52 protein-coding genes (1 of these 52 only partly in view) are annotated in these 57018 nt (G+C 68.6%); 26 read left to right on the forward strand and 26 right to left on the reverse strand.

Annotated features, from left to right (window positions below; translation table 11 throughout):
- Nucleotides 1-390 precede the first annotated feature (390 nt).
- Nucleotides 391-1398, reverse strand: a complete 1008-nt coding sequence (locus tag ACFYXB_RS32355) for a stage II sporulation protein M (RefSeq protein ID WP_389588377.1) — start codon at nt 1396-1398, stop codon at nt 391-393.
- Between the two features lie 131 nt (nt 1399-1529).
- Here ACFYXB_RS32355 and ACFYXB_RS32360 point away from each other — a divergent pair, with 131 nt between their 5' ends.
- On the forward strand, nt 1530-2567 hold the full coding sequence (locus ACFYXB_RS32360) for an RDD family protein (RefSeq protein WP_389588379.1): 1038 nt from the start codon (nt 1530-1532) through the stop codon (nt 2565-2567).
- A 64-nt stretch (nt 2568-2631) separates the two neighbouring features.
- Here ACFYXB_RS32360 and ACFYXB_RS32365 read toward each other — a convergent pair whose 3' ends face one another.
- The 9 genes from ACFYXB_RS32365 to ACFYXB_RS32405 all read right to left on the reverse strand — a co-directional run bounded on the left by ACFYXB_RS32365 (nt 2632) and on the right by ACFYXB_RS32405 (nt 12891).
- Nucleotides 2632-3246, reverse strand: a complete 615-nt coding sequence (locus ACFYXB_RS32365; RefSeq protein ID WP_389588381.1) for a hypothetical protein — start codon at nt 3244-3246, stop codon at nt 2632-2634.
- 151 nt (nt 3247-3397) lie between these two features.
- Complete coding sequence (gene ahcY / locus ACFYXB_RS32370) at nt 3398-4855, reverse strand: adenosylhomocysteinase (protein ID WP_351364523.1); 1458 nt, start codon at nt 4853-4855, stop codon at nt 3398-3400.
- 396 nt (nt 4856-5251) lie between these two features.
- Complete coding sequence (locus ACFYXB_RS32375; RefSeq protein ID WP_389588383.1) at nt 5252-6232, reverse strand: cation diffusion facilitator family transporter; 981 nt, start codon at nt 6230-6232, stop codon at nt 5252-5254.
- 147 nt (nt 6233-6379) lie between these two features.
- Complete coding sequence (gene manA, locus ACFYXB_RS32380) at nt 6380-7531, reverse strand: mannose-6-phosphate isomerase, class I (protein ID WP_351364529.1); 1152 nt, start codon at nt 7529-7531, stop codon at nt 6380-6382.
- A 116-nt stretch (nt 7532-7647) separates the two neighbouring features.
- On the reverse strand, nt 7648-8775 hold the full coding sequence (locus tag ACFYXB_RS32385) for an SIS domain-containing protein (RefSeq protein WP_389588385.1): 1128 nt from the start codon (nt 8773-8775) through the stop codon (nt 7648-7650).
- Between the two features lie 115 nt (nt 8776-8890).
- Complete coding sequence (locus ACFYXB_RS32390; RefSeq protein WP_109005418.1) at nt 8891-9061, reverse strand: Trm112 family protein; 171 nt, start codon at nt 9059-9061, stop codon at nt 8891-8893.
- A gap of 185 nt (nt 9062-9246) precedes the next feature.
- Nucleotides 9247-10611, reverse strand: coding sequence for a phosphomannomutase/phosphoglucomutase (locus ACFYXB_RS32395; protein ID WP_389588388.1), 1365 nt, complete (start codon nt 10609-10611; stop codon nt 9247-9249).
- A gap of 102 nt (nt 10612-10713) precedes the next feature.
- Nucleotides 10714-12330 carry an L-lactate permease gene (locus ACFYXB_RS32400; RefSeq protein WP_389588508.1) on the reverse strand — a complete coding sequence of 539 codons (1617 nt, stop codon included), beginning with the start codon at nt 12328-12330 and terminating at the stop codon, nt 10714-10716.
- 138 nt (nt 12331-12468) lie between these two features.
- Nucleotides 12469-12891 (reverse strand): DUF3499 domain-containing protein, encoded by a 423-nt coding sequence (locus ACFYXB_RS32405; protein ID WP_351350938.1) that lies wholly within the window; start codon nt 12889-12891, stop codon nt 12469-12471.
- A gap of 312 nt (nt 12892-13203) precedes the next feature.
- Between ACFYXB_RS32405 and ACFYXB_RS32410 the strand changes: the two genes are divergently transcribed.
- Nucleotides 13204-13656: a metallopeptidase family protein gene (locus ACFYXB_RS32410; protein WP_389588510.1), complete on the forward strand. Its 453-nt coding sequence runs from the start codon at nt 13204-13206 to the stop codon at nt 13654-13656.
- Between the two features lie 40 nt (nt 13657-13696).
- Here ACFYXB_RS32410 and ACFYXB_RS32415 read toward each other — a convergent pair whose 3' ends face one another.
- The 3 genes from ACFYXB_RS32415 to ACFYXB_RS32425 form a co-directional block, all read right to left on the reverse strand.
- The gene (locus ACFYXB_RS32415) at nt 13697-15217 is read right to left on the reverse strand and encodes a DUF5719 family protein (protein ID WP_389588390.1); all 1521 of its coding nucleotides are present in this window, start codon (nt 15215-15217) and stop codon (nt 13697-13699) included.
- On the reverse strand, nt 15214-18918 hold the full coding sequence (locus ACFYXB_RS32420) for a glycosyltransferase (protein ID WP_389588393.1): 3705 nt from the start codon (nt 18916-18918) through the stop codon (nt 15214-15216). The genes ACFYXB_RS32415 and ACFYXB_RS32420 overlap by 4 nt, the downstream gene beginning before the upstream one ends.
- 251 nt (nt 18919-19169) lie before the next feature.
- Nucleotides 19170-19433: a WhiB family transcriptional regulator gene (locus ACFYXB_RS32425; protein ID WP_351350932.1), complete on the reverse strand. Its 264-nt coding sequence runs from the start codon at nt 19431-19433 to the stop codon at nt 19170-19172.
- Nucleotides 19434-20118: 685 nt separating this feature from the next.
- On the opposite strand from ACFYXB_RS32425, the gene ACFYXB_RS32430 reads away from it, so the two are divergent.
- From ACFYXB_RS32430 to ACFYXB_RS32445, 4 genes are all read left to right on the forward strand, one after another.
- Nucleotides 20119-20649, forward strand: coding sequence for a cysteine dioxygenase (locus tag ACFYXB_RS32430; protein ID WP_389588395.1), 531 nt, complete (start codon nt 20119-20121; stop codon nt 20647-20649).
- Nucleotides 20650-20739: 90 nt separating this feature from the next.
- Complete coding sequence (gene cofD / locus ACFYXB_RS32435; protein WP_388504772.1) at nt 20740-21699, forward strand: 2-phospho-L-lactate transferase; 960 nt, start codon at nt 20740-20742, stop codon at nt 21697-21699.
- A 143-nt stretch (nt 21700-21842) separates the two neighbouring features.
- Nucleotides 21843-23168: a coenzyme F420-0:L-glutamate ligase gene (locus tag ACFYXB_RS32440; RefSeq protein WP_389588398.1), complete on the forward strand. Its 1326-nt coding sequence runs from the start codon at nt 21843-21845 to the stop codon at nt 23166-23168.
- 83 nt (nt 23169-23251) lie between these two features.
- A complete protein-coding gene (locus tag ACFYXB_RS32445; RefSeq protein WP_389588400.1) occupies nt 23252-24265 on the forward strand; it encodes a DNA-3-methyladenine glycosylase family protein in 1014 nt (337 codons plus the stop codon).
- 374 nt (nt 24266-24639) lie between these two features.
- Here ACFYXB_RS32445 and ACFYXB_RS32450 read toward each other — a convergent pair whose 3' ends face one another.
- Both ACFYXB_RS32450 and ACFYXB_RS32455 read right to left on the reverse strand, forming a co-directional pair.
- A complete protein-coding gene (locus ACFYXB_RS32450; protein ID WP_389588402.1) occupies nt 24640-25722 on the reverse strand; it encodes a sugar phosphate nucleotidyltransferase in 1083 nt (360 codons plus the stop codon).
- A gap of 172 nt (nt 25723-25894) precedes the next feature.
- Entirely contained in the window at nt 25895-27325 is a 1431-nt protein-coding gene (locus ACFYXB_RS32455; RefSeq protein WP_389588404.1) for a peptidoglycan recognition protein, read from the reverse strand.
- 128 nt (nt 27326-27453) lie between these two features.
- Here ACFYXB_RS32455 and ACFYXB_RS32460 point away from each other — a divergent pair, with 128 nt between their 5' ends.
- From ACFYXB_RS32460 to ACFYXB_RS32475, 4 genes are all read left to right on the forward strand, one after another.
- Nucleotides 27454-28209, forward strand: coding sequence for a TIGR03089 family protein (locus ACFYXB_RS32460; RefSeq protein WP_389588406.1), 756 nt, complete (start codon nt 27454-27456; stop codon nt 28207-28209).
- Nucleotides 28210-28309: 100 nt separating this feature from the next.
- On the forward strand, nt 28310-29467 hold the full coding sequence (locus ACFYXB_RS32465) for an LCP family protein (RefSeq protein WP_389588408.1): 1158 nt from the start codon (nt 28310-28312) through the stop codon (nt 29465-29467).
- Between the two features lie 233 nt (nt 29468-29700).
- Entirely contained in the window at nt 29701-31434 is a 1734-nt protein-coding gene (locus tag ACFYXB_RS32470; protein WP_389588410.1) for an LCP family protein, read from the forward strand.
- Nucleotides 31435-31565: 131 nt separating this feature from the next.
- Nucleotides 31566-33173: an LCP family protein gene (locus tag ACFYXB_RS32475; protein WP_389588412.1), complete on the forward strand. Its 1608-nt coding sequence runs from the start codon at nt 31566-31568 to the stop codon at nt 33171-33173.
- A gap of 68 nt (nt 33174-33241) precedes the next feature.
- On the opposite strand, the gene ACFYXB_RS32480 is transcribed toward ACFYXB_RS32475, so the two are convergent.
- Complete coding sequence (locus tag ACFYXB_RS32480; RefSeq protein ID WP_389588414.1) at nt 33242-34285, reverse strand: glycosyltransferase family 2 protein; 1044 nt, start codon at nt 34283-34285, stop codon at nt 33242-33244.
- Between the two features lie 156 nt (nt 34286-34441).
- Here ACFYXB_RS32480 and ACFYXB_RS32485 point away from each other — a divergent pair, with 156 nt between their 5' ends.
- The gene (locus ACFYXB_RS32485; protein WP_389588416.1) at nt 34442-35935 is read left to right on the forward strand and encodes an LCP family protein; all 1494 of its coding nucleotides are present in this window, start codon (nt 34442-34444) and stop codon (nt 35933-35935) included.
- A 22-nt stretch (nt 35936-35957) separates the two neighbouring features.
- On the opposite strand, the gene ACFYXB_RS32490 is transcribed toward ACFYXB_RS32485, so the two are convergent.
- Nucleotides 35958-36506, reverse strand: coding sequence for an acyl-CoA thioesterase (locus ACFYXB_RS32490; protein ID WP_388504752.1), 549 nt, complete (start codon nt 36504-36506; stop codon nt 35958-35960).
- A 119-nt stretch (nt 36507-36625) separates the two neighbouring features.
- On the opposite strand from ACFYXB_RS32490, the gene ACFYXB_RS32495 reads away from it, so the two are divergent.
- Nucleotides 36626-37957 (forward strand): LCP family protein, encoded by a 1332-nt coding sequence (locus ACFYXB_RS32495; RefSeq protein WP_389588418.1) that lies wholly within the window; start codon nt 36626-36628, stop codon nt 37955-37957.
- Nucleotides 37958-38225: 268 nt separating this feature from the next.
- Here the strand turns inward: ACFYXB_RS32495 and ACFYXB_RS32500 are convergent, their stop codons facing one another.
- Nucleotides 38226-38588, reverse strand: a complete 363-nt coding sequence (locus ACFYXB_RS32500; protein WP_389588420.1) for a four-helix bundle copper-binding protein — start codon at nt 38586-38588, stop codon at nt 38226-38228.
- Between the two features lie 897 nt (nt 38589-39485).
- Between ACFYXB_RS32500 and ACFYXB_RS32505 the strand changes: the two genes are divergently transcribed.
- Genes ACFYXB_RS32505 through ACFYXB_RS32515 form a run of 3 tightly spaced genes read left to right on the forward strand, consistent with a single transcriptional unit; the run spans nt 39486 to nt 41268 of the window.
- Nucleotides 39486-39908, forward strand: coding sequence for a DUF6221 family protein (locus ACFYXB_RS32505; RefSeq protein ID WP_389588423.1), 423 nt, complete (start codon nt 39486-39488; stop codon nt 39906-39908).
- Between the two features lie 20 nt (nt 39909-39928).
- Nucleotides 39929-40309 carry a hypothetical protein gene (locus ACFYXB_RS32510; protein ID WP_389588425.1) on the forward strand — a complete coding sequence of 127 codons (381 nt, stop codon included), beginning with the start codon at nt 39929-39931 and terminating at the stop codon, nt 40307-40309.
- Entirely contained in the window at nt 40306-41268 is a 963-nt protein-coding gene (locus ACFYXB_RS32515) for a hypothetical protein (protein ID WP_389588427.1), read from the forward strand. Before ACFYXB_RS32510 ends, ACFYXB_RS32515 begins: the two co-directional genes overlap by 4 nt.
- A 211-nt stretch (nt 41269-41479) precedes the next feature.
- Here ACFYXB_RS32515 and ACFYXB_RS32520 read toward each other — a convergent pair whose 3' ends face one another.
- Nucleotides 41480-43279 carry a HEAT repeat domain-containing protein gene (locus ACFYXB_RS32520; RefSeq protein ID WP_389588429.1) on the reverse strand — a complete coding sequence of 600 codons (1800 nt, stop codon included), beginning with the start codon at nt 43277-43279 and terminating at the stop codon, nt 41480-41482.
- Nucleotides 43280-43990: 711 nt separating this feature from the next.
- On the opposite strand from ACFYXB_RS32520, the gene ACFYXB_RS32525 reads away from it, so the two are divergent.
- The 7 genes from ACFYXB_RS32525 to ACFYXB_RS32555 all read left to right on the forward strand — a co-directional run bounded on the left by ACFYXB_RS32525 (nt 43991) and on the right by ACFYXB_RS32555 (nt 47498).
- Complete coding sequence (locus ACFYXB_RS32525; protein WP_389588431.1) at nt 43991-44200, forward strand: hypothetical protein; 210 nt, start codon at nt 43991-43993, stop codon at nt 44198-44200.
- A gap of 412 nt (nt 44201-44612) precedes the next feature.
- A complete protein-coding gene (locus ACFYXB_RS32530) occupies nt 44613-44960 on the forward strand; it encodes a hypothetical protein (RefSeq protein WP_389588433.1) in 348 nt (115 codons plus the stop codon).
- 99 nt (nt 44961-45059) lie between these two features.
- Nucleotides 45060-45374 (forward strand): hypothetical protein, encoded by a 315-nt coding sequence (locus ACFYXB_RS32535; RefSeq protein WP_389588435.1) that lies wholly within the window; start codon nt 45060-45062, stop codon nt 45372-45374.
- A gap of 331 nt (nt 45375-45705) precedes the next feature.
- Entirely contained in the window at nt 45706-45867 is a 162-nt protein-coding gene (locus ACFYXB_RS32540; RefSeq protein ID WP_389588437.1) for a hypothetical protein, read from the forward strand.
- Nucleotides 45868-46105: 238 nt separating this feature from the next.
- Nucleotides 46106-46528 (forward strand): hypothetical protein, encoded by a 423-nt coding sequence (locus ACFYXB_RS32545; RefSeq protein ID WP_389588439.1) that lies wholly within the window; start codon nt 46106-46108, stop codon nt 46526-46528.
- A gap of 262 nt (nt 46529-46790) precedes the next feature.
- Nucleotides 46791-47048, forward strand: a complete 258-nt coding sequence (locus tag ACFYXB_RS32550; protein WP_389588441.1) for a hypothetical protein — start codon at nt 46791-46793, stop codon at nt 47046-47048.
- Between the two features lie 288 nt (nt 47049-47336).
- Nucleotides 47337-47498 carry a hypothetical protein gene (locus ACFYXB_RS32555; protein ID WP_389588443.1) on the forward strand — a complete coding sequence of 54 codons (162 nt, stop codon included), beginning with the start codon at nt 47337-47339 and terminating at the stop codon, nt 47496-47498.
- Between the two features lie 441 nt (nt 47499-47939).
- Here ACFYXB_RS32555 and ACFYXB_RS32560 read toward each other — a convergent pair whose 3' ends face one another.
- The 4 genes from ACFYXB_RS32560 to ACFYXB_RS32575 form a co-directional block, all read right to left on the reverse strand.
- Complete coding sequence (locus ACFYXB_RS32560) at nt 47940-48164, reverse strand: GntR family transcriptional regulator (protein ID WP_389588445.1); 225 nt, start codon at nt 48162-48164, stop codon at nt 47940-47942.
- 1331 nt (nt 48165-49495) lie between these two features.
- Complete coding sequence (locus tag ACFYXB_RS32565; protein WP_389588447.1) at nt 49496-50017, reverse strand: hypothetical protein; 522 nt, start codon at nt 50015-50017, stop codon at nt 49496-49498.
- Nucleotides 50014-50172 carry a helix-turn-helix domain-containing protein gene (locus tag ACFYXB_RS32570; protein ID WP_389588450.1) on the reverse strand — a complete coding sequence of 53 codons (159 nt, stop codon included), beginning with the start codon at nt 50170-50172 and terminating at the stop codon, nt 50014-50016. Before ACFYXB_RS32570 ends, ACFYXB_RS32565 begins: the two co-directional genes overlap by 4 nt.
- Nucleotides 50173-50264: 92 nt before the next feature.
- Complete coding sequence (locus ACFYXB_RS32575) at nt 50265-50807, reverse strand: hypothetical protein (RefSeq protein WP_389588452.1); 543 nt, start codon at nt 50805-50807, stop codon at nt 50265-50267.
- Between the two features lie 130 nt (nt 50808-50937).
- Between ACFYXB_RS32575 and ACFYXB_RS32580 the strand changes: the two genes are divergently transcribed.
- Nucleotides 50938-52119 carry a tyrosine-type recombinase/integrase gene (locus ACFYXB_RS32580; protein ID WP_389588512.1) on the forward strand — a complete coding sequence of 394 codons (1182 nt, stop codon included), beginning with the start codon at nt 50938-50940 and terminating at the stop codon, nt 52117-52119.
- 199 nt (nt 52120-52318) lie between these two features.
- Here the strand turns inward: ACFYXB_RS32580 and ACFYXB_RS32585 are convergent, their stop codons facing one another.
- Entirely contained in the window at nt 52319-53476 is a 1158-nt protein-coding gene (locus ACFYXB_RS32585; RefSeq protein ID WP_389588454.1) for an acyl-CoA dehydrogenase, read from the reverse strand.
- Between the two features lie 200 nt (nt 53477-53676).
- On the opposite strand from ACFYXB_RS32585, the gene ACFYXB_RS32590 reads away from it, so the two are divergent.
- Nucleotides 53677-55020, forward strand: coding sequence for a UDP-glucose dehydrogenase family protein (locus ACFYXB_RS32590; RefSeq protein WP_389588456.1), 1344 nt, complete (start codon nt 53677-53679; stop codon nt 55018-55020).
- A gap of 255 nt (nt 55021-55275) precedes the next feature.
- Here ACFYXB_RS32590 and ACFYXB_RS32595 read toward each other — a convergent pair whose 3' ends face one another.
- Nucleotides 55276-55782 (reverse strand): CGNR zinc finger domain-containing protein, encoded by a 507-nt coding sequence (locus tag ACFYXB_RS32595; RefSeq protein WP_389588458.1) that lies wholly within the window; start codon nt 55780-55782, stop codon nt 55276-55278.
- A gap of 82 nt (nt 55783-55864) precedes the next feature.
- Here ACFYXB_RS32595 and ACFYXB_RS32600 point away from each other — a divergent pair, with 82 nt between their 5' ends.
- The gene (locus tag ACFYXB_RS32600; protein WP_389588460.1) at nt 55865-56224 is read left to right on the forward strand and encodes a VOC family protein; all 360 of its coding nucleotides are present in this window, start codon (nt 55865-55867) and stop codon (nt 56222-56224) included.
- 31 nt (nt 56225-56255) lie between these two features.
- On the forward strand, nt 56256-56648 hold the full coding sequence (locus ACFYXB_RS32605; RefSeq protein ID WP_351350897.1) for a VOC family protein: 393 nt from the start codon (nt 56256-56258) through the stop codon (nt 56646-56648).
- 186 nt (nt 56649-56834) lie between these two features.
- On the opposite strand, the gene ACFYXB_RS32610 is transcribed toward ACFYXB_RS32605, so the two are convergent.
- On the reverse strand, nt 56835-57018 hold the 3' end of the coding sequence (locus ACFYXB_RS32610; RefSeq protein WP_389588463.1) for a dipeptidase. It continues 1013 nt past the right edge of the window; 184 of the gene's 1197 nt are visible here — the last part of the coding sequence; the start codon falls outside the window, past its right edge; its stop codon occupies nt 56835-56837.

Below are 57018 nucleotides of genomic sequence, written 5' to 3' on the forward strand. Positions count from 1 at the left end.
TGTTGAGTTCTCAAGGAACGGACGCTTCCTTCGTACTCACCCTCTCGGGCTTTCCTCCGGGCGCTTCCCTTCGCTGTTTCCGACTCTATCAGATCTTTTCTCGATCCGATTTCCTCGGTGCTTTCCAGGTTCCCGCTCTCGCGTTTCCCTTTCCGGCGGTTCCGACTTTATCAGAAGTTCTTGGCCGGTCTGACCGGCCGCTCATTTCTGAGTAATCGGGAGTTACTCCTCGGAAATGCGACTTCACGAGGAGTAAATAGATTCTAGGTGGTCGCCCTTGGAACTGTCCAGTTCTAGGCAACTGTTTGAATCTACCTCCCCACGCGCTCCGTGTCAACAGGTCTTGTGGGGCGAAGAGGACACTAGCAGCTCACGAGGGGTGCCCGCACATCAGGCGGCCGTCGGTACGGCCGAACTCCGCTCGGATGCCTCAACGTCACCCGTGTCGCCCGAACGTGCCGCGCGGCCGCCGAGGATGAAGACGTACGCCAGAAAGGCCAGCTCAGCGGCGATTCCGATGCCTATGCGAGCCCACGTGGGCAGGCCCGACGGGGTCACGAAGCCTTCGATGGCACCGGAGACGAAAAGGACCAGGGCGAGGCCGATGGCCATGCCCACCGCGGCCCTGCCCTCCTCCGCGAGGGCGGTGCGGCGGTTGCGCAGGCCGGGGTCGATGACGGTCCAGCCGAGACGTAGTCCCGTACCGGCCGCCACGAAGACCGCAGTCAGTTCGAGCAGGCCGTGTGGGAGGACCAGGCCGAGGAACGTGTCGAGTCGGCCGGCCGACGACATCAGGCCGAAGCCGACGCCCAGGTTGAGCATGTTCTGGAAGAGGATCCAGAGGACAGGGAGGCACAGGAAGACGCCCAGGACCAGGCACATCGCGGCGGCCTGGGCGTTGTTGGTCCACACCTGGGCTGCGAAGGCGGCGGCGGGATGGCTCGAGTAATACGTCTCGTACTCTCCGCCCGGACGGGTGAGTTCCCGCAGTTGGCCGGGGGCCGCGATGGACGACTGCACCTCGGGGTGCGTACCGATCCACCACCCCAGGAGGATCGCGACGACCGTGGACAGCAGCGCGGTGGGCACCCACCAGTGACGCGCCCGATAGACGGCGGCGGGGAATCCCTGCCCCAGGAAGCGCGTCACGTCTCGCCAGGAGGCGCGGCGGGTGCCGGTCACGGCGCTACGCGCGCGTGCCACGAGCTGGCTGAGCCGGCCCGTCAGCTGCGGGTCGGGGGCGCTGGACTGGATGAGGGAGAGGTGAGTGGCCGTGCGCTGGTAGAGGGCGACGAGTTCGTCGGCTTCCGCTCCGGTGAGCCGGCGCTGGCGGCGGAGCAGGGCGTCGAGGCGGTCCCACTCGGCTCGGTGGGCGGAGACGAAGACGTCGAGGTCCATCGGGTGTGCCTGCTCCTCGGCCGGTCGTCGACTGCTCGTCGAGACGGTCAGCTTGTCGTACTGGGGCGCGATGCGCCCTCAGCTTGGCAGACTTGCGGTTCTCGGGGCAGACCAGGGGAAGGACGATGGGTGTGAGTGAGCTGGTGACGGGGGAGGCGGTGGCGCTGGAGTTGCGCCCCGCGAGGCTGCCCAGCAGGGCGCTGGCGGTGTTGCTCGACCTGATCGTGGCCGTCATCGCCTATGTCGTCGTGACCATTGCGCTGGTGGCGGCGACTGCTTCCCTGGATGTGGCGGCGCAGACCGCGCTCTCGATCGCGGCATTCGTGCTCGTGCTGGTGGGTGCGCCGATCGCGGTGGAGACGCTCAGTCATGGGCGCTCGCTGGGGAAGCTGGCGTTCGGGCTGCGTGTGGTGCGCGACGACGGCGGGCCGATCCGGTTCCGGCATGCGCTGGTGCGGGGTGCGATCGGTGTCGTCGAGATTCTGCTGACGTTCGGGGTGGTCGCTTGCATCGCTTCGTTCGTGTCCGCGCGCGGGCGGCGGGTCGGGGATGTCTTCGCGGGCACCCTGGTCGTACGGGAGCGGATTCCGGTAGGGCAGGCACGGTTCGTTCCCCCGCCGCCGCCCTGGTTGGAGGGGCGTTTCTCCGAGCTCGATCTGTCGGCGGTTCCCGACGGTCTGTGGCTGGCCGTCCGTCAGTACCTGACTCGGATGCAGCAGCTCGATCCGCAGGTCTCCTGGTCGATGGCGCAACGGCTCGCGGCGGATCTGTCGGCTCGCACGGGGGCGCCGGTGCCGCAGGAGACTCCGCCGGCGGCGTTTCTGGCAGCGGTGGTGCAGGAGCGGCAGGCACGCGATGCCCGGCGAGCCTTCGGGGAGGGCGGTGCTGCCGCGGGTGGGGCACCTGTGGTCGGCGGTGTGCCTGGGGCGGGTGAGGTGGTGCCTTCCGGCTACCCGGCCACGGCTGGTGGGGCCGGTGGCTACGCCGCCCCCGGGGCACAGCCTCCCGCGGCGGCCGCGTATCAGCCTCAGCGGCCAGTGACATATCCCGTCGACGGCGGGACCACAGGCCATTCGCCGGTCGTGCCGCCCGCACCAAGTACACAGCCCGCGCAGGACGACACGCCGACCGCCGACCGCCCGAGCACCGGTTTCGTACCGCCTGCGTAGCCGGCCTGGACCAGGTCCTTCGCGCCCGGCGAAGGTCTGGTCGCCCGGCGCTTCGAGATGCCCGTCAGGTGAAGACCGACGGCGGTGATTCGAGGTCCTCCAGCTCGATGCCGGGGGCCGCCAGGACCACGTCTCCGGCGATGTACACGGCGTGCTGTTCGCCTGTGTCCAGGGCTGTGACCTCGTATTCGTCCACGATGAGGGGGTCATTGTCAGTGGCGTGTGTTTCGCTGTTCACCAGGGCCCAGGACTGGTCGACGGTGCGGGGGGCGAGGACCGGGTCCGTGAAGGCCACGAGGCGTACGCGGGTCGCGGCGGCGGAAGGGGTGAGGCGCAGGAGACGGGCGGTGGCGACGATGAACGCGGGGGACGTGCCGGTGAAGGCGTGGGCGCGCACATTGCCTTCGGTGGCATGAGTTCCGGTGGGGTCGGTGCGGACCCAGGTGACACCGTCGAGGGCGGCGCCACGCACCTGCCAGCCCCCGGCGTGCAGTTCGAGGCGGATGGGGCGGCCCAGTTCGTCGAGGGCGAGGTCGACGGAGCCGCTGTGGTCGCCCGAGGGGGTGGTCAGTTGAGAGACATAGCGCCAGCCGGACGGGCCGGGGGCGCAGTGGAAGTGCTCGTTCGCGAGGGGGGTGTGATCGTGCGGATCGTGGAGCGAATAACGGCCGCGGGGCATAGGGGTCCTGGGTCTTGACGAGGTGGTCCGGCCTGAGGCCAAAGGGGCAGGCCCCCGGCACGGGGGTGCGGGGGCCTGCCTCGGAGGACCTGCCGCCGGGGCGGGCGCGTCGGTGTACGGACGCGCTCCCCCGGTGGGTGGGGCTGCGGACTCAGTAGCGGTAGTGGTCCGACTTGTACGGGCCGTCGACGTCCACGCCGATGTACGCGGCCTGCTCGGGGCGCAGCTTGGTCAGCTTCACGCCGAGCGCGTCCAGGTGGAGGCGTGCGACCTTCTCGTCGAGGTGCTTGGGCAGCGTGTAGACGCCGACCGGGTACTCGTCGGGCTTGGTGAACAGCTCGATCTGGGCCAGCGTCTGGTCCGCGAAGGAGTTGGACATCACGAACGACGGGTGGCCGGTGGCGTTGCCCAGGTTCAGCAGGCGGCCCTCGGAGAGGACGATGATCACCTTGCCGTCCGGGAAGGTCCAGGTGTGGACCTGCGGCTTGACCTCGTCCTTGACGATGCCGGGGATCTTGGCGAGGCCGGCCATGTCGATCTCGTTGTCGAAGTGGCCGATGTTGCCGACGATCGCCTGGTGCTTCATCTTGGCCATGTCGGCGGCCATGATGATGTCCTTGTTGCCGGTCGTGGTGACGAAGATATCGGCCTTGTCGATGACCTCGTCGAGGGTCGTGACCTGGTAGCCGTCCATCGCCGCCTGCAGGGCGCAGATCGGGTCGATCTCGGTGATGATCACGCGGGCACCCTGGCCGCGCAGGGACTCGGCGCAGCCCTTGCCCACGTCGCCGTAGCCGCAGATGACTGCGGTCTTGCCGCCGATCAGGACGTCGGTGGCGCGGTTGATGCCGTCGACCAGGGAGTGGCGGCAGCCGTACTTGTTGTCGAACTTGGACTTCGTGACGGCGTCGTTGACGTTGATCGCCGGGAAGAGGAGGACGCCGTCGCGCTGCATCTCGTACAGACGGTGGACGCCGGTCGTGGTCTCCTCGGTGACGCCGCGGATCTCGGAGGCCAGCTGGGTCCACTTCTGGGGGTTCTCGCCCAGGGTGCGGTGGAGCAGCTGGAGGATGACGCGGTGCTCGTCGGACTCGGCGGTCTCCAGGCCGGGGACCTTGCCGTCCTTCTCGTACTCGACGCCCTTGTGGACGAGGAGGGTGGCGTCACCGCCGTCGTCCAGGATCATGTTCGGGCCGCCGGTGGGGCTGTCCGGCCAGGTCAGCGCCTGCTCGGTGCACCACCAGTACTCCTCCAGGGTCTCGCCCTTCCAGGCGAAGACCGGGACGCCCTGCGGGTTGTCGGGCGTGCCGTTCGGGCCGACGGCGATGGCGGCGGCCGCGTGGTCCTGGGTGGAGAAGATGTTGCAGGAGGCCCAGCGGACCTGGGCGCCGAGGGCGACCAGGGTCTCGATGAGGACGGCGGTCTGCACCGTCATGTGCAGGGAGCCGGTGACACGGGCGCCGGCGAGGGGCTGTGCCTCGGCGTATTCCTTGCGGATCGCCATGAGGCCCGGCATCTCGTGCTCGGCGAGGGTGATCTCCTTGCGGCCGAAGTCGGCCAGGGAGAGGTCGGCGACCTTGAAGTCCTGTCGGTTGTCGACAGTCGTCATTGCGAGCTGCTCCTCGGGATTGGGTCGAGGTGGGTAGGGCTGTTCTGCGCGGCGGCGGACACAGGGGTGCCCGAAAGGGGGACACAGGCATGCCCGCGTGCGCGCAGCGCAGTCCGTCGGAGGCCCTCTCTCCCTCGGCCGGTCCTCTTTGGGACCGCCCGACCGCCATCAGCAGCGACGTCTGGCTCGGTCCCAAGCTACACCGCGGGACGTCATGGTCCCCAGTCCGCTTGCGAACACTTCGCGCCGATCACGGGGTGTGATCGGCGTCCCGTGTGCTGGGTGGGGGTGGCGTCCGCACGGGCGGTTCGCGGAACAGTGCCCGCAGCTCGGCGGGGTCGAGTTGCGTGAGCGGGGCCCGTCGAGTGTGCGGCGGGCGCGGGGGCGTAGCGCGGGTCAGTGGCCGGTGGCGTGAGGTGTGGGGCCGCCCGGGGTGGCCTCGGGGTCTGGGCCCTTGGCGGCCTCGGTCTCGCTGTAGATGTCCGGTTCGAGGTAGATCACTCGGGCGATCGGGACGGCGGCGCGGATGCGGGCCTCGGCGGCGTCGATGGCGTTCGCGACCTCGGTGGCCGTGTCGTCGTGCTGGACGGCGATCTTGGCCGCGACCAGCAGTTCCTCGGGGCCGAGGTGGAGGGTGCGCATGTGGATGATGCGGGTGACCGTCTCGCCGTCGACGATCGCGGCCTCGATCTGCTTGAGCTGTTCGGTGCCGGCGGCCTCACCGAGCAGCAGCGACTTGGTCTCGGCCGCCAGGACGAGGGCGATCGAGACGAGCAGGACACCGATGCAGACCGTGCCGATGCCGTCCCAGACGCCGTCGCCGGTGAGCACGGAGAGGCCGACACCGCCGAGGGCGAGGACGAGACCGATGAGCGCGCCGAAGTCCTCCAGGAGGACGACGGGCAGCTCGGGCGCCTTGGCGCGGCGGATGAACTGCGACCAGGAGTGCGTGCCGCGCAGTTCGTTGGACTCCTTGATGGCCGTACGGAAGGAGAAGCCCTCGGCGATGATCGCGAAAGCGAGGACGCCGACCGGCCAGTACCAGTTCTCGATCTCGTGCGGGTGGGTGATCTTCTCGTAGCCCTCGTAGATGGCGAACATGCCGCCGACCGAGAAGAGGACGATGGAGACGAGGAATGCGTAGATGTACCGCTCGCGGCCGTAGCCGAAGGGGTGTTGCGGGGTCGCCTCGCGCTGGGCCTTCTTGCCGCCGATCAGCAGCAGGAACTGGTTGCCGGAGTCGGCGAGCGAGTGCACGCCTTCGGCGAGCATCGAGGACGAGCCGCTGAACGCGAACGCCACGAACTTCGATGCCGCGATCGCGAGGTTGGCGCCGAGTGCCGCCACGATCGCCCTGGTGCCGCCTGCCGCGCTCATGTGTCCGCGTTGTCCCTTCGCCTACGTACGTCTGCGCCGACCGGGCCGGGCCCGTCGCCCGTACCCGTCGTCTTTGCCCGGCCTTTGCCAGTGGGCCATTCTTGCAGCCCGGCTCTCCCGGGGCGCGTCAGGTGTCCACAAGTCCGGTCAGACAATCACAGTGGCCCGGAAGACCGTGCCCGACCCGGACACTTCGGCCTTCTCCCCCGCCGGGACGAACACGGAACGGCCGGCGGTCAGTTCGTGCTCGCCCGCCCGTACGGAACCGGCCGTGCACAGCAGGATCTGCGGCGTGACCAGGGTGAGATCGTGGGCGGCGCCGCCCTCGGACAGGACGTACCGGGACAGCCGGAACTCGTCGATCGGCGTCTCGTAGACCTCCTCGCCGTCCGGCGAGGCCTCGGGGCGCAGCACGCCCGGGTCGCTCGGCTCGAAGCGGACGATGCGCAGGAGTTCGGGGACGTCGACGTGCTTGGGGGTCAGGCCGCAGCGCAGGACGTTGTCCGAGTTGGCCATGATCTCGACGCCGAGGCCGTTGAGGTACGCGTGCGGGATGCCGGCGCCGAGGAAGAGGGCCTCGCCCGGCTGCAGGCGGACGTAGTTGAGGAGCATGGCGGCGATGACGCCGGGGTCGCCGGGGTAGTGGTGGGCGATGTCGGCGTACGGCGCGTAATCGCCGCCGAGTCGGGTGCAGGCCGCGGTGGCCTGGGCGACCGTGTGGGCCATCTCCTCGCGGTCGGCCGTGAGGACCGCGGTCAGGACCTCGCGCAGGGCCGCGTCCTCCGGGTGGGCGCGCAGCAGGTCGACGTACGGCTTGAGGGAGTCGACGCCGAGCCCGTCGAGCAGGTCGGCGGTCTCGAGCGGGTCGCGGAAGCCGCACAGGCCGTCGAACTCGGTGAGCGCGCAGATCAGTTCGGGCTTGTGGTTGGCGTCCTTGTAGTTACGGTGCGGGGCGTCCACCGGGATGCCGCGCCGCTCCTCGTCCGCGTACCCCTCCTTGGCCTGTTCCAGGTTGGGGTGCACCTGGAGGGAGAGCGGGGCGCCGGCCGCGAGGATCTTCAGCAGGAAGGGCAGGTGGGGGCCGAACTTGGCGACGGCCTCCGGTCCCAGTTCCTGCTCCGGGTGCGCGTCGATGACCTCGACAAGGGTGCCGCGCGCGGTGCGCGAGGGTGCTCCCGGGTGCGCGCCCATCCACATCTCCGCCTGCGGCTCGCCGGTCGGCTCGACGCCGAGGAGCTTCGGGATGGCGGTGGGGGAACCCCAGGCGTAGGGGCGGATGGTGTTGTCGAGGCGGTCCATGGGCTCTCTCTGCCGGTTCTCGTCTTACGTACGTCGCGCCGGGTACGGCTGTGGTTCGCTTCGCGTACACCGGTCGGGGCGTGTCACGTACGCCGGTCGGGGCGTCGGCAACAAGATCAGGCCCTCGAAGCGAGCGCAAGGTAAACGGCAGCGAAATCCGTCATGGCGATCAGTTCCGCGAGGGTCTCCAGCTCGTCGCCGGGCTCTGGTTCCAGCTCGCTGATCGGCGTGTCGTGGCTGAGGGCCAGGTCGCGGGCGGCCGGAGCGGCGGTGAGGCCGCCGATCGGGCGGTCGCGGAGCAGCACCACGCGCGCGTGCAGTGCCGCGGGCTCGTCGACGCGGTCGCGGAAGAAGTCGTCGGGGTCGGCGCTGGCGGCGAGCGGACCGGCGAGCAGGGCACTGTGCGCGGCGAGCGCCTCGGGGAGTTCCTCGACGAGGGCGGGGCGGCCGGCGAGCTCGGCGAGGGCGGCGGAGAAACGGCGGCCCGCCGGTCCGGCCGAGGGGCCCTCCGTCCAGATCACGGGGAGCGCGTCGGCGAGTTCGGCGGCGAGGGTCTTGGCGGGGTTGCTGTACGTCACGATGGCCGGGCCGCAGCGCTCGGCGATGAGGTCGAGACGGTCGGCGACCTTCTCCAGGTCCTCGGCAGGGGCGGTGACCAGGCCGATGCGGTCGAGGAGCGCGAGCAGTGGGGTGAGCAGCGCCCACAGGACGCCGGGCGAGGACGCGGCAAGGGGCTCTTCGTGGTCGTACGGGGCCGTGGCCATCGGTACGAAAAGGCCGTGGGCGCCGTCGACGGCCTCGGCGAGCGGGGTGCCGGCCGGGGCGACGGCGGCGACCGTGCAGCCGTGGCGATAGGCCTGCTCGGCGAGCAGGGAGAGGCTCGGCTCGGTGCCGTCCGGGGTGGCGATCAGGAGCAGGTCGACGGAGCCGGCCCAGCCGGGGAGCTCCCAGCGCAGGGCACCCGCGGCCGGGGCCACGCCGGTGGGGGCCAGCCGGATGACAGGGCTGCCGGGGCCCGCGAGCGAGCCGAGCAGGTCGGCCGCGTGGGTGGCGGAGGCGCCGGGGCCCGCGATCAGGACGGCGCGGGGGCGGCCGTCCGGTTTGAGGTCGTCGACGCCGGCCTCGGTGGCGTGCCGGGCCGCGGTACGCACGCGTGCGCCCGCTTCCGCGGCGCCGCGCAGAAGGCCGCGGCTGTCGGCCTCGGCGAGGCCCTCTGGGGCGTCGAGCAGCGATTCGTCGAGCATGGGCGGCAGCCTCCGATCGCCCGGGTCCTTGCAGGGCGGCTCGTCTGTGCGGGTGGTGCCTGTGCCGGCCGACGCCGGTGCGCCGGCCTCGTACGTCCCGGGCGGGATGCCTGGGCTACGCGGGGCGGCGGGCCTCGTCGACCAGGAGGACGGGGATGCCGTCGCGGACCGGGTACGCCAGACCGCAGTCCTGACCGGTGCAGATCAGCTCGGAGTCCTGCTCCTTGAGGGGAGCGTGGCAGGCCGGGCAGGCGAGGATCTCCAGGAGGCCGGCTTCGAGCGGCATGGGGTTGTCCCTTCGGGCGGGTGCGTGCACGGATGTGCCTGGTCAGCGTACCGCCGTAGGGGGCGGCGTGTGGGAGTCGGGCGAGGCAGGGCGGAAGGGTTCGCCGCTTCCGGCGGGTCGCCGTCCCAAGCCTGCCCCGGGCCCCGGGGTCGCCCCGTCGCGACCGCGCCTGCCCTGCTCCCCCGTCAGCCCCGGATGATCCCCAGTACCTCGTCCCGCACCTTGGTCATCGTCGCCTCGTCGCGGGCCTCGGCGTTCAGGCGCAGGAAGGGCTCCGTGTTGGAGGGGCGGACGTTGAACCACCAGTCGGCGGTGGAGACGGTGAGGCCGTCCAGGTCGTCGAGGGTGGTGTCGTCGTGGCCCTCGTACGCGGCGCGGATCGCGGCGAGGCGGGACTTCTGGTCGGCGACCTCGGAGTTGATCTCGCCGGAGCCGACGTAGCGGTCGTACTCCGCGACCAGGGCCGAGAGCGGGCCGTCCTGGCCGCCCAGAGCCGCGAGGACGTGGAGGGCCGCGAGCATGCCCGTGTCGGCGTTCCAGAAGTCCTTGAAGTAGTAGTGCGCGGAGTGCTCGCCGCCGAAGATCGCGCCCTTGTCCGCCATCTCCGCCTTGATGAAGGAGTGGCCGACGCGGGTGCGGACCGGGGTGCCGCCGTGCTCGCGGACCACCTCGGGGACCGACCAGGACGTGATCAGGTTGTGGATGACCGTGCCCCGGCCGCCGTTCCTGGCCAGCTCGCGTGCGGCCACCAGGGCGGTGATCGCCGACGGGGACACGGGGTCGCCGTGCTCGTCGACGACGAAACAGCGGTCGGCGTCGCCGTCGAAGGCGATGCCGAGGTCGGCGCCCTCCTCGCGGACGCGCTGCTGCAGGTCGACGATGTTGGCGGGGTCAAGCGGGTTGGCCTCGTGGTTGGGGAACGTGCCGTCCAGCTCGAAGTACATCGGGACCAGGGTCAGGGGCAGGCCGGCGAAGACCGTGGGGACCGTGTGGCCGCCCATGCCGTTGCCCGCGTCGACGACGACCTTCAGGGGGCGGATGGAGGTCAGGTCGACGAGGGAGCGGAGGTATGCCGCGTAATCCTCCAACGTGTCGCGCCGCGTGAGGGTTCCGGGCCGGGACGCGGACTGCGGGGCGCCCGACTCCAGCCGGCCCTCGACCAGTTCACGGATCTCGGCGAGACCGGTGTCCTGGCCGACCGGTGCCGCCCCCGCGCGGCACATCTTGATGCCGTTGTACTGCGCGGGGTTGTGCGAGGCCGTGAACATCGCGCCCGGCAGACCGAGGGCGCCGGACGCGTAGTACAGCTGGTCCGTGGAGCACAGGCCGATCTCGGTGACGTCGACGCCGCGCGCGGCCGCGCCGCGCGCGAAGGCGCCGGACAGGCCGGGCGACGACGGCCGCATGTCGTGACCGACGACGATCGCGTCGGCCCCGGTGACCTGGGCGAAGGCCGCGCCGAAGAGTTCGGCCAGCGATTCGTCCCACTGGTCCGGAACCACTCCGCGTACGTCGTACGCCTTCACGATCTGTGACAGATCAGCAGCCACGGCCAACCCTCCTGAAGTCCTATCGGTCAGCACAAACTACCCGCCCGCGCGGGGCGGGTGGTTCGCGGACTCCAGGTGGACCCCCAGCCGTAACCTGTCAGGTCAGGGAAGCATCCAGTCCAGTACCGGCGAACTCTGGCCGACGACGATCAGGCACATCACCAGCAGCAGGCCGACGCTCCAGGGCAGCACCTTGCGCAGCAGGTCGCCCTCACGGCCCGCCAGGCCGACCGCGGCGCAGGCGATGGTGAGGTTCTGCGGCGAGATCATCTTGCCGAGCACACCGCCCGAACTGTTGGCGGCGGCGAGCAGTTCGGGCGACAGCCCCGACTCGCGGGCCGCGCTCACCTGGAGGGCTCCGAACAGTGCGTTGGCCGAGGTGTCGGACCCGGAGACGGCCACGCCGAACCAGCCGAGCACTGGCGACAGGAAGCCCAGCCCGGCTCCGGCGGCCGCCACGAAGTGGCCGATCGTCGCCGCCTGTCCGGAGAGGTTCATGACGTAGGCGAGGGCCAGTACGGACGTCACGGTCAGGATCGCGAACCGCAACTCGACGACCGTGCCCAGCCATTCGCGCACCGCCACGCGCGCGTGGACGCCGAGGACGACGGCCGTGAGCACTCCGGCGATCAGGACGAGGGTGCCGCCGGTGGAGACGATCGGCCAGGTGAAGATGTTTCCGCCGACCGGATCGCCGTCGGGGTTGACGACGTTCAGGAACGGCCAGTCGTAGGTCTTCGTGGTGCCCGCCAGCCAGTCCTTGACCGCGGGGATCTGGGCGACGGAGAAGATCACGACGATGAGGGCGTACGGGGCGTAGGCGCGCAGGACTTCGGGCCGCGGATCGCTCTCGTCGAGGTCGGCGCTGCGGGCGCCGGTGAGCACGGACGTCCGTACGGCATCGGTGGCGGGCACACGCGCGTGCGGTACAGCGACCAGGGCGCCCGCTCCGATCAAGGAGGCGGCGATGTCGGCGAGTTGGGCGGAGACGTAGTTGGAGACGGCGAACTGGGCGGCGGCGAAGGCGACTCCGCACACCAGGGCGGGCACCCAGGTCTCGCGCAGTCCGCGCTTCCCGTCGACGAGCCCGACCAGGACGAGCGGCACCACCAGCGCGAGCAGCGGTGTCTGCCGGCCGACGACGGAGGCGACGGAGTCCAGTGGCAGCCCGGTGACCTGGGCGAGCGTGACGACCGGGGTGCCCATGGCGCCGAAGGCGACGGGCGCGGTGTTGGCGACGAGGGAGACGACGGCCGCGCGCACGGGGTCGAAGCCGAGGGCGACCAGCATCACGGAGCAGATGGCGACCGGTGCGCCGAATCCGGCCAGGGCCTCGAGCAGGGCGCCGAAGCAGAAGGCGACGACGAGGGCCTGGATGCGCGGGTCGTCGGAGAGCCGTCCGAAGGAGCGGCGCAGGATGTCGAAGTGCCGGGTGCGGACGGTCATCCGGTACACCCACAGTGCGTTGACGACGATCCACAGGATGGGGAAGAGGCCGAAGGCGGCCCCCTGGACGGCGCTGGAGAGCGTCTGGTCGAGCGGCATGCCGTAGGCGAAACAGGCGACGAGAACGGCCGCGAGGAGGCCGATCAGGCCCGCGAGGTGCGCCTTGAGGCGGACGCCGCCGAGCAGGATCAGGACGATGACGAGGGGCAGGGCTGCGACGAATGCGGACAGGCCGAGCGAATCGGCGAGCGGCTCCAGCTTCTGGACGTACACGGGGACCTCCCCGGTTTCCGTCATGCGGAATGTGAATTCTCATTTCGACTGACGGAATGGTCGTGTCCGCGACAACGGCACGTCAATGGTCGTGCATCGTTCAACCGAAAAGGGGATCTGGAGACCGCGGCAGTCGGGTCAGTTGTCCGGCGAGCGCAGGACTCGGAGATGACCCCGGCGGGCGACCTCCATGGGGTCCGCCGTGCGCGCCCCGCCGCCCGCCTCGGCCGCCCGCTCCTGCGGCCGGGCCGCCTCGCGCACGGCGTTGGCAAGCGCTTCCAGATCGTCGCCGCTCGGGCGGGCCGGAGCGGAGCCGTCGATGAGTCGTACGACCTCCCAGCCGCGCGGGGCGGTCAGGCGCTCGGAGTGCTCGGCGCACAGGTCGTAGCAGTGGGGTTCGGCGTAGGTGGCGAGCGGGCCGAGGACCGCGGTCGAGTCGGCGTAGACGTACGTCAGCGTCGCGACGGCGGGTCGGCCGCAAGCGGTTCGCGAACAACGACGTACAGGGCTCACGATGTTGGACGGTACCGCACTCTTGAGCGGGCCGCGACGACTCTCCACCGGGTCACTCCACCGTGTCGTATGGCACTCCGGTTCACATATCCATCCGAACACGACGTTCTGACCTGCGTGGACGGTCATGCGCGGGACCCGGGGCGAGTTCGCATCCGGTCACGAGTCTGCACAAACACCGTCAATTGCCTTGAGTTCGGCGGTCCCGGAGAGATACGGAAACGAGCCCAACCTTGGCTGGAATGGTCATCCTGCGACATGCCGCAGGATGGCCCAATGCCGCCCGGCCAGGCGGGGGCATACCGGGCGCCGTGTGGAGGCGGGGCGGGCGGACCGCGCGAGGACTACGCTTCACCAGTGATGGACAACCGTGTACCGCCCCGTGCCGCAGGCCCCGGACCCCGCCGTCGTGACCGCCATGGGCGGGGCATGCGCGGGCCGATCGCGCCGCCGCAGGTTCCGCTCGCGGCGAGCCGTGCCGAGGCGTTCGCGGACCTGGTGCAGGACTCTGTGGAGCGTCTCGAACGGCGCTGGCCGCAGCTCGCCGACATCGACTTCCTGGTGCTCGAAGTGCCCCGCCTCGAGGCGCGCGCCGGGGACGTCTGGAGCGACGACGCCGTGCCGCTCGGCGGGATCGCCCCCGCGCGCGACGGACACCGGGCCCGGGTCGTCGTGTACCGGCGGCCCGTGGAGATCCGCACGAAGGGGCGCGACGAGCGTGCCGCGCTGGTGCACGAGGTCGTCGTCGAGCAGGTCGCGGAGCTGCTGGGGCTGACTCCGGAGACCGTGGATCCCCGGTACGGCGAGGACTGAGCCGTGCCGGCCGGGCACGCGCGTGCCCGGCCGGCACCGACTACTTCTGCAGCACCGACAGATCCTGGTCCGCCTGTGGCACCGACACCGTCCCCCGGTCGTCCGGGAGGGTCTGGATCGTGAAGCCGGGGACGCCCGACTGCGTTGCGGCCAGCGTGCGGGCCGCGTAGACCGGGCCGCCGGAAAGCGGTTCCACCGTCAGCGCGTACGTGCCCTTCAGACCGCTCGGAACGGGCGCGTCGACGTCCTGGGTGGTGCCCGACTTGATCGTGTACGTCTTCGTCACCGCCGTGCCGCCCTCGCTGCCCGCCGACGCCGTGACCTTGACCTTCGCGGTGCCGGTGGGGGCCGTGAGGGACAGCGTCGTGCCCTTGCCACTGTTGTCGGCGGCCGTCGCGCGCGTGCCGACCGGGGCGGTGGCGGGGATGAACGCCGTCTCCTGGCTGCCGCCCTTGCCCCGGGTCACGCGCAGGGCCGCCACCACCGGGACGGACCGGTCGGTGGGGGTCAGCACCAGCGAACCGGCCTCGCCGCGCGTGACCTCGCCGAGGTCGACCGCCGTCGTCATGCCCGACTTCACGTGCAGCGTCTCGTTGCCGGCGGGGGTGATCTCGCCGTCGGGGGAGGCCAGGCGCACCTTCAGGTCCGCGTCGGCGTCGCCGGGGGTGAAGGCGGTCAGCCGGACGGAGGTGGCGTCCTTCGGGATGCCGGGCAGGACCAGGGTGCCCGCCGGGTCGGTGGACGCGGCCAGCCAGTCGCCGCCCAGCTTGTCGTCCAGGGCCTGCACGGCCGCGCCGACCCGCCCGCTGCGGACACTGACGTGCACGGTCAGGTCGGTCTGCTTCTCGTCGGTGAGTGTGGACAGCAGGACCGGATCACTGGCGTGCGGCTGGACCGTGATGCCCTCCCCCACCGTGGACTTGATCGCGCCGTCCTTGCCGTACAGCTCGATGTCGACGACTGCGGCGCTGTCGTCGGGGTTGGTGAGGTGCACGTAGTCGGTGCGGTCGGCGGACGTGCTGGCGCCTGGGAACCAGAACTCCGTGTCCGGAGCGGTGCAGTTGACGCCCTGCAGCCCGCGGCCGGTGCCCGCGGCGACCTCGGTGGTCTCCTGGACGGTCCAGCCGGGCGCGAACTTCCCGTCTGCGGTGCCGACGAGCCCGGGCGCCTCGCCGCCTGTGGTGTCGCCGGTGGCCGGGGTACCCGGCTGCTTGGGCGTGAGGACGGGCTTGGCGGCCTTCTTCTTCGTGCCCTTGTCCGTGTGCTTGCCCGCGGTGGAGTCGCCCGTGCCGTCGGCCGACTCCTCGGTGGCGGACCGGAGTTCGGCCTTGCCGCTGCCCGTCGTGCCCTTCGTGACCGGTGTGAAGGACGTGTACGACGTCTCGGCGATGTCGGAGAGGCTCGGCGCCGGGCACAGCAGGCTGGTGCGCTCCACGGGCAGCCGGGCGGCCACCTGGGCGGTGTCGGCGCCATCCGCGTCCGGCGTGCTGAGCGCGGCGAAACCGGTGACGGCGGCGAGCGCGGCCGTCACGGCGATCAGGGACAGGGTGGTGCGGTTCACTGCTGGCTCCCGTCGGGGCGTTCACTGCCGGTGCCGTGGGGGTGGGGCTGCCCCGGGTCGTAGGCCGGGTCGTAACCCTGCTGGTACGTCGGGTCGTACGGCCCCTGCTGGGCCTGGCCGCCGTATCCGTACGGGTCGTACTGGCCGCTCTGGTACGGGTCGGCCTGGTACGCCTGCTGGTCATAGGCGCCCTGGTACTGCTCGCCGCCCTCGTACTGCTCGCCGCCCTCGTACTGCCCGGCGCCCTCGTACTGCTCGCCGCCCTCGTACTGCTGGCCGCCGTAGGTGCCGTACTCCGCGCTCGTGTAGGCCGCGGCGTCCCACTCGCCGTAGGACTGCTGGTGCGGTACGGCGGCCGGGACCTCCTCCGGAGGAGGCAGGGTGCCTGGGCCGGACTCGTCCGGTTCGCCGGTCTCCTCGGCCTCCGCCTGGGCGCGCAGCCGGCGGGCCCGGCGGCCCTCACCGGCGACGGCCTCGGCGAGGACGGCCTCCTCCTCGGGCAGGTCGTCGTCGATGTCGCGGCGGCGGCCCGGCAGGGCGAGCACGACCAAGACGACCGCGAGCAGGCCCTGGGCCGCGAGCCAGCCGGTGTGGCCGATCGGGTCGTCGTAGGTGACGTCCAATGTGCCGCCGCTGGAGGGGAGTTCGAAGCCCTGGGCCCAGCCGTCGACCGTGGTGCGGGTGAGCGGCCTGCCGTCCAGGGTGGCTGTCCAGCCCGCGGCGGCGGAGTCGGCCAGGCGCAGGACGCGGCCGTCGGTGCCGGAGGGGATCGAGGTGTGGATCTCGACGGGGCCCGCGGCGACGGACTGCGCGGCGCCCGCACCACCGGAGGCCGGGACGATGGACGCGCGCGAGACCTGCTGGTCGACGCGCCACAGCGCGCTGCCGTCCTGCTGGCTGAGCCGGGACAGACCGGGCGTGGCGTCCAGGACACGGCTCACCTCGCGCGGCGCGCCCTTGTGGACCAGGACGTAACGCACGGCGAAACCGCCGAGCTGGTTCGCCTGGTCGGCGCCGGAGCCGGCGACGAGATTGGCGACGACCTTGTCGAGCGTGCCGTTCTCGCCGTCGGACGCCGCGAGTTCGGCGTCGCCCATGCGGGCCCCGGAGCCGCGCACCAGGGTGTAGCGCACATAGGCCTGGGAATCGCTGTCGAGTACCAGGGTCCGGGCCTGGTCACGGGTGCTGCTCTCCTCGGCGACGAACGCGGGCACCTGCACGGGGTCGCGCCGCTCCACGGGCCCGTCGGCACCGCCGACGATCCAGCCCGCGGCGACGAGCAGCGGGCCCGCGGCCGAGGCGAAGGCGATCAGCGCGGCCACCGGCTGGCGCCAGCCGAAGCTCTGCTCGGCCACGCGCGCGCGTACCCCGTCGGCGCCGATCGTGGCGGCGGCCAGGAGCGCGATGCCGTAGACGAGGGTGGCGGGTCCGGCCCAGGTGGAGTTGTTGGACAGGACCGCGAAGACGAGGCCCACCAGGGCGGCGGCCCAGGCCGTCCGGACTCCCGACTGACGCTCGCCGCGCAGCAGTGCGGCCAGCGCGGCCAGGACGATGCCGATGAGCATCACCCCGTGCACCGTGCCGGGGCCGCCGGGGCTGGCGCCGAGCAGATCGAGGGCGGAGGCGGTCGAGGAGCCGTACTCCAGGCCCGCCTCCTTGAAGAAGCCGAACGGGAGCAGCGCCAGCGACCAGGGCGCGAGGATCAGCAGCGGGGTGCCCAGCTGGGCCAGGAAGCGCAGGACGTGGGCGAAGAGGTCGCCGCGGCGCACGGCCAGCACGCCGATCCCGAGGACGAGCGCGATGGGCCACACGATCGGCGTGAACGCGGTCGTGATGGTCAGCAGCAGCGCGTACGCCCAGGTGGCGCGCCAACTGCCGCGCGCGCCCGAGGAGTTCGTGAGTCCGCTCGCGGCGATGCCCGCGCGCGCGACGAGCGGCAGGAACACGGCGAGGACGGCGGTGCCGATGCGGCCGCCGGCGAGGGCGCCGGTGGCGGCGGGCAGGAAGGCGTAGGCGACGGCCGCCCACGCGCGCAGCAGGCGCGAGGTGACGAGCGGCCGGGAGGCGAAGTACGCGGTGAATCCGGCCAGCGGCACCGAGCCGACCAGCAGGACGGTGACCGCGAGACCGGTCGAGCCGAACAGCGTCGAGGCGAGCATCGCCACGATCGCGAGGTACGGCGGCGCGGACGGGGTGCCGCCGGCGCCCACCGCGTGCCAGGAGTCCAGATAGCGCGACCACAGCTCGCCGGAGTCGGCCGGGGCGGGCAGCAGGGCGCCGCCCGCGAGCGCGCCGCCGCCGAGGAGGTTGCGGCAGGCGGCGAGCGAGACGACAAGCAGCACCAGGAAGAGCACCGGGCCGGGCTTGCGGGCGATGCGCTTGAGGCGCGCGAACTGCTCGATCTCGAGGAAGTCGGCGTCGTCGCCGCCGGGCCCGGACTCGACCGCTCCGCCGTGCCGTCCGGCCGAGGAGACCTCGGGGTCGGTGCCGCCGAAGAGATTGCCCGCGACCTGTTCCACGGTGGCCCGCACGGTCGCGCCGCGCGGCGGGAACAGCGGCCGCAGCTCGTCCTTCTCGACGACCGGACGGCCGCGCCTGCGCCGTCCGGCGAAGATCCGCTCGGGCCGCAGCAGGACGCCCAGGAGGCCGCGGATCTCGTCGACGGCCTGTCCGGGGACCTTGCCGACGAGGTAGGCGAGGGTGCGCAGGAGCGTGCCGAGCACCAGGCGCAGCAGGACCCACGGCAGCGCCGCCGTACGGGTGTTGACGAGGAGGGTGTAGACGGCGCCGGCTTTGTCGACCTTGTGCGGGGAGGCGGTCGTGCGGCCCACGCAGTCGACGGTGCGGCGCTCGCGGGAGGCGGCCTCGGCGTGCCGTACGACCGCGTCGGGGGCGATGAGGACTCGGTGGCCGGCGGTGTGGGCGCGCCAGCACAGGTCGACGTCGTCGCGCATGAGGGGCAGCCGGCGGTCGAAGCCGCCGAGTTCCTCGAAGACGTCGCGCCGGATCAGCATGCCGGCGGTGGAGACGGACAGCACGGGTCCGACGTGGTCGTGCTGTCCCTGGTCCTGCTCGCGGCGGTCCAGGCCGGTCCAGCGGCGGCCGGAGTTGGCGATGGAGACGCCGACCTCCAGGAGCTGACGGCGGTCGTACCAGCCGCGGAGCTTGGGGCCGACCACGGCCACGTCGTCACGGCCGAGCTCGTGCTCGTTCTCGACGACGCGCAGCAGCTGGGCCAGGGCGTCGGGTTCGGGGGCGCAGTCGTCGTGCAGCAGCCACAGCCACTGGACCGGCTCGCCGTGCGGGAGCTCGGGCATGTCGTAGGCGTCGTCGCGCCACGTGCGCGTGACGGGGTCCCAGCCGCTGGGGCGCTTGAGGTACGGCAGCTCGGCCGGGGTGAGGACCGGCGCGATGCGGCTCGCCTCCTCGACAGCCTGGCCGAAGCCGGTGCGCCGGGCCAGATGGAGCACACGGTCGGCGCCGAGCACGTCGGTGACCAGCTGGGCGGAGTCGTCCGCGCTGCCGGTGTCGGCGGCGACGGCGTACTGCACGGGGCGCTCCTGGCCGAGCAGCCCGGCGAGCGCGTCAGGCAGCCAGCGGGCGCCGTCGTGCGCGACGAGGACCGCGGTCACCACATGACGCGGGAACTCAGGTGTGGCAGCGGTGTCTTGATGGGCTGCCGTATGACTGTGCACGGACATCGAGGTACGGGCCCCGGTTCGATGGACTGCGGTGGACACCTGCGCCCACTGGGGGCGGCGTGGCGTCTCGGACGAGCGACCACACTATCGGCTGGGCATGACGACGGCCCGCCGCCTGTGGATAACCCACCCGCGACGGGCCGTTCGTGATGTGTCTACGTGAGGGTTCCGTGCCCTTCGGAAACGAATGCCATGGAATGCGACGAACCGGATGGAGGGGGAAACTCAGCTGGTCAGCCACACGGCACGGCTCAGACCGCGGCCTTCTTCAGCCGGCGGCGCTCCCGCTCGGACAGGCCGCCCCAGATGCCGAAGCGCTCGTCGTTGGCCAGGGCGTACTCGAGGCACTCGGAACGGACCTCGCAGGCGAGGCAGACCTTCTTGGCCTCTCTGGTCGAGCCGCCCTTCTCGGGGAAGAAGGACTCGGGGTCGGTCTGGGCGCACAGCGCGCGCTCCTGCCAGCCGAATTCCTCGTCCGCGTCGTCGACCAGCAGTTGCTGCACCAGCTCGGTCATGTGCGCCCCTCGTCTGTTTCGCGTCCCCGTGATGTAGCCGTTACCGATTCCGGCTGAACGACACGAGTGAAATTACAAGTGTGCTGCTCCGGGCGAGTCAAGCCGAGATCTGCTATTGGCCCCGTTATTCACCCTCCGGAACCAAGGCCATGCAGAAAGTGTTCAAATCGCCATAAACCTTGACATGCAGAGGAGGTCCGCGGGGGGCGCCGACTCCGCACAGACACCCACACAGACACCTGTACGGAGAAGGACGCCCAGGAGTTCGATCGCGTTCCGGCGAGGCTCGTGCGCCCGGTTGTGCGCCATGTGTCCGGGGAGGTCGACGAACAAACCTTTCGCCCGGGAGATGAACCGGATGAGGTGAACCGTGTCCCACAATCCGGGCTTCGAGTTGACAGTGCGAGTGTGAACCGCTGTCCTTGGGGGCATGCTCGCGAACTCGGCGCTCACCTCGACCCGCACCGCCGGGTCCCACGGTGCTGCCCGCGCTCGCTGTAGCTGTTGTTGCTGTTCCAGCTGTTGAGCCGAACGCGCTCCGGCTGCTCCTGAGTCCATCCCGACTCGGCTGCTGTTGCCCTTCCCAGCCCCTCATCCGGGGCCACCCTCCCGCTCGCGACCCGGGCGGACGGCACACGACATCCAGCCAGCCCGCACTCTCCCGTCGAGGACCCACCGCACCCCCATGAACAGCGACAACGACCTCCAGATCGCCGGCGACATCCTCGAAGTCCCGCACCTGCTCCAGCCCCCGCGCGAGCACCCGGCCACCGTCGCCGAGTTCGTCGGCCTGGCCCGCTCCATCGCCGCCGACCGCTCCCAGTGGGAGCACCTCGTCCGGTACGACGCCACGACGCGCTGGTACCACCGGCTGCGCACCGGACCGGGCTACGAGGTGTGGCTGCTGTCCTGGGTGCCCGGGCAGGGCAGCGGACCGCACGACCACGGCCGTTCCTCCGGAGTGCTGACCGTGCTGGAGGGCACGTTGACGGAACGGACCGACCGCGGCACGCGCGCGTTGGCGGACGGTGCACAGCGGGTGTTCGCGCCGGGGTATGTACACGAGGTGGTCAACGACGCGCTGGAGGCGGCAGTGAGCCTGCACGTCTACTACCCGGGCCTCACCGAGATGCCGATGCTCCCCGAGTCTCAACTTCGTCCGGCCGGGGGGACCCCCATGACCCCGCACTGCGAGGCACGTCCGGTGACTGCCTGACGCGTTGTCGTACCCGCCTGCAAGACCTCCCACCCGTCGCCCGACCACCACCACTCAACGAGTCAGCCTGGCGGCTGACACACTGTTTCAATGCGCATTGTGGTTCTGGCAGGCGGCATCGGTGGTGCCCGGTTCCTGCGCGGTCTGAAGAAGGCGGCACCGGACGCGGACGTCACGGTCATCGGCAACACCGGGGACGACATCCACCTCTTCGGGCTGAAGGTCTGCCCGGACCTCGACACGGTGATGTACACGCTCGGCGGCGGCATCAACGAAGAGCAGGGCTGGGGACGGACGGACGAGACGTTCCACCTCAAGGAGGAACTCGGGGCGTACGGCGTCGGGCCCGAGTGGTTCGGGCTCGGCGACCGGGACTTCGCCACGCACATCGTGCGGACGCAGATGCTGGGCGCCGGTTATCCGCTGAGCGCGGTGACCGAGGCGCTGTGCGACCGCTGGAAGCCGGGCGTGCGGCTGATCCCGATGACCGACGACCGCGTCGAGACGCACGTGGCCGTCGAGGTCGACGGTGAGCGCAAGGCGATCCACTTCCAGGAGTACTGGGTGCGGCTGCGGGCCTCCGTGCCGGCCGAGGCGGTCGTGCCGGTCGGGGCCGAGCAGTCCAAGCCGGCGCCGGGTGTATTGGAGGCGATCGCCGAGGCGGACGTGATCCTCTTCCCGCCGTCCAATCCGGTCGTCTCCGTCGGCACGATCCTCGCCGTGCCCGGCATCCGGGAGGCGATCGCCGACGCCGGGGTGCCGGTGGTGGGCCTGTCCCCCATCGTCGGGGACGCGCCCGTGCGCGGGATGGCCGACAAGGTGCTCGCGGCGGTGGGCGTGGAGTCCACGGCGGCTGCGGTCGCCGAACACTACGGCTCGGGGCTCCTCGACGGCTGGCTCGTCGACACCGTCGACGCGGACACGGTCGAGCGGGTCGAGTCGGCCGGCATCCGCTGCCGGGCCGTACCGCTGATGATGACGGACCTGGACGCGGCCGCGCAGATGGCCCACGAGGCGCTGACGCTGGCGGAGGAGGTGCGGGGGGCTTGAGCGACGGGGCGAGCGAGGACGCGGGGAGGGCCGCGACTGCGGGCGTGGACGGGAACGGCGTTGGCGCGGGCGCAGACGGAAGCGGCACGCGCGCTGGTGGCGGCGGAAGCGGCGCGGGTGATGCGCGCGCGGGAGCGCGTGGCGTGGTGGGCGTCGGAGACGCCGTGGGTGGTGCGCCCGGGTATCGGGTGTGGGCCCTTGCGGGGATTCCCGAGGTTCGGCAGGGGGACGATCTGGCCAAGTTGATCGCCGCCGTCGAGCCGGGGCTGGTCGACGGGGATGTGCTGCTGGTCACCTCCAAGATCGTGTCCAAGGCGGAGGGGCGGATCATCGAGGCGGCCGACCGGGAGGCCGCGATCGACGGAGAGACCGTTCGGGTCGTGGCGCGGCGCGGGCCGCTGCGGATCGTGGAGAACCGGCAGGGTCTGGTGATGGCGGCCGCCGGAGTCGACGCCTCCAACACCCCTTCGGGGACGGTGCTGTTGCTGCCCGAGGACCCGGACGCGTCCGCGCGCGCGATCCGGGACGGGCTGCGGGACACCCTGGGCGTCGACGTCGGGGTCGTCGTCACCGACACCTTCGGCCGACCCTGGCGCGCGGGGCTCACGGACGTCGCGATCGGCGCGGCGGGTGTGCGCGTCCTGGACGATCTGCGCGGCGGCACGGACGCGTACGGCAATCCGCTCGGCGCCACCGTCGTCGCCACGGCCGACGAACTGGCCGCCGCCGGTGACCTCGTGAAGGGCAAGGCCGCCGGGCTGCCCGTCGCCGTGGTGCGCGGGCTGCCGCATGTCGTCGCCGGTGCGGACGAGCAGGGGGCGAGAGCCCTGGTACGCGACGCGCGCGACGACATGTTCCGGCTCGGCACCTCCGAGGCCGTACGGGAGGCCGTGACCCAGCGGCGTACGGTACGGGCCTTCACCGACGAGCCCGTCGACCCCGGGGCGGTACGGCGGGCGGTGGCCGCGGCGGTGACCGCGCCGGCGCCGCACCACACGACGCCGTGGCGGTTCGTGCTGCTGGAGTCGGCCGACTCGCGGACCCGGCTGCTCGATGCCATGCGGGGCGCCTGGATCGCCGACCTGCGGCGGGACGGCAAGACCGAGGAGTCGATCGCCAAGCGGGTCAAGCGTGGGGAGGTGCTGCGGGGCGCACCGTATCTGGTGGTGCCGTGTCTCGTCATGGACGGTTCCCACACCTATGGGGACGCGCGGCGGGACGGGGCCGAGCGGGAGATGTTCGTGGTGGCCACGGGGGCCGGGGTGCAGAACTTCCTGGTCGCGCTGGCCGGGGAACGGCTGGGTTCCGCGTGGGTGTCGTCGACGATGTTCTGCCGGGACGTGGTGCGCGAGGTGCTCGGCCTGCCCGGGGACTGGGATCCGATGGGAGCGGTGGCGGTCGGTCATCCGGCGGAGCCGCCGCGGCCACGGCCTGAGCGGGAGGCCGGGGCGTTCATCGAGGTGCGGTGACCGTGTCGGGTGAACGGTAGGTGGTCGTGTCGTACGACCCCCTAGTCTCGTAGGACCACTCCGGCAATCCAGGGAACTCATTCGTGGCAGGACGTTTCGCTTCGCGGCCCACGCGTACGACCGTGCGCGGTGGGCATGTTGCCGTGCCCGCAGGGGTCCCGCGACAAGCGACGGCCGGGCCCGGGCGGTTGCGGACGTGGGTGCCGGACGGGCCGCTCGACCTCGGGCTGGTGCTCGGGCCGCTGCGGCGGGGGCCGGCCGATCCGACGTTCCGCGCGTTGCCGGACGGGTCCGTGTGGCGGGCCAGCCGGACCCCGGCCGGGCCCGGGACGCTGCGGGTTTCGGCGTACGACGGTGAGGTGCGCGGGCAGGCGTGGGGGCCCGGGGCCGAGTGGCTGCTGGAGCAGTTGCCGGAGATGCTCGGCGCCGCGGACGATCCCGACGCGTTCGCGCCGCGGCACCGGGTCGTGGCGCTGGCCCGGCACCGGCGGCCGGGGCTGCGGCTGACGCGGACCGGGCTGGTGCTGGAGTCGTTGATCCCGTCGATCCTCGAGCAGAAGGTCACGACCGACGAGGCGTACCGGGCGTGGCGGTTGCTGGTGCGGAAGTACGGGGAACCGGCGCCGGGGCCCGAGTCCGTGGTGGGTGGGCGGATGTGGGTCATGCCGGCGCCGCGGACGTGGGCGCTGATTCCGTCCTGGGAGTGGCATCGGGCCGGGGTCGACAACAAGCGGGCGTCGACGATCCTGCGGGCCGTGCGGGTCGCTGCGCGGCTGGAGCAGGCGGTGGGGATGCCGGCGGGGGCGGCGCAGGCTCGGCTGGAGGTTGTGCCGGGGATCGGGCCGTGGACGTCTGCCGAGACTGTGCAGCGTAGTCATGGGGCGGCGGATGCGGTGACCGTGGGGGATCTGCATCTGCCGGGGATCGTGGGGTGGGCGCTGGCGGGGGATCGGGATGCGGACGACTCCGTGATGCTGTCGTTGCTGGAGCCGTATGCCGGGCAGCGGCATCGGGCGGCTCGGTTGATTTTGTTGAGCGGGAAGGTGCCGGGGCGGAGGGCTCCGCGGATGCCTCGCGGCGATATTGGCCGGTTGTAGGTTGCGCGGGGTTTCGGGTGGCGGTGGTTTTCGCGCGTTGCCCTGGCGCCCGGTGCTGCCCTGTGGGGGTGGGTCGCGCAGCCCGGCGCTAACGGGGTGCCTCCCCCACTCTCGGCCTCGCTCGAGCGGGGGGACCCCCATCGCCCCAGCGGCGCGACTGCCCGCAGCTACGGCAGTACAGTTGCTGCCGCTGCTGGGTGGGCGCCGTCCCGGCGCCACGACCGCCCGCAACTAGGGCAGGGACGGCGTGGGCTCCCTCAGTGCCGGTCCGCATCATTCAGCCCGTCCGGCGTTTGAGGACGAGGCCGTTCAGGCCGATGCGGGGGTGTGGGGGTGGCACCCCCCACTGACGGGGCCCCTGCCGACTCGCACAGCTACTGGTCGGAAGAGAAGCGCAGCGCTCCCCCCGGGATGCGCGCGTCGCACCACACGCGGGCTCCCTCTCGGAGTTCGTTGTCGGGGCCGATGATCGCGCCGTCGCCGATGACCGTGCCTGTGAGGACCGAGCGTTCGCCTACGCGGGCGCGGGTGCCGATGAGGGAGTCGGTGATGACCGCGCCGGGTTCGATGACGGCGCCGGGGAGGATCGTGCTGCCGAAGACCCGCGCGCCCTCCGCGACGAACGCGCCCTCGCCCACCACCGTGCCGCCCGTCAGTTTCGCGTCGGGGGCGACGCGGGCCGTAGGAAGGATGAGGCGGTCGCCGCAGCGGCCGGGGACCGCGGGGGAAGGGGCGCGGCCCAGGACCAGGTCCGCCGAACCCCGGACGAACGCCGCCGGAGTGCCCAGGTCGAGCCAGTACGTGGAGTCGACCATGCCCTGGAGGTGGGCGCCGGCCGAGAGCAGGTCCGGGAACGTCTCGCGCTCCACCGACACCGGGCGGCCCACGGGAATCGTGTCGATGACCGAGCGGCGGAAGACGTATGCCCCCGCGTTGATCTGGTCGGTGACGATCTCCTCGGGGGTTTGCGGCTTCTCGAGGAACGCCAGGACTCGGCCCGTGTCGTCCGTGGGGACCAGGCCGTAGGCCCTCGGGTCCGTCACCTGGGTGAGGTGCAGGGAGACGTCCGCGCCGGTCGACTCGTGGGTGTCCACCAGCGCCCCGATGTCGAGCCCGGTCAGGATGTCGCCGTTGAAGACCAGCACCGGGTCGTCGGGGGCGGAGTGGAGGTGCGCGGCCGCGTTGCGGATGGCGCCGCCCGTGCCGAGGGGCTCCTCCTCCGTGACGTACTCGAGGTGGAGGCCCAGCGCGGCGCCGTCGCCAAAGTACGGCTCGAAGACCTCGGCGAGATAGCTCGTCGCGAGGACGATGTGGTCGACGCCCGCCGCCCTCGCTCTGGCCAGCTGGTGTGTGAGGAACGGAACCCCGGCCGCCCGGACCATGGGCTTGGGCGTGTGCACCGTGAGCGGACGCAGCCGGGTGCCTTTGCCGCCGACCAGGAGGATCGCTTCTGTCACCTGTCGTCTCTGCTTCCTGCCGGGACCGGCCGAACTGTCTATCGGCCGGCCAGTGTATGCAGACCGTGCGACGGCGCCCTCGATGGCCGTGTGGTGTCCCGCGATGTCACACCTTTGTGCGTGCGGTTTCCCCCGACCGCCCCCTCGACGGCGATGAACGCGTGCCCCGGCGTCAGCGCCCCTGGTAGCGCGCCGCGGTGGAACGGGCCGAGCCGAGCTTGGAGTAGAGCTTCTTGCCCGGGCAGTCCGTGGCGTATCCGTCCCGATGACCGGAGATCACGTTCAGTCGTACGTTCTTCCCCTTTGGGTAGAGATTGCCACCGCCCGACTTCAGATATGTCTTCCCCTTCGGATTGGCCCCGAAGAGCCCGAGCTTCCAGGCGGTGAGCTTGGCGATGGCCGTCACGGAGGCGGCGGGCGGCTTGGACGAGTTGAACGTGCCGATCACCGCGATGCCCATGCTGTTCGAGTTGAACCCGAGGGTGTGGGCACCCATGACCGCCTTGGTCACGCCCCCGGCCCGGCCCTCGTAGATGTTTCCGCACTTGTCGACGAGGAAGTTGTAACCGATGTCCCGCCAGCCCATGCTCTTGACGTGGTAGCGGTAGATACCGCGGATGACGGACGGGGCCTGCGAGCAGGTGTACTTGTTGCCAGAGGCGGTGTGGTGCACGAAGGCCGCCTTGACCGTGTTGGTGTAGACGAAGCCCCGTTCGCGCAGCTTCTCGTCGGCGGCCCAGCCGTGCCGTGTCACGATGCGCGGACGCGGTCCGATGTACGGCTTCGACTGCCGGGCCCCGGCCGGTTGTTCGGCGGCGCGCAGGGTGAGCAGTTCCCGCTCCGTCTCCTTCTTGGTGAGCGTCTGGATCTCGGCGGCGCCGAGCGGCGCGAGGTCGGTGTTGACGGCGGAGGCGGCGATCGCCGCCTCGTCCAGGCCGGCGTTGTTGCGGGCGGCATCGGCCGGGGAGCCGGCGGGCGGGGGCTCGGCGCCGGGGTCGACGAGTTCCAGCCGCAGACCGGTGGGGAGGGCTGCCGGGGCGGTGACGGTACGGCCGTCGACGGTGATCTGCTCGGTGTCGGCGCGGACGCGGACGTCCACGCCGTCGGAGTCGCCCACCCACAGCGGTGCGGTCGCGCCGCGCACCCGGCCCGAGGTGCTCTCCTCGGTCCCGGGGTCGGCGCCGTGGTCGGCGTTGTGCGTCTCGACGTCCTGCCAGCCGGACCAGGTGCCGGTGGCGGCGGAGCGGGTGCGGACCTGGACCCGGCCGTGGAGTTCGATGCCGGGGTTGTCCCAGATGACGCCGACGAGCGAGAAGTGGTGGACGTCCTTGCGATACAGGCCCTGTTCGGCGGCGGTGCCGAGGACATGGGAACGGGTGAGGGGGACGAGGGGCAGCGACTGGGTGCTGCCGGCGAGGGCCCCCTGGGCAGTACCGCCGGCGGTGGTCGTGGCCCGGTCCGCGGTCGGCGCCGGTCTCGGGGGCGCGGCGGCCGCGGGCAGGGCCAGGGGGAGTGCCAGTGCGGCCGCGCAGGTGACACCGACCGAGGAAGCGGCGAACGAGGAAGCAGCGAACGAGGAGGTGAGGAATCCGAATCCACGCATGTCACTGATCTTGGACAGATGCATACATATCTGCCATCGGGGAGTTGACGGACCGTCGGGTACCGTTCCGCCGAACCGGTGGCCCGGCCGCCCGGTGCGCAGGCCGGGCCCGGCGTAACCTTGCGCGGGTGAACTCCACCGATCGCACCCCCGCCGACCTGCTGCGTTCCGCGCTCGCCGCGGATCCCGGACGCCCCCTGGTGACCTTCTACGACGACGCCACGGGCGAACGCGTCGAATTGTCCGTGGCCACCTTCGCCAATTGGGTGGCCAAGACAGCGAACCTGCTCCAGGACGAGATGTCCGCACAGCCCGGCGACCGGCTCGCGCTGCTGCTGCCCGCGCACTGGCAGACGGCGGTGTGGCTGCTGGCGGCTTCGTCGGTGGGCGTGGTCGCGGACATGGCGGGTGATCCCGCGCGCGCGGACTTCGTCGCGGCCGGACCCGGACAGTTCGACGCGGGGCTGGCGTGCGCCGGGGACCGGTACGCGCTGTCGCTGGCACCGCTCGGCCGCCGCTTCGCGACACCGCCGGCCGGGTACGCCGACTACGCCGTCGCGGTGCCGAGCCACGGCGACCGCTTCACGCCGTACGCGCCCGTCGACCCGGAGGCACCCGCGCTGATCGTCGCGGGGGCGGAGCTGACGGGGGCGGAGGTCGTGGAGCGGGCCAGAGCGGATGCCCCCGGGCTGGATCTGACGGGGCCTGGATCACGGCTGCTTGCCGGACTGCCGTACGACACTTGGGAGGGCCTCAGCGCGGGACTGTTCTCGCCGCTGGCCGTCGGGGGGTCCGTGGTGCTGTGCCGGCATCTGGACCAGCTGGGTGAGGATGCGCTGGCCAAGCGGATCGACAGCGAACGGGTGACGGCCTCGCGGCACTGACGTTCACCCGTATGGAGTAGCAGAGGCCGCCCCGGTCCCCCTTCCGGGTCATGGTCGTAGGAGCAGGACGAGCCGCTCGTACGCCAGGGGGGTGCCGCTCATGACCGACACCTCGCGTGCAGGCGCCTCCGCCACCGGTGACGGGCTGATACGACGGCGTCGGCGGCGATGGGTGCGAGGGATCGCGCTGGGGACCGGAGTGGTCGTCCTCGTGGCCGCGGGGGCCGGATGGGCCGTGTACGCGAAGCTCAGCGGCAACATCACCGCCGACGAGGCCGCCGAGGCGGAGCTCGCCCGGTACGAGCGGGAGCGGCCCACCGCACTGGTGCGCGGCGCGCAGAACATTCTGCTGATCGGGTCCGACACGCGCGCGGGCGACGGCAACCGGAAGTACGGGAAGGACTCGGGCACCGAGCGGTCCGACACCACGATCCTGCTGCACCTCGCCGCCGACCGGCGCAGCGCCACCGCCGTCTCCCTCCCCCGCGACCTGATGGTCGACGTGCCGAGCTGCCGGCGGCCGGACGGCAGCCGTAGCGAGCCGGCGTTCGCGATGCTCAACTACGCCTTCGAGACGGGCGGTTCGGCCTGCACCATCCGTACCGTCGAGAAGCTGACGAACATCCGGGTGGACCACCACATGGTCGTCGACTTCGGCGGCTTCAAGGAGATGGTCGACTCCGTCGACGGGGTCGAGGTGTGCCTGAAGAAGCCCATCAACGACAAGGCCGCCAAGCTGAAGCTGCCCGCGGGACGGGTCACGCTGAACGGCGAGCAGGCGCTGGGCTACGTCCGCGCCCGCAAGTCCCTCGGCAACGGCAGCGACACCGACCGCATGGACCGGCAGCAGCGGTTCCTCGGCGCCCTCGTCAACAAGGTGCGCAGCGATGATGTCCTGCTGAACCCCGTGCGGCTCTATCCCGTCCTCGATGCGGCCACCTCGTCGCTCACCACCGACCCGGGCCTGGCCAGCCTGCGCGGCTTGTACCAGTTGGTACGCGGGCTGCGGAGCATCCCCGTCGATCATGTGAAGTTCCTGACGGTTCCGCGGGAGTCGTACGTCTACAACGCCAACCGCGACCAGCTCGTGGAGCCCGAGGCCGAGAAACTCTTCGCACTGCTGCGCGCCGACGGGCCGGTCCGGGTCACGACCGAGCGGGAATCCAGCTCGAAAAGTGGCAATTCAGGCCGCAAGAACGATCCGTCCACGAGCCTCACGTTCCTCGGCAGCACCGCCGCCGAGGACACCTGCCGGTAAAACATGGCCCAAGCTCACGAACTTCCGTTCAGGAATATGAGCCGGATTGCCCGGTTGTAGGGACGTGGAATTTGGCATCGCCGTCGCTCGACGCTGAACTGGGCGGATAGTGTGACCCGATCCAGTGCATCACGCCACGAGGTCCTTCCTGGGGCCATGCACTGTTTGACCGAGACCCGAGCGCCTTTGAGGGGGAAGGCGCCGCGTGGCCCCGACGGAGGATTCGGACAACCGTGGACGCGCAAGGCCGTGGGCGGGCGGACAACATCGACCCCGCAGACCAGTGGGTGCTCAATCCGAACACCGGCGAATACGAACTGCGACTGAGTCCTTCCGCACCGCAATCATCGGTGCCGGGACCCCGCAGAGCGCGTCCCCGGAATTCCGGCGCCGTACCGCGCGACCGCGCGTCGGCACCCCGGCGGGAGCCGGGCCGGACACCGAACCAGGAGGTACCGCCGCAGCGCAGGCGCCGGGGAGAGCCGGAGCCACCGCCGGGGCGGCGTGGCCGGCGGCCGGTGAAGAAGAACTCGAAGGCGAAGAAGGTCCTGTTGTGGACCGGCGGGACCATGGCGTTCGTACTGATCGCCACCAGCGCCGCCGCCTACGCCTACCTCAAGCACCTCGAGGGCAACGTCAGCACGACGGACGTCGGCAGCGCGGGCAAGAAGGGCTTCAGCAAGGACGAGGCCTTCAACATCCTGATCATCGGCACCGACAAACGCACCGGCAAGGGCAACGAGGGGTACGGCGACCAGGGCAGCGTCGGACATGCCGACACCAACATCCTGCTGCATGTCGCCAAGGACCGGTCGAACGCGACCGCGCTCAGCATCCCGCGGGACCTGATAGTCGACGTCCCCGACTGCCAGACGAAGCAGAAGGACGGTTCCACCAAGGTCATCGCGGGCACGAGCGGCGTCCGCTTCAACACCAGCCTCGGCCAGGACGACCGGGACCCGGGTTGCACCATGCGCACCGTGAAGGAGGTCACCGGCATCGAGCCCGAACACTTCATGATGGTCGACTTCAACGCCGTGAAGACGCTCACGACGGCGGTGGGCGGCGTCGACGTGTGCCTCGCGCACGCCGTCAACGACAAGGAATCGCACCTGAAACTGCCCGCCGGAGAGTCCAAGGTCGAGGGCGAGCAGGCGTTGGCGTTCGTCCGCACCCGGCACAGCTGGGGCAACGCCGGCGACCTGGACCGCATCAAGGTGCAGCAGCAGTTCATGGCCTCCCTGATGCGCAAGATGTCCTCCAGCGACACCCTGACCAGCCCCACCAAGCTCGTGAGCCTGGCCGAGGCGGCCACCAAGGCGCTGACGGTCGACACCGGCATCGGCAGCGCGCTCAAGGACGTGGCCCTGGAGCTGAAGAAGGTGCCGCCGAAGAACATCACGTTCCTCACCGTGCCGGTGGTGGACAACCCGGCCGACGGCGTCGTCCACAAGACGGTGATCGTCAACCCGAACACGGCCCCTGCGGTCTTCGACGCGATCAAGAACGACGTCTCCTTCACCGAGGTGAAGAAGAAGCAGAAGGCCGCGAAGGACGCCGAGGCCGCCCGCCTCAAGGGCACCAAGTCCGACGCCTCCGAGGTGCGGGTGCGCATCCTCAACGGCGGCGCGCCGGGCGGCAGTGCGCAGGAGACGCTCCAGTGGCTGCAGAACGACGAGGGCGTCCTCAAGTCGGAGAACGCGGGCAACGCCGACGCGAAACTGGCCAAGACCACGCTCGAGTACGCGCCCGACCAGGCGGACCAGGCACGCAGGCTGGCCGCGATCATGGGGCTGTCGGGATCGGCGATGAAGCCGGGCAAGAGCGTGACCAACTCCCAGGGACTGCCGGCGATGACGCTGACCCTGGGCAAGGACTTCAAGGGCGCGGGGGTGTCCTTGACCGCTCCCACGAAGGCGCCGGATGTGGACAAGTCCACGGCAGACAAGGTGAAGTGCGCCTCTTAGACAGGTAACCCCACGGGCCCCTCGAGCGTCTAACCGGACGCGGGAGGGGCCCGTGCGAGGCGCAGGGTGGGGAGGCTGGGGATTTGGCGCAGAGCAGTGTGCGGGGGGAGGCACCCGCGGTCGAGGACGATATGTCGTTCGCACCGCAGGACCAGAACGCGACCGACGGCCACGGCAGTCGCGGCGGCGGGAAACGCGGAGGCGGCCACAACGGCGACCGGAGGCGGCGCAGACGACGCGCACTGCGCTGGTCGGCGACGATCCTGGCGGTGGTGATACTCGGTACGGCGGGGGCCGGCTACCTCTACTACCAACACCTCAACGGCAACATCCACAAGGGCCAGCGCAGCAGCGGCGACTCCAAGGCGAGGAAGGCCCGCCCCAACGCGGCGGGGCAGACGCCGATGAACATCCTGCTGATCGGCTCCGACAGCCGTAACTCCGACGAGAACGTGAAGCTCGGAGGCAGCAGGGACAACCGCGGCAACCCGCCCCTGGGCGACGTGCAGATGATCATCCACCTGTCCGCGGACCGCAAGAGCGCCTCCGTGGTCAGCATCCCGCGCGACACCCGGGTCGACATCCCCAAGTGCACGGATCCCGACACCCAGCAGCAGTACGGGGCGACCAACGCCATCATCAACGAGTCGCTGGCGCGCGGCGGGGCGGGCTGCACGCTGGCCACCTGGGAGAACCTCACCGGGGTCTACATCGACCACTGGATGACGATCGACTTCGCGGGCGTGGTGAACATGGCGGACGCCATCGGCGGCGTCGACGTGTGCGTGAACCAGAACGTGTGGGACCGGCCGACCGCCACGGTGTCCGGCGGCTCGGGCCTCAAGCTGAAGGCCGGCACGACGAACGTCAAGGGCGAGCAGGCCCTGCAGTGGCTGCGCACCCGACATGCCTGGGGCAGCGACCTGATGCGGGCCAGGGCCCAGCACATGTACCTGAACTCGATGATCCGCACGCTGAAGGCGCAGAACGTGTTCACGGACAGCGCGCGGCTGACGGGGCTGGCCGAGGCGGCCACGAAGTCGCTGACGGTCTCCGAGGAGATCGGCACGGTCAAGAAGCTGTACGACCTCGCCATGCAGCTCAAGTCGGTGCCGACGGACCGCATCACCATGACGACGATGCCCAACGTCACCGACCCGCAGGACGACAACCACGTCGTGCCCGACGGCGCCAACGCCGAGAAGGTGTGGCAGATGCTCCGCGACGACGTGCCGTTCGACAACAAGGGCGGCAAGAGCACGTCGAGCGCCAAGAAGAAGACGGACACGGACCCGGCCGAGGCGGCCAAGTCCCCCTCCACAACGGCCGACAGGCTCGGTGTGCTGGTGCAGAACGCCACCCGCAGCAGCACGCTGGCCCCCGTCTCCGGCCGGGCGAACGCGATCACCCAGATGCTGGCGCAGATGGGCTACGCCCGGGCCGCGGCCGACACCACGGCGGCGCTGGCCGAGGCCCGGACGGTCGTGCGGTATCCGAGCGCGGACCTGGAGGGTGACGCTCAGACGGTCGCCAAGTCGCTGGGGATTCCGCTGAGTTCGGTGAAGCAGTCGACCGACGTCTCGGGGGTCACGGTCGTCGTGGGCGCCGACTGGCGCACGGGTACGGCCTATCCGAAGCAGTCCGCGCCCAAGGCCGGGGACCTGCCCAGCAACGCCGACGCCATCAACGGCTCGGACGCGAGCCAGTGCATGGACGTGTACAAGCCGTACCAGTGGTAGGGCGGAACGGAAACTGAGACGGGCCCCTCCCGCGCGGGAAGGGCCCGTTCACGTTCGACGCTGTGCGTTCAGCGGGAGCCGAGCACCGCCGGCCGGCGGGACGCGATGACCCTCTTCGCCAGCGCCTTCGGGCTCGCCAGGAAGCCCCAGCCCCACGACATGTGCATGGTGGCGAGCGCGACGGGGATCTGCAGGCGGGCCTTGATGGGCAGGCCCTTGCCGGCCGGTAGCGAGCCCGCGGTGATGGCGGCGAGGTAACCGGCCGGGACGACGAAGGCCCACGGGGTCAGGGCGGCACCGATCACGATGCCCGCGGCCACGGCGCACAACGCCGTCGGCGGGGCGAGGTAACGCAGGTTGATGGAGCCCTCGTGGTAGCGGGCGACGACGTGCCGCCAGCGGCCGTAGTCCTTGTACTGCTTGGCGAGGGCGCGCACGCTCGGCCGCGGCCGGTACGACACCTTCAGCTCCGGCGAGAACCAGATCAGCCCGCCCGCCTCACGGATGCGGAAGTTCAGCTCCCAGTCCTGGGCGCGGATGAATTCCTCGTTGTAGCCGCCCTGTTGCTCAAGCGCCTCGCGCCGGAAGACGCCCAGGTACACGGTCTCGGCCGCGCCCGCCTGCCCGCCCGTGTGGAAGGCCGCGTTGCCGACGCCGATCCTGGAGGTCATCGCGGCGGCGACCGCGTACTCCCAGTCGTTCTCGCCCTCGGCGTGCATGATGCCGCCGACGTTCTGCGCGCCAGTCTCCTCCAGGAGCCGCACGGCGGTCTCGATGTAGTTCGGCGAGAGCATGCCGTGTCCGTCGACGCGGACGACGACCGGATGGCGGGAGGCCTTGATCGCGGCGTTCAGCGCGGCCGGCGTGCGGCCGGTCGGGTTGGGGACGGTGTGCACGCGCTTGTTCTTATGGGACGCAGTCTCGGCCACGAGCTCGGCGGCGATCTCGTCCGTGCGGTCCGTGGACGGACCGAGGGCGATCACGACCTCCATCTCGCCGGCGTACTCCTGCGCGAGGATCGCTTGGACGGCCCCGCGCAGATGCCGCTCCTCGTTGAGGACGGGCATGATCACAGAAACTGCGGGGAGCCGCACGTCGGGCTTGGCGTTCATAGGGAGCTCACGTTACCGCGAACGGGGGACACGCTCGCGCCCCGCCGGGGTCGCTGCCGCGGCCCGGAGATCGTATCGGCCTACGGTGCTCACGATCTCACGTACGGCCCAGGGGCCCAGGGCCGGCCTGTCCCAGCCCCCCGCGGAGGTTCCTCGATGCCCGCCACGCCGCCCCGCTCCCCCGCACGGCCGCCGCAGCGCCGCCCTCGGCCACCGGAGCCACGGCGTGCGCAGCGGCCGCCCGTACGGCGGAAACGGCCGCGCTGGGCCATGCGGGCGGCGACCACGCTGTCGGTGGTGGTGCTGGCCTCGGCCGGGATCGGGCACGCGGTGGTGACAAGCCTCGACGCCGGCATCGCCCGGGTCGACCCGTTCAAGGACATGAAGAACCGCCCGCAGCCGGGCCACGGCATGAACGTCCTGCTGGTCGGCACCGACGGCCGGGACAAGATCGATGAGCGGGAGCGGCGCAAGTACCGGCTGGGCGGCGCGCCCTGCCACTGCACCGACACGATCATGATTGTGCACATCTCGGCGGACCGGGAGCGGGCAAGCGTGGTGAGCCTGCCGCGCGACTCGTACGCCGATTTGCCCGAGCACGTCGACGAGACCACCGGCGCGCACCACGGAGCGCACCCCATCAAGATCAACGCGGCGTACGCGGAGGGCGGACCGCAACTGACCGTGCGCACGGTCGAGAACATGACCCATGTGAAGATCGACCACTATCTGGAGGTCGACTTCACCAGCTTCATGAAGACCGTGGACGTGCTCGGCGGCGTCCAGATCTGTACCACGGCCCCCATGAAGGACTCGTACAGCGGTCTCGACCTCCCGGCGGGCACGCACACGCTGATGGGCGGCGAGGCGCTGCAGTACGTCCGCGCGCGGCACGTCGACGGGGCGAGCGACCTGGGCCGGATGAAGCGCCAGCAGCGGTTCCTGGCGGCGCTGATCGACCGGGCGACGTCGTCCGGAGTGCTGATGAACCCGCTGCGGTTCCGGGACGTGACGCGGGCTGTGCTCGGGTCGGTGCGGGCGGACAAGGGCTTCGGCACGGACGAACTGCTGGACCTCGGGCGGGCGATGCGGAACTTCTCGCCCTCCTCCTCCGAGTTCACGACGGTTCCGATCGGCCGGATCGGATACGTCGTGAAGGGCATCGGCTCCACGCTGAAGTGGGACCCGGCCAAGTCGGGCAAGCTCTTCCAGGCCCTGCGCGACGACAAGCCGCTGGCGGTGAAGCGGCCGCCGCGCACCCCGCCCGTGCTCGTGGACGTGGCCCCGCAGACGATCCGTGTGCAGGTCGCGAACGGCACCGGCACGGACGGGCTCGCGAGGCGGGTCGACGCGGCACTGGCCGCGACCGGCTTCGCCACCACCCGGCAGCCCGTGACCGCCGACGACCACGGCGTGCGGCAGACGGTCATCCTCTACGACCCCCGCTGGGACCGCTCGGCCAAGACCCTCCAGGCGGCCCTGCCGGGCAGCGAACTGCGGGCGGTGCGCGGTCAGGGACCGGTCATGAAGGTGGTCGCCGGGTCGGATTCCCCGTCCGTACGGAAGGTGAAGGCGCAGGTTCCGGAACCGGCCCCGGGCGAGGACGCGGTGATGCGGGGCGACGAGGCGGTGTGCCGGGGGAACGTGTAGCGGCGGTGGGTCGAGGCCGGGATCAGTCCAGGTGCCCCTCGGCCGCGCGCTTCTCGCGCAGTTCGAGGATCGCGCGGCGGCGGGCCAAGCGGTGGGTGCGGCGGATCTGGGCCTCCTGGTAGCGACGCTCGTCCCGCTCGGTCTCGGGGACGACCGGGGGGACCCGGCGGGGCTTGCCGTCGGCGTCCACCGCCGCGAAGACCAGGTACGCGGAGCCGACCTGAGTGGCCGGGGCCGACTCGTTCCAGCGTTCGGCGAGGACCCGTACGCCTATCTCCATCGAGGTCCGGCCGGTCCAGTTGACCTGTGCCTTCACATGGACCAGGTCGCCCACGCGGACCGGCTCCAGGAACGCCATCTCGTCCATGGACGCGGTCACGGCGGGACCTCCGCTGTGCCGGCCGGCCACCGCGCCCGCCGCGTCGTCGACCAGCTTCATGATCACGCCGCCGTGCACCGTGCCCAAAAGGTTGGTGTCGTTGTGGGTCATGATGTGGCTGAGAGTGGTGCGCGAGGCGGCCGTGGGCTTGCCGGGAATGTCGGCCTCTGCTGCGAGGTCCTGGTCTGTCATGGCCCCCACCTTATGTCGAAGCTACATTCGGGGACTTTGTGTCGGGTTCGCAACAGCACCGCTCTGATTTTCCGACGACCCTTGTAAGACACATGGCCTCGCCCTGCACACTGGGCCCCATGAATGAATGGCCCGAGGGATTCTCCGACGACAACCGCGGCAACAGCTACGGCCGCGGAAGCGCCAGCGCGCAGCCCGAGGGCGCCCGCGTCATGCGCCAGGTGCGACGCGGTCCGGCGGCTCAGCCCGGACAAGGTGGCGGGTACGGGCAGGGCGGCGGGTACGGCAACGGCCGCCCGCCGGCGCCGCCTTACGGCGGGGTGCCGCAGCAGCCGGGGTACGACGACTACGGCGACGCGCAGGGTTACGACAGCGGGTACAACTCGGGCCAGGTCTACGGGGGCGGCCGGGGCGGCGGCTTCGTACCGAACGACAACGACCCCGATCCGGAGTACCAGCAGTACCGGCCGCGCCCGAACTGGCGCCGCCGGATCAAGGTGGCCGTTCTCACCCTGGCCACCGTGTTGATCGTCACATCCGTCGCGACCTACTTCTGGGCCGACTCCAAGCTCCACCGCGACGTCGACCTGTCCCAGGTCATCGACCGTCCCGAGACAGGCGCGGGCACGAACTACCTGATCGTCGGCTCCGACAGCCGCAAGGGCATGTCCGCCGAGGACAAGAAGAATCTGCACACCGGCTCCGCCGCGGGCCAGCGCACCGACTCGATGATGATCCTGCACGTCGGCGACAACGGAGACACGCTGATATCGCTGCCGCGTGACTCGAACGTCGAGATCCCGTCGTACAAGGGGTCGACGTCCGGGAAGGTCTACCCGGCCCAGGGCCGGCACACGAAGCTGAACGCGGCCTACGCCGAGGACGGCCCGACCCTCCTCGTCCGCACCGTCGAGTACAACACCGGCCTGCACATCGACCACTACGTGGAGATCGGCTTCGCCGGCTTCGCGAACATCGTGGACGCGGTCGGCGGCGTCGAGATCAACATCGACCAGGGCTTCAAGGACAAGTACTCGGGCGCCGACTTCAAGGCGGGCAAGCAGACGCTGAACGGCGAGCAGGCGCTGGCCTTCGTCCGTACCCGGCACGCCTTCGCCACGTCCGACCTGCAGCGTACGAAGAACCAGCAGAAGTTCCTGTCGGCCCTGGCCCACCAGGTGGCCACGCCGTCGACGGTCCTCAACCCCTTCAAGTTCTACCCGACGATGGGCGCGGGCCTGGACTCGCTGACCGTCGACAAGGACATGAGCCTGTGGGACCTGGCGTCCATGTTCTGGGCGATGAAGGGCGTCAGCGGCGGTAACGGCAAGTCCATGAACATGCCGGTCTCCGGCTCCTCCGGCGGCAACCTCGTCTGGGACAAGGCGAAAGTGAAGACGCTGGTGAACGAGCTGAAGAACGACGAAACGGTCACGGTTTCCGGAAACTAGCCCGTCGCGGCGGCCGGCAGCGCCACATGGGGAAGGGCGAGCCGCCCTTCCCCATCGGCGAACTCGTCGAGGGTGGTCCGCGAAGTTCCCCACCACCGCGTCGAACTCACCGCCCGGGAAGGGCAGTTCGGGCAGTACGGCGGTCCGCGCGTCGATCGCTGGTTCGCGCGCCACGGCCACCATCCCAGTGTCCATGCGGATGCCGTAACCACCCTGGACACGGTCAAGGGCACCCCTGGGGGTGCCCTTGAGTGCCGTCAGCCAGGCGTCACATCCTGGCGCCCGCCATCGCACGGCACATCTCCGCGCAGTGGCGACAGGCCTCGGCGCAGCGCATCAGCTGGGGATCGTCGGGTACGGACATACACGCCTCGGCGCACATGTCGCAGACCTTGGCGCACAACGTGCACATCTCGGCCGACATGGGCGAGCGCCGCATCATCATGTCGGAGCACATGCGCGTCGTGTCGGAGCAGTCCATGAGCGCGCGCATGATCTGCATCTGGGGCTGACCCCCCATCGACATGCAGGCGCTCATGGTCTCCTCGCACATCGTGTGGCAGGTCATGGACGCCTGGACGGCGTCCTGCATCTCCTTGCTCATGGCGCTCATGGTTCGCGGCTGGGTCATGGCTCCTCCTGAGGGGGAGAAGGGTCCTGGACGGGCCCCACGTGCTTCCGTCCTACGCCCGTCCGCCGAGGCCTGCCATCCGGGAAACACCGAAGGGCGCCCCACGGGGGGCACCCTTCGGGCGGTCCGGCGTCCGCCGCCTTACGGCAGGTTGCGCGCCATCACGATCCGCTGGACCTGGTTCGTGCCCTCGTAGATCTGGGTGCTTTACAGGTCATCTGGATCTGACCTGCATGAACACCCCTCGGAAGGGGGCTTCCCCAGCATTTGCCCATGATCATCAACAGTCTGCCAGGGTAGGCGCCGCACCGGCCGGCGGTTAGCGGCATCACTTCCCCGCACCTCTCTCCCCGTCCCGAAGGAAAGTCACATAACTACTCAGGGCAGGTTCCGTCCTGCTGCGCACATCGGGCAGTTCCGTGCTGGTCGCCGAACGTTGGCGGTTGTTCTGCTGGCCAGCATCTGTGACGCGTGCTCATCCCATCGCGGGCAGGTCCACAGACTGCCCGACGCGCCGGAAGCTTACGGGGCCATGATCACTCGCGCCAAAGCAGCTCCGTAAGCCGCTCCACCTCCCTGTGACCGAGAGTCATAGTTGGCGGATCTTGAGGCTGATAGTTGGCGGATCATGTCAGAGTTAGCGCCAAGCAAGAACGCATCGCCGCAGGCGAGAGCTTCGACTGTCGATCGGGCTTCAAAATTCGCCACTTTGGCGTGCTCGCCCGCCATCAATGCCCTCAATCACAACAGCTTTGACTGTCACGGTAGTTGGCGGATTGGCTGTGGAATGCCTGCAGGTCAGGGCGTGTCTGCCCGGCGCAGTTGGCGGCTCCTGTTCTGACTGTTGTCACTAAGCTTGGCTGAGCGTCAGATCCGTGCCCGGAAGGAGGGATAGCGGTGGTTCCGCTGCAAGATGTGCATGACTTCCTCGTCAGATGCATCGGCGAGGAGGTGAAGACCGCCCACGCAGTGCAAGAGAACATCAACGGCGAGTGCCCGGCGTCGTGGTACCTCGACTCTCCCCCGTTCTCGACTCTCATCCTCGCGAGTGCGGAAGGCGTCGACTTCGACGCGGGTACCCCGGAGAGAGCCGCCTTCGTCGTACTGAACGACCCGGTCCACGCCCTCCGCTTCCTCCACTACCTGCGATGGACTGTCAAGCAGCACGAGCCCGTTCTCCTGGCCGCGGAGAAGGACGGCGAGATGGTACCCATGGAGGCCTGTCCCATCGACGGAGCGGAGTGCGAGCCCCTGCTCCGCATGGCGGCTGAGCTCTTTGCTGATCGGCCCCGCTTCAAGAGGGAATGGCGAGTGCAGTGACAACAACCCAGGGGGTACCCATGACCGCCACCCAGTGGGACAACTTGCCGGAGCTGATCGATGGCGCCGGCGGGTTCACGCAATGGACCGTCGGCATGCTGATTAGGCACTCGGGCAACGTAAAGGCGGGTGCCCGCATCGTCGAGGACATCGAGCGCGAGCTCGCCACACGCAAGATCGGCCACTTCCCGCCGAGCCTTCCGCGTGACGGTGCCCGCAAGGTCCTGCTCTACAACCAGGACAAGCCCAACCTCGGCGCCGTCCTCCACATCGCAAGGCAACTCGCCACAGGCGAGATCCCCGATGGCCCTCTCACCGACAACACGATCGGCGCACTGGACATGCTGCTGAAGCAGTATCAGAGGGCGGTCGAGGAAGCTCGGAAGGCGGCCCGGTCGTGAGCGAGACGAGCACCAAGAACCATCGTCCCGACATGGACTTCACCCCGGTCCGCAACGGCATGGACTACCTCAGTAGCGCCGTGCTGTACCTGAGTGGCAGTGCCAGTGTGCTGTTCGACGCGTTCGGCCTGACGCCGCCACCGACGACGAAGGTGTCCGAACTGCTCGCACCTGACCGTGCCATCAGCGACCGCGATCTCAAGTACGCCGTACTCCACCTCCAGGCTGCCACCGAGGTACTTCTCAAGGCACGGCTCGTACGCGAACACTGGAGCCTCGTCTTCAAGGACCCCGGCAGCGCCACCCGCTCAGCATTCGAGCAAGGCAAGTTCGACAGCTGCAACATGAACGCGACCCTGGACCGCCTCGTCAGCATTGCCGGCGTGCCGATCACGGCAAAGCAGCGCCAGGCCATCAAGGACCTCGCGGAGACCAGGAACGCGCTGACCCACTTCGGCCACACGGCGAACGCGTATGCCGTCGAGGCCCGTGCTGCCCGAGTCCTGGGCTTTCTCCTCGACTTCGTACCTCTGCATCTGCATCCAGTTCTGTCGAGTGAAGCCCAATTGGTCGAGGAGACCATGGAGGACGTCCGGCAGAAACTCCGCGACATCGAAGCGCTCGTGAAGAACCGGATGCAGGAGCTGAAGGGGGACCTTAACGGCCTCAAAGACCGCACGGTGATCTGTCCCGAGTGCAGACAATGGGCGTTGGTCGTCGGTGGTGGGGATCCCGTGGTCTGCCGATTCTGCCTGGCTTCCCTGGCGCCGATCGACGCCGCCATCCTCTACTGGATGGACGTCCTCGGCCAGGAAGAATCCCTCACCCCTGTGGACTGCTCCACCTGCAACACCGGGCACGTGGTCACGTGGGTGAGCATCGCCGGAAACAAGGCTGATGACGTCGGTCTGTGCTTCCAGTGCGGCACCGCGTGCGAGCGGAAGGCATGGGCCCCATGAGCATCGAGGAGAAACCCGCCCGCGCAGTGAGCCCCCCTCTACACCGCGAATAGCGCCCTCACCTGGTACGACTTCATCGCCACGCGCCTCGCTGAAGACCTGCGGAGGAGTACGGAACGACAGCGGACCGGGCGTTACGGACTACCGAGAGGGGCTGCGGCAGGCCCAGGGTCGGCGTCCACTACGACTCGTAGAGGCAGGAACTACGGAACTACCAACTGAGGAAACTTCCACGCTCTCGGATGCGGCGCCTCCCGATGCGAATGAATTGGCCATCGGTGAACTTGATGCGTTTGATATCTGTCGTTGCGATGATGAACTGACAGCCCTGTTGAGCGAGTTCATTTATCCTGCCAGAGAGCTGGTGTACCATCCCCGTATCAAATGCCCCCATCGGCTCATCGAGGAGGAACAGGCGATAATTCTTCTCTTCACTCAACGCTTCCTCCAGACGAGCGAATCTCCACCGTTCGGGAGATTCCGGATTGAGATAGAAGCATTCCTCCGCCGATGGCTTTTGATGCCACAATAGATCCAAGTTTCTAGCGAGTTGCAGAACAATTTGAGGACTGTACCGAAACCTTTTGATATCGTCGGGGCTCACAGCCCCCACCTGCACGGCTAGAGCCTGCAAGAGGATAGTCTTTCCTGATCCGTTCCCGCCCAAGATAACGTTGATTCCAGAACCGAATCCAATACCTCGACGCAATGCCAGAGCAGCCTCAATGGGCTTTTCGGTGCTGAAATCATAGGGAACTCGTGATGCGATAAGCAATCGATCATCGATTGAGCTAACCCGTTCTTTTGATTGGATCAGGCTTCTTCGAGACCCACTCCCCGCGGATCTGGATAGAGATTTCCCCAGAGGAATCCCTTCTTGATTTAGCCTCCGCTCGGCTGCCCAACGAATCGTTAGAACGTCATCGTTCTGCAGTTGAAGAAAGGCGGCCGTCACGGACGCGTCGCCCGGCCAGCCGACGCGGAGCCCATCCGCAGCGACCTCTCGTATGGGAATATCGTCGGAGCGGACAAGGCCAAGGAGGGTATCTCGGACGACGACGTCTCCGGGCCAACCTTCTAGCAGCACCTCAAGGGTGGCCTCCCTCACGGGCCTGGCGTGGTCATGGACAAGGGACAAGAGTGCGTCCCGGGCTTTCTCATCGCCTGGCCAACCTTCCACTAGTCCCTCAGCGGCAGTTTCTCGGGTCCCCTCAGAGTCATCGAGCGTCAGGGCCACAACGGCGTCACGAGCGGCGGGATCGCCCCGCCAGGCTTGGGTCAAGACCCACACCGCGACCGCTTGGACCTTTGGATCTGGGTCGCGTGTCACTGCTATGACAGCCTGTCGCGCCGTGTCGTCATCGGCCCAATCCTGGGCCAAATGCCGTGTCGCAGTCTTGCGGATTTCTGATTCATTGTCGATAGACAGCCGAACGAGGGCATCGCGAGTTTCGGGGCTCTGAGTCCAATTCTTGGTCAGGGCATCTAGCGCTGCTTCACGACTGGCGGCATCAGTCAGCCGAGTGGCTGCAAGCAAAATGGCCTGCTCATCGGCCGGCTGCAGGTCTGCAGCCGGAACGAGATTCTGCTGCCACTCACGCGCCCTGCGGTCTTCTGCAACGTTGAATTCCTCGGCCTTTCCCAGCGCGGCAGCGATGTCTGTAAGCGCTGGCCCTGTCGGGAGTTCCGTCGTTAGAATCTCTCGCTGCGGTAGGGCCGGCCCGGCTGGAAGGGTTGCGATCTCCGATACATCGGGGTGTCGGGACAGTCGGTGGACGTTGTTGTGCGCCTGTTCCCACAGAGTTTCTAATAGAATTCGACGTTCATTGACTCGGGCCAGTTGTGATTCTGCAGTGACCCTGTGTGTCAGCGCTTGGATTCGCTCACTCTCTGCACGGTCTGTGATTGATGGATCGAGGCCCGAATGTAGTGCCCGAATTTGCTTGGCATCCAGATCTGCAATGATGTCTCGCAAAGTTCCGATGATCTGCAACAGCGTGGCCATCAGCATCTGGGAATCGCTCAGAGCCCATCGGAGCCTGTCCTCGGTGCGGAGAGCGCGCTCAAGTTCGATCTGGACTCGGAGGGTAGCCACAGCAGCTTCACCGGGAATATGTGCTGCCGACGCAGATGCTGTCTCCGTGCGTCGAATTCGACGATATCGGCGAGCGGCGGTAAGTAGATCGTCTGCCTTGCGGCATAGCTCTCGGTGGAGCGCAGGCTGTATGTCACTAACACTGCTGGTGATCTCTAGGAAAATCATGACGAATCGTTTAGAGGGCGGAGATGTAGCTCCCTTGAACAGTCGATCTAGGTGTGACTTGGAAAAATTCATGCCGCGCACCGGATCGGCTGGTGCCTCTAGCCCAGCCTCAATGCGTGCCTGCTCCTGATCAGCACGGTCCTGGAAGCGCTGCTCGATATCCCTTGCACTGAGGCCAGCCGCCTGGCTCTGATCCCGCAAGAACTGGCCCAGAGCCTTGTGGGCTTCCTCGTCTCGACCTACTGACCGTGTCATATTCTCCCCCGCCCCTGCTCTGCCCCTGGGACGCCCCAGGGACAGAGCAGGGTCTCAGTTGTCCGCCCAGCTCAGCACCCAGAGCACGCAGCGCGTCCCAGACTGTCCCCGTGGAAGTTGGGGGCACGTTCTCCTATCACGATTCTCGCCTCAGCGGTCCAAGCAGGTACACGACTTCCCGTAAACGCGCTGAGGAGAGCAACAGTGGCTACGCCCATCTACGACATCGCAAGCGTGGACTCCGTCATGCTGAGCAGTCACGTCACCGGCATTGAGCATGTGCTCTTGCCCGCTGTGCCCGAGTTCATCGGCGCTCTTGCCGCCACGCTCGTCACCGCGGTGGTGACGTGGGCCTTCGCGAAGTGGCGCAAGCACGACGCGCCCAAGGCCGTCGAGGACAACATCCCTCACTGAAATAGGCGCAGTGGCCCCGCCATTCGGGGCTCGGCCCGAGGCGGCGGGGCTTCTCACGTGATCTTAGAGCGCAGCTACTTCTGTACGGCCGTTTCACGAGTCCTAGCAACTGAAGGTGACCTTCGATCTGCGTTGCCCTCCCTGCCCCTCACGACACACCTCCGACACATCCTGGGTCGTTGCGCGCCCTCTGTTTGTCTCTGCCGCAGGTCAGAGGGGACACAAAGGAGCGATCGGACACTCACTCCGGAGCATGTGCACAAGAGTTCGATTTCTGTCGGGGAATCGATGAGCACAGCATTGCTCGGAGGGGCGTCGTCAGAGGGCCGTAACTTCGCTCACATGCAAGGCGACGCGCTACCCGCTGAAGTGCACGCCGGCCAACACCGAGGCGGAGATCACCGAAGAGGCTATGGTCATCGCCCGTAGGCAGGGATGGCAGGCCACGGAAGGCTCCCTGTACTGGTTCATCGACAACGACACCAAGAAGCTCACCCGCAGGATCGAGAGGCCCAAGCGGGTCGAGTACACCGTGATCGCGCTGGACGAGCGCGGCAGCTACATCACAGAGCGCGTCTGGGGCGACTTCATTGACATCCGGGCGGACGGCTTCAAGAGGCCTCAGGATGCCGAGGAGCACGGCCGGCAGTGGTTCGAGGACAAGAGGGTTCACCGGCTCCTGGTCCGCATGAGCGTGCAGGAGCGTCCCGGTGAGAGCTGGAAGGCCGGTCCGACCTACAAGTACGTGGAGCGCGGCTAACCAGCAACGAGGGGATCTCACTTCACGAGATCCCCTCTTCTCGTTCACAGTTCAACCACATATGATCACCAACACACGAACAACGTGGGGGGATACCACATGAGGGCGCGTATCACTGTTGCTGCACTGACGGTTGGCCTGGTGCTTACAGGCTGCTCGTCCGGTGTGGACACGTCTTCCGCCGAGTACCAGGCCGGTTACAGCGCCGCTGGCCACTGGTCCTTCATCTACGAGAGCCCGGACGCGGCCTTGAACGATTGCGAAGCCGGGGTGGCACACGACCCTGTGCTCAACCAGTTGAACGACAAAGCCGTGGGCTGGAACGACCAGCAGTTGGTTGCCTGGTCGCAAGGGTGTGTCGCTTCGCTTAGGGACTTCGGCATGAGCATCCCCAAGCAGAGCTGGGAGAACTAGCCCAGACCAGAGATAGACACGGCCCCGGACAGCCAAAGAGTCCGGGGCTGCTTCATGCCAATGTACTGAAGAGGAGAAGCTGTGAGCGGCAAGAAGAAGGCTCTGCTGATCGCTGGTGGCGTCCTGGCGGTAGGCGTGATCGCCAACCTGGGCGACGGTGACACCTCGGGTGACGCCCCGGCGAAGGCCAATTCCGCGGTGAAGGTGTCCACCTCCCCGAAGGCCAAGCAGGCCGGCCAAGTACGACCAGCCCAACGCGGCCGAAGAGAAGCAGCTCCTCAGCAAGCTGGACGCGATCAACCCCGGCATCACGGTGAACAAGGAGCGGGCCGTGCGTCGGTCGGTCAACACCTGCCAGGAGATCCAGGCCGGTAACTCGGAGAAGACCGTCATCAAGAACGCCAGCCTGCGGTTCACTGGTGGCAACGCCACGGTGGACGAGGGCCAGGCGGCCGAGGTGGTCAACGCCATCAAGGCGTCCTTCTGCGGGTGAGGTTGAAACAGGGCAGGCCCGTCCCTTCGGGGGCGGGCCTGTCTCACCCTGATGAGAGAGTGACAAGGTGGGGAACTTCAATCTGGAGTGGGACGGACCGCAGGGTCAGCGGGTGCGGTCCGTGGTGTCGTACAGCGAGCGGGCTGCCGAGACCTGCAAGGGGGAGCTACCGAACTTGAACGGGCGATGTCGGGTGATTGCCTGACAGGTGAGGGATGGGTCCGGTAGATGTGTGCGGGTGAATGACTCCACGCCCAGCGAGCCCACCCCCGAGGACGGCGAGCCCACCTCCTTCGCCGAGAACGCGAAGAACCTGTTCAACAAGCACAAGTGGAAGATCCTCGCCGTCGGTGGCGCCGTCGTGGCCTTGGCCGTTGTCGCCGCCAGGTTCGCCGAGAGGCAGAACACCGAGGACATCGAGGATTCCGAGCCGTCCCTTGGCCTTGAAGACGCGGACCGTCAGAAACGCACGCCCCCTGTCGGGCACGCAGTAGTCGCGACCCTGGTGAAGCTCGCCCCCGGTCAGCAAGCGAGCGAGGAGCGCAGGGCGGCGTACAAGGAAGCAGCGGGGGAAGACCTTCCCGCTGGTAGCACCTATCGCTCAGAGCATCGTCGGGGCGACTTCGGGGAGGATGAGACCCCCGGCGAAGCCGCAGCCTGAGCACCTGGGCGAAGGCCACCGCGGCCTCTCATTCCTGTGCAGTGCCAGCGGATGCCCTGCAGCCGAATCCGCTCCCTCGCGGCCCTGTCGGCGTCGGTCAGCCCGCCGCCCTGCGCGTACCTCACAACACCACGGCTACCGAAGCCGACCGACCCGTGTCAGGCGAACGTTCCCGACATCACTCAATGAAGTTCAGTAGCGACCGAGGGCCGTACAAACGTCGAGATCGTTGCAGCACCTATCTTCGAGGGGTGGAACTGACATGCGCCTCACGGCCGCAGTGATTCAACAGCTTCTGGATCAAAATGAAGGGTTCGTGAAGAAGACCACAAACGCCCAAAAGAACTTCACGGAATACAGAACGTACACCATTTCGGGCGGACAGCTTCACATCCGTGCGTCAGGTAAGACTTCGTGGGCGGACAGCCGCTATGACAGGACGGACCCCGCCACTCTGGAGCAGACAAGATACTTCCTGAACAAGTATCTGCACCTCTTGAACACTGACGGGCTATGGTGAGCGTGAAACAAAAAAGGGCCCGCCCTCAGAAGGGGGCGGGCTTCTTTTATTCTCTCTCAACCCGAGGTAGACCCCTCTACCTCAGACCTGGGGTGCCGACGTGGCAGTGCAACCAACCGGCCGGGATGCGGCACGCAAGGAATTAATTCATTCACGGCCTTACGACAGCGCAGGAAAGAAAGAGTCTTGCGGTGGCATGAACGCGGGGTATGCTGCTGGCTACTCAAGGGTGGAGCTGCCCCGACGCCTACCTGCTAATGGCCAAGCGATAAGGAGAATCCTACTGTAATGACCGAGGAAGAGTGGTTGAAGAAGTGGTCCGCACAGCTCCCTGAACGTGATGAGGAGTGGTACAAGGAGCTGCTGACCATCTACGGCTACAAGGTGATTCAGCCAAATGGGCCCGGGAATGGCCTCATGATTTTGGAAGGAGAAGAAGTCGAGGAATAGGAGACCGCTATGCGCGGTCTCGGGCGCTCCACTCACTTGCTGCTGCGTGAAGTAATTAATTCCGGACTTGATTAATTCATTCACAGAATAGGGCTTGAGTGGGGGTAATACTTTAAAATCAATCAGAAAGGACCCACCGGGGGTGCTGTCCTTCGTGCGTGTACGGGTTTAAAAGATTGCCCTACGCGGCGATTTATTTCCCCCAATCCTCGTTCCAGCCCATTAGTGAGTACCGGCTGACGCCGGCCTGGCATCTGGGGGGCTTCGGCGTGGGCCCCTACCGTCCTGCTCCCTGCCTAACAGGGGTCCGGAAGGAAATAAATAACCCCCCATCTGCGTGAGGTGCGTCTCGCTTTGGGGGTTCATGTCTCAGAATGTCGATTTTGACACTGACTGTTGCTGTTTTTGGCTTATGGATGCGCGACAGAGTCGATTTACCCTTTATTTGACGAAAGAACCCATTCCAGGGGTGGTTTTGATGAGTCCCTGGTTCCTGAGAGCCACCAAAGCCTTCTGAGCAGTGGCCTGAGCAACGCCATACTCCTGGGTGAGGGCCACCACAGAGGGCACACGAGCCCCGGAAGGCAGTGTGCCGGCCTCAATCTGGCCCCGGATGCGCTCTGCGATCTGCTCCCACCGCGGCCTGGTGTCGTCCCACTCGATCATGCTCCGACTACAGCACGCTATAGAGCCCACGGCGATTGGTAGCGCGCCTAGGCGTTCTGGGGCATGCTATGTCTGAGATGGAAAAACGGGCTTCAGAGGCCGTGTGGCGGCGTCTGAAGCCCTTGCCGGCCACATGACTAGGAAGTGACCGACCATGAACGACTCTACCTACTGCGACTTCCACCAGGGATGGGGAGGGAGGACCGTCCTCGTCCGCATCGTGGAGCGAGGGTCTGGTCCCAGCGTGGGCCTGTACGCCTGCCGGTCCTGCCAGGAGCTGAATCGCTTGAAACCTTTGGTGGGCACTGAGCAGTGACGGCGCGGAGATGGACGCCCAGGACAGCCCAGAAGGCCCTTCTCAACCACACAGGCCGCTGCCCTACGTGCCAGCACACCGGAGCCTATTGCCGGATTGCCAGGTCCATGGAGGAGCGCTGGAAGAAGGTGGTGGAAGCTCTGTTGGACAGTGAGGCTCCCGGCCCGCGGATGACTGTCCGGGTCTACACGGTGAACGCCCAGGGACAGCCGACCAGTGCTCCAGTCACCATGTTCGAGGCCAAGCAAGGGGACAAGCTAGAGCCAGTGATCTCGTCCCAATGGCCACCGTGCCAGTGCCCGCAGCATCGACGATGACCAGGACCCCCCGCCGAAGCCGGGGGTCCTTCGTCTTTCGGGCCTACATCGCCGGCAGAGGAGTATCCGCTACTCAGGCAGCATCTTCTTCGGGCGAGGCGACGAAGCCCTCAGGCGAGGTCGGCCCTGGTGTACTGGGCGGGTCTGGCTTCCTGCATCGCCCTTAGAATCTCGTCGCGGATCATTGCGCGCATCGGGTCATCGGTCATCATTCTTCTCCTTGGATATTCTCTGAATCTCAGCAAGCTGAATCGCTTGCATGAGGTTCCCGTCTCCCTGGCCTCCTGATGCGCAGCAGCGCGCCAGTCGCGGCCGCGCTCGGACGTTACGGGTTTTCATCCCTCACCCTGCCCCGGGGAGGAAAAACCGGAGTGGTTGAGCAAGGACGAGGAGGAATCGACGGCATCGAGACGAGACGAGATCCGATTCCCCGAGTGTCAGCGAGGCACGGGATCAACAAACCAATCCGGGCCGTTCAGAGGCCCGTTGAAGACCTTACTGCCGAGGCTCCCGCCTCGGTGGTTACTGATGTTGAGCAGCCTCACCAAGGCTGCTTGAACTTGAACTGAGATCAGACAACAAAAAGCCGCCCCCTGCGGAAGGGAGCGGCCTCTTGAGAGGATAGAATAGCCAGGACTTAGACCGCCCCGGCTGGGGTCAACTGTATTTAAGAAGGGGCGTAGGACTCGCCCTTGGTATCAAGCGTCTGAGCCTGCTGATTCGTTAACGCTTCGCTCCATCCTCATTCGGACACTCTGCGCCCATGCCGCAGAGGGGAACGGGCTGCCGCGCTTGGCGAGGTTGTCGCACTCCGCTTCCCAACGCTGAGCGTCCTCAGGCGTCCTGAACATCCAGTCGCCATGGTTGCCGTCCCACGGGATGTTGTGCTTGTGCGTCGCGCACTCTTCCCGCTTCCCCTGGGCATCCATTGAGGCCACTGTGGACGGGATGAGCAAGCACCGAGCCGAAGCTGGAGGCGCCAACAGTCCAGCCTTGGTCAGATTGAGTCGCGCTTGCCGGTAGCGGCTCGCGTCGTAGGGATCCCCCTTCTTGTTGGTCAGGATGAGTTCCAACTCTCCGGACCCCAACGGTGCATGTCCGCCGCGCTGCATCCGATCCAAAGCCAGCAACCACATGCGCGTTTCCAGGTGGAGAACGGCACTGCCGATTGCGGGGCTGGAGTGCTTCGGCCGGTGAACCTTCGCAAACCAGTAGCTCACAGGCCCTCCTGCTCATCCAGCCAGCGGTCAAGGTCGCCGGGGCGGCACCGAAGAGACTGCCCAACCTTACGGAACGGGATTCGTTCGGCCTTCCAGTTCCCGTACACCCACGACCTGGGCTTGTTCAGGTAGTCGGCCACTTCGTCGACTGTCATTAGCTTACTCAAATAGATCTCCAGAAAGAGAAAGCCCCCGAGTCGCCTCGGGGGCCGTTGCTATATGAACTTGGGTGGTAGAAGGCTGCAGATTATGTCGAGAGATTCGACATGGATTCCAAAATCTTTGTCGTCTTCTCGGTCAATTCTCCTCCGGCCTTTCCGGCGACCGTGCTGAGGTAGCCTTCACGACGCGCCTTCTTCAAGTGGTCCTTAATCGTCTCTGGTTGACGGCCGATGAGCCGAGCGAGATGCCGCACAGGGGCTACCGCCCCACTGTCAGCCATGGCCTTATACGTGGACGCGAGCATGGCCAAGTACCTCTCTGAGACTCCTTCGTTGGCCAGCAGAAGGCTGGCCGCTTCACCCATCTCATTGAGTTGCTTGGACCTGTTCTCCAGGGTGCTCTGGGCTTCTGGCGCCATCTTGGCCAGATTCAGGGCCGCCGCGAGGTCGAGCCTGCGCAACACGGTCGTGGAGATACCTCGGGCCACGTCACGGGCAGACGCGTCAGCGGCTGACTCAACGGTGATGCGCTGGGGGCCGCCTGTCACGGGCCCTGTCGGCCACCACATCCGGACTGTCCACCCCCCTTGCTGCTGTTCGATCTCGAAGCCGCTCTCATCTGCCCGCATGCCCTCAGCGTACACCACCCCGGGTGATCCACCCGGGGTTGACAACCCAGGGTGGTCAGGTCAATCTGAGGTTAGGCGCTCCCGGCGTACCGGTCGAGCGCTTCCCTTGGATAGAAAGGCCAGCACCTCAGTGGCTCGAGCTTGGGTTGCACGTTCGAAAGACGACCCGAAGAAGTGGACGACTTTTTGGTACGACCCCGATGGCAAGCAGCGGCAGAAGACGTTCGAGACCAAGAAGCGAGCGGACGACCACCGCAAGCGCAAGGAACAGGAACTCGACGCCGGCACCTACCTGGACGACAGGCTCGGCAAGCAACCCGTAACGGCTGTGTGGGAGCAGTGGGCCAATCAAAGGAAGCTGGAGAACAGCACCAAGAAGCAGTACCGGTCGATCCTCAACACGACCATTGAGCCGTTCTTCAAGGCCCGTTCCATCGTGTCGCTCAAGGTGGCGGACATCGAGCAGTGGCTTCTGTGGATAGAGACGGACCGGAAGCTGTCTGCTCGGACGCGTCGGCAACGCTTCTCGTTCTTCTCCGGGATGATGGACTGGGCTGTCGTGAACGAGATCGTCGGCCGGAACCCGTGCAAGAAGATTAAGCACGCTGGCAGCCGCGCCAAGGAGATCCGCGAGCACAAAAGCAGGGCGCGGCGGCTCACGACACGGGAGGTTCTGGCAGTCCTGGGGTCGGCGCCGGCGCGGTACCAGGCGATGCTGTGGCTCATGGCTGGCTGTGGGCTCCGACTCGGAGAGGCCATGGCCGTCTCACGGGACCAGGTCGACTTCAAGGCCGAAGTGCTCCGTGTCGACTTCCAGATAGCGGAGGACGGCGAGACCGAGTCCGGGAAGAACAGCGCCGTACAGCGGCGGCACATCAAGGCGCGGGACGCGGAGGAGTCGGGACGGATGGTGCCGCTGCCGCCGAACGTGGCCTTCGCGTTGCGACGGCACATCAAAAACCACGGTGTGTGGGGACCGGAACGACTCCTGTTCCCCAATGTCACCCGCTCCGGCTACCTGTACGCCTCGTACTTCTACCGGCAAATCTGGCTGGTGGCCCTGGATATGGGCGGGGTGGAGTACTGCAAGCCCCACAGCTTCCGCCACTACTACGGGTCCCGACTGCTATACGCAGGCGTCCCCGAGAACGACGTGGCCGACTGGATGGGACACAGCAGCACAGACGTGCTGAGGGAGCACTACCACTACGTCTTCGAGGGAGCGGAGCAGCGAGGCCGGGCAGCCATCGCCACGATGCTGACCCCCGGCGCCGATGACCCGACGGAGCGGGAACAGTCGGAGGTGGCCTGACGGCCCTATGCGAACGGCCCCCGGCGTTATGCCGGGGGCCGTAGTGTTTCCGCAGGTCAAGTGCTCTTTCTGTCTCAGTTCCAGCCCAGGATTCCCCCAGCGTGACGCCCAGGAACGGCCCGAAACGGGCCCCAACGGAGCGGAAGCCGTGACCGACTCGCCGGACCCTTGAGATGGCCCCTGACCTGCAAAAAACCTGCTAGGGAAGGTTCCTCGCCATCACGATGCGCTGGACCTGGTTCGTGCCTTCATAAATCTGCGTGATCTTGGCGTCGCGCATCATGCGCTCGACCGGGTAGTCACGGGTGTAGCCGTAGCCGCCGAGCAGCTGGACCGCGTCCGTGGTGACCTCCATCGCCACGTCCGAGGCGAAGCACTTCGCCGCCGCGCCCTGGAAGGTCAGGTCGCTGTCGCCGCGCTCCGACTTGGCCGCCGCCACGTACGTCAGCTGGCGGGCGGCCTCGATCTTCATGGCCATGTCGGCGAGCATGAACTGGATCCCCTGGAAGTCGGCGATCGGCTTGCCGAACTGCTTGCGCTCCTGGACATAGCCCTTGGCGTAGTCGAAGGCGCCCTGCGCGACACCGAGGGCCTGGGCGGCGATGGTGATGCGGGTGTGGTCCAGGGTCTTCATCGCTGTGGCGAAACCGGTGCCCTCCGCGCCGATCATGCGGTCGGCCGGGATGCGGACGTTGTCGAAGTAGACCTCGCGGGTCGGGGAGCCCTTGATGCCGAGCTTCTTCTCCGGGGCGCCGAAGGAGACGCCCGGGTCCGACTTCTCGACGACGAAGGCGGAGATGCCCTTCGAGCGCTTCGACGGGTCGGTCACCGCCATCACCGTGTAGTACTCGCTGACACCGGCGTTGGTGATCCAGCGCTTGACACCGTTGAGGATCCAGTGGTCGCCGTCGCGGACCGCCTTCGTCTTCATGCCGGCCGCGTCGGAGCCCGCCTCCGGCTCCGAGAGGCAGTACGAGAACATCGCGTCGCCCTTGGCCAGCGGGGCGAGGTACTTCTTCTTCAGGTCCTCCGAGCCGGAGAGGATCACCGGCAGGGAGCCCAGCTTGTTCACGGCCGGGATCAGCGAGGAGGACACACAGGCGCGGGCGACCTCCTCGATCACTATGACCGTGGCGAGCGCGTCGGCGCTCGCGCCGCCGTACTCCTCGGGCACGTGCACGGCATGCAGGTCGTTCGCGACCAGCGCGGCCAGCGCCTCCTGCGGGAAGCGGGCCTCCTCGTCCACCGCGGCGGCGTACGGCGCGATCTTCGCCTCGGCCAGCGAGCGGACGGCGTCGCGGAGCATGTCGTGCTCCTCGGCGGGGCGGTACAGGTCGAAGTCAGCCGATCCGGCCAAGGTCTCTCACGCTCCAAAGACACAGTGATATTGACGCAGCATGACGCTAATTACCGTTAAGTAACTGAAATTTTAGGGGCCCGCCCACAGGACGCCTACGTGAGCTTGGCGACAGCGGGAAAGTTGCCCGCCGAAGAGCTGCCACACGCCCCGACTATGCTCTGCCTCGCATCCCCTGACGTACCCCTTCTGGAGCACCCATGAGCCTCAAGATCACCGTGATCGGCACCGGCTACCTCGGCGCCACACACGCCGCGGCCATGGCCGAGCTGGGGTTCGAGGTGCTGGGGCTCGACGTCGTACCCGAGAAGATCGCCCTGCTCCAGCGCGGCGAGGTTCCGATGTACGAGCCGGGTCTTGAGGACCTGCTGCGCCGGCACGTGGCAGGGATCGAGGGTTCCTCGGGCCGGCTCCGGTTCACCATGGACTGGGCCGAGGTGGCTCGGTTCGGCGATGTGCACTTCGTGTGTGTGAACACTCCGCAGAAGCACGGCGAGTACGCGGCGGACATGTCGTACGTCGACGCCGCCATCGCCTCGCTGGCCCCGCATCTGACCGGTCCCACGCTGGTCGTCGGCAAGTCCACCGTGCCCGTCGGCTCGGCCGACCGGCTGGCCGCCTACCTGGCCGAGCACGCGCCCGCCGGCGCCGACGCCGAGCTGGCCTGGAACCCGGAGTTCCTGCGCGAGGGCTTCGCCGTCGAGGACACGCTGCACCCGGACCGGATCGTGGTCGGCGTGCGCAGCGAGCGGGCGGAGAAGCTGCTGCGCGAGGTGTACGCGACACCGGTCGGCGAGGGCACGCCGTTCGTCGCGTGCGACTTCCCGACCGCCGAGCTGGTGAAGACGTCCGCCAACTCGTTCCTGGCCACGAAGATCTCCTTCATCAACGCGATGGCGGAGGTGTGCGAGGCCGCGGGCGGTGACGTCGCCAAGCTGGCCGAGGCCATCGGGCACGACGACCGGATCGGCCGGAAGTTCCTGCGGGCCGGGATCGGCTTCGGCGGCGGCTGTCTGCCGAAGGACATCCGGGCGTTCATGGCGCGTGCGGGCGAGCTGGGCGCGGACCAGGCGCTGACGTTCCTGCGCGAGATCGACTCCATCAACATGCGTCGGCGTGGCCAGATGGTCGAGATGGCCCGCGAGGCGCTGGGCGGCGGCTCCTTCCTGGGCAAGCGGGTCGCGGTCCTCGGCGCCGCGTTCAAGCCCGACTCGGACGACGTCCGTGACTCGCCCGCGCTCAATGTGGCGGGCCAGATACACCTCCAGGGCGGCCAGGTCACGGTGTACGACCCGAAGGGCATGGACAACGCCCGCCGCGTCTTTCCGACCCTCGGCTACGCCCCCACGGCCCTCGACGCCGTCCGCGGTGCCGACGTGGTGCTGCACCTCACCGAGTGGCGCGAGTTCCGCGAGCTGGACCCGGCGGTGCTGGGCGAGGCGGCGACGGCGAAGGTGCTCCTGGACGGCCGCAACGCCCTCGACCCGGAGGTCTGGCGCCGGGCGGGCTGGAGGTACCGGGCGATGGGCCGCCCGACCGCATGACCTCGCAGGCGTGAGCGAGCCGAAGGGCGCGCCGGTGTCGAGGGGGCATGGGGGTCCCCCCGCTCGAGCGAAGCCGAGAGTGGGGGAGCGCGGAAGCCCGAAGGGCTGAGCACGGTCGGGCTCTCGACACCGGCTGGAGCGCCCGGAGGCGAACGAACAATTGACAGGGGACGACACCGGTTCGGCCGAGGCTCAGTCGGCCGAACCGGTGTCTTGTCGCATTCTGCACCACCCGGGCGGCGAACCAGGCGCGCCTTACGCTTCCTTGGCCCGGTATCGGCGCATCTTCGCGCGGGCCCCGCACACCTGCATCGAGCACCAGCGGCCGCGGCAGGCCGGGCTGCGGTCGTAGTACGCCCAGTGGCAGGTGACAGACTCGCAGGCCTTCAGGCGGCCCCACGTGCCGGCGACCACCGACTCGGCGACGGCGGCGGCGACGCGGTTGGGCAAGGGGCCGTTTTCGGCCGGGGTGAGTGTCGCCGAGCCGTCCGCCTCGTCGACGGACACGTACAGCGGGGCGCCCGCCAGCAGCGCGCCCAGCGGGGTCACCGCGCGGTGCGGCGGATGGCCCGCGTGTGCGAGGAGCACCGCGCGCAGCGACTCGCGCAGTTCGCGGGCGTACGGCACCTCGTCCTGCGAGAGTCCGAAGCGCGCCCGGCCGTCCTCCGTGTCGAGCGTGTCGGCGCCCGACTCGAGGTCCAGCGTGTTCACCAGGGACTCGACCAGGGCCAGGCCTCCGGGTGCGGGCGATCTCTCACTCATGCTTGCGACGTTACCTCCTATGCGGGAGCATGCAGTAACCGTTACCGGCTACACGCCTTTATGGGTAACTCGAGGAGGAGTCATGGCTCTTGCCAAGCTGGGTGCCGTCGTCCTGGACTGTCCGGACCCCCGCGCGCTGGCAGGTTTCTACGCCGAGGTGCTGGGCGGCACGGTCGAGGGCGACGCCGAGTGGGTCGACCTGACGGTGGCTGACGGCCAGACGATCGCCTTCCAGGTCTCGCCCGGATTCGTACCGCCGAAGTGGCCCGCGCCCGACGACTCGCAGCAGTTCCACCTGGACCTGGCGGTGCCGGACCTGGACGCGGCGGAGAAGGCGGTGCTGGAGCTGGGCGCGAAGCCGCTGGACGCAAAGGACAGGTCACGGACCTGGCGTGTGTACGCGGATCCGGCGGGGCACCCTTTCTGTCTCTGCGCCTGCTGAACACAGCCGAACCGATTTCGGAGGGGTCCCCATGGCACCCGTGGCCCGATTCCGTTCCGTCGTGCTCGACTGCCCCGACCCGCTCGCGCTCGCCGCGTTCTACGCGGCGGTCGTGGGCGGCACACCCCGGGCCGAGGACGACGACTGGGTCGTCCTCCAGGTCCCGGACGGGCCACGGCTCGCCTTCAACCGGGAGCCGGGGTACCGGCCGCCCGCCTGGCCGCGCGCGGGAGACAACGCGCAGCAGGTCCATCTCGACCTCGACGCAGGTTCGACCTGGGAGGAGGTCGACGCGGCGCACGCGCGCGTGCTGGCGCTGGGTGCGCGCCCGCTGGACCTGGCGGACCGGGAGGAGAAGGACTTCCAGGTGTACGCCGATCCGGCCGGGCACCCCTTCTGCCTGTGCCGGATCGTGAAGCCCTGAAGTGAGGCGGTTCAGCCGTCCAGCTCGGCGATCAGGTGCGGGTAAGAGGAGGCGTCGCCGGGGTCCTGGGGGTGGGCGGCTCCGGAGTCGTACGTGCCGGACAGGCCGACGCACTGGGGTCGGCGGAAGTGGTACCGGAAAGCCGTACCGTGCCGGTACGAGTTTCCGGTACCACAACTGGCCGGGTCAGCCGTCCAGTGACTCCAGCGTCGCGTTCGACGGGCCCCGGGTCGACCGGAGGTCGCGGGCCACGTCCTCCGCCGCGCTCAGGACCCGTACCGCGTTCTGCCAGGTCAGCTTGGACACGTCGGGCTTCGACCAGCCGCGGGTCAGGAGTTCCGCGATCAGGTTGGGGTAGCCGGAGACGTCG

This window comes from Streptomyces sp. NPDC002619, assembly GCF_042889305.1.
GTDB lineage: Bacteria > Actinomycetota > Actinomycetes > Streptomycetales > Streptomycetaceae > Streptomyces.

Bases quoted from the DNA above. Each gene is read 5' to 3' on its own strand.
- ACFYXB_RS32355 (WP_389588377.1), bottom strand. From the start codon at position 1,398: ATGGACCTCGACGTCTTCGTCTCCGCCCACCGAGCCGAGTGGGACCGC.
- ACFYXB_RS32365 (WP_389588381.1), bottom strand. From the start codon at position 3,246: ATGCCCCGCGGCCGTTATTCGCTCCACGATCCGCACGATCACACCCCC.
- ahcY (WP_351364523.1), bottom strand. From the start codon at position 4,855: ATGACGACTGTCGACAACCGACAGGACTTCAAGGTCGCCGACCTCTCC.
- ACFYXB_RS32375 (WP_389588383.1), bottom strand. From the start codon at position 6,232: ATGAGCGCGGCAGGCGGCACCAGGGCGATCGTGGCGGCACTCGGCGCC.
- manA (WP_351364529.1), bottom strand. From the start codon at position 7,531: ATGGACCGCCTCGACAACACCATCCGCCCCTACGCCTGGGGTTCCCCC.
- ACFYXB_RS32385 (WP_389588385.1), bottom strand. From the start codon at position 8,775: ATGCTCGACGAATCGCTGCTCGACGCCCCAGAGGGCCTCGCCGAGGCC.
- ACFYXB_RS32390 (WP_109005418.1), bottom strand. From the start codon at position 9,061: ATGCCGCTCGAAGCCGGCCTCCTGGAGATCCTCGCCTGCCCGGCCTGC.
- ACFYXB_RS32410 (WP_389588510.1), top strand. From the start codon at position 13,204: ATGGACAACCGTGTACCGCCCCGTGCCGCAGGCCCCGGACCCCGCCGT.
- ACFYXB_RS32420 (WP_389588393.1), bottom strand. From the start codon at position 18,918: ATGTCCGTGCACAGTCATACGGCAGCCCATCAAGACACCGCTGCCACA.
- ACFYXB_RS32425 (WP_351350932.1), bottom strand. From the start codon at position 19,433: ATGACCGAGCTGGTGCAGCAACTGCTGGTCGACGACGCGGACGAGGAA.
- ACFYXB_RS32430 (WP_389588395.1), top strand. From the start codon at position 20,119: ATGAACAGCGACAACGACCTCCAGATCGCCGGCGACATCCTCGAAGTC.
- cofD (WP_388504772.1), top strand. From the start codon at position 20,740: ATGCGCATTGTGGTTCTGGCAGGCGGCATCGGTGGTGCCCGGTTCCTG.
- ACFYXB_RS32455 (WP_389588404.1), bottom strand. From the start codon at position 27,325: ATGCGTGGATTCGGATTCCTCACCTCCTCGTTCGCTGCTTCCTCGTTC.
- ACFYXB_RS32465 (WP_389588408.1), top strand. From the start codon at position 28,310: ATGACCGACACCTCGCGTGCAGGCGCCTCCGCCACCGGTGACGGGCTG.
- ACFYXB_RS32475 (WP_389588412.1), top strand. From the start codon at position 31,566: ATGTCGTTCGCACCGCAGGACCAGAACGCGACCGACGGCCACGGCAGT.
- ACFYXB_RS32480 (WP_389588414.1), bottom strand. From the start codon at position 34,285: ATGAACGCCAAGCCCGACGTGCGGCTCCCCGCAGTTTCTGTGATCATG.
- ACFYXB_RS32485 (WP_389588416.1), top strand. From the start codon at position 34,442: ATGCCCGCCACGCCGCCCCGCTCCCCCGCACGGCCGCCGCAGCGCCGC.
- ACFYXB_RS32490 (WP_388504752.1), bottom strand. From the start codon at position 36,506: ATGACAGACCAGGACCTCGCAGCAGAGGCCGACATTCCCGGCAAGCCC.
- ACFYXB_RS32495 (WP_389588418.1), top strand. From the start codon at position 36,626: ATGAATGAATGGCCCGAGGGATTCTCCGACGACAACCGCGGCAACAGC.
- ACFYXB_RS32500 (WP_389588420.1), bottom strand. From the start codon at position 38,588: ATGACCCAGCCGCGAACCATGAGCGCCATGAGCAAGGAGATGCAGGAC.
- ACFYXB_RS32510 (WP_389588425.1), top strand. From the start codon at position 39,929: ATGACCGCCACCCAGTGGGACAACTTGCCGGAGCTGATCGATGGCGCC.
- ACFYXB_RS32520 (WP_389588429.1), bottom strand. From the start codon at position 43,279: ATGCTGATGGCCACGCTGTTGCAGATCATCGGAACTTTGCGAGACATC.
- ACFYXB_RS32530 (WP_389588433.1), top strand. From the start codon at position 44,613: ATGGTCATCGCCCGTAGGCAGGGATGGCAGGCCACGGAAGGCTCCCTG.
- ACFYXB_RS32535 (WP_389588435.1), top strand. From the start codon at position 45,060: ATGAGGGCGCGTATCACTGTTGCTGCACTGACGGTTGGCCTGGTGCTT.
- ACFYXB_RS32550 (WP_389588441.1), top strand. From the start codon at position 46,791: ATGCGCCTCACGGCCGCAGTGATTCAACAGCTTCTGGATCAAAATGAA.
- ACFYXB_RS32555 (WP_389588443.1), top strand. From the start codon at position 47,337: ATGACCGAGGAAGAGTGGTTGAAGAAGTGGTCCGCACAGCTCCCTGAA.
- ACFYXB_RS32560 (WP_389588445.1), bottom strand. From the start codon at position 48,164: ATGATCGAGTGGGACGACACCAGGCCGCGGTGGGAGCAGATCGCAGAG.
- ACFYXB_RS32570 (WP_389588450.1), bottom strand. From the start codon at position 50,172: ATGACAGTCGACGAAGTGGCCGACTACCTGAACAAGCCCAGGTCGTGG.
- ACFYXB_RS32575 (WP_389588452.1), bottom strand. From the start codon at position 50,807: ATGCGGGCAGATGAGAGCGGCTTCGAGATCGAACAGCAGCAAGGGGGG.
- ACFYXB_RS32590 (WP_389588456.1), top strand. From the start codon at position 53,677: ATGAGCCTCAAGATCACCGTGATCGGCACCGGCTACCTCGGCGCCACA.
- ACFYXB_RS32595 (WP_389588458.1), bottom strand. From the start codon at position 55,782: ATGAGTGAGAGATCGCCCGCACCCGGAGGCCTGGCCCTGGTCGAGTCC.
- ACFYXB_RS32600 (WP_389588460.1), top strand. From the start codon at position 55,865: ATGGCTCTTGCCAAGCTGGGTGCCGTCGTCCTGGACTGTCCGGACCCC.
- ACFYXB_RS32605 (WP_351350897.1), top strand. From the start codon at position 56,256: ATGGCACCCGTGGCCCGATTCCGTTCCGTCGTGCTCGACTGCCCCGAC.